At 70.4% G+C, this 53,218-nt stretch carries 48 protein-coding genes, 1 tRNA gene and 1 riboswitch (1 of these 50 only partly in view); of the genes, 25 read left to right on the top strand and 24 right to left on the bottom strand.

Translation table 11 applies throughout. The features are described from left to right. Window positions 1–55 precede the first annotated feature (55 nt). Complete coding sequence (locus tag ABZW18_RS01845; protein ID WP_356180592.1) at window positions 56–631, bottom strand: TerD family protein; 576 nt, start codon at window positions 629–631, stop codon at window positions 56–58. Window positions 632–864: 233 nt separating this feature from the next. On the opposite strand from ABZW18_RS01845, the gene ABZW18_RS01840 reads away from it, so the two are divergent. Continuing rightward, window positions 865–1,833, top strand: a complete 969-nt coding sequence (locus ABZW18_RS01840; RefSeq protein WP_356180589.1) for a hypothetical protein — start codon at window positions 865–867, stop codon at window positions 1,831–1,833. 413 nt (window positions 1,834–2,246) lie between these two features. Here ABZW18_RS01840 and ABZW18_RS01835 read toward each other — a convergent pair whose 3' ends face one another. Next, window positions 2,247–2,417: a hydrophobic protein gene (locus ABZW18_RS01835; protein ID WP_356180586.1), complete on the bottom strand. Its 171-nt coding sequence runs from the start codon at window positions 2,415–2,417 to the stop codon at window positions 2,247–2,249. 232 nt (window positions 2,418–2,649) lie between these two features. Between ABZW18_RS01835 and ABZW18_RS01830 the strand changes: the two genes are divergently transcribed. From ABZW18_RS01830 to ABZW18_RS01775, 12 genes are all read left to right on the top strand, one after another. Next, entirely contained in the window at window positions 2,650–3,528 is an 879-nt protein-coding gene (locus tag ABZW18_RS01830; protein ID WP_356180583.1) for an RNA polymerase sigma factor SigF, read from the top strand. A gap of 284 nt (window positions 3,529–3,812) precedes the next feature. Further along, on the top strand, window positions 3,813–4,124 hold the full coding sequence (locus tag ABZW18_RS01825; protein WP_356180580.1) for a gas vesicle protein: 312 nt from the start codon (window positions 3,813–3,815) through the stop codon (window positions 4,122–4,124). A gap of 48 nt (window positions 4,125–4,172) precedes the next feature. After that, window positions 4,173–4,622 (top strand): gas vesicle structural protein GvpA, encoded by a 450-nt coding sequence (locus ABZW18_RS01820; protein WP_356180577.1) that lies wholly within the window; start codon window positions 4,173–4,175, stop codon window positions 4,620–4,622. A gap of 3 nt (window positions 4,623–4,625) precedes the next feature. After that, complete coding sequence (locus tag ABZW18_RS01815; RefSeq protein ID WP_356180575.1) at window positions 4,626–5,339, top strand: GvpL/GvpF family gas vesicle protein; 714 nt, start codon at window positions 4,626–4,628, stop codon at window positions 5,337–5,339. Window positions 5,340–5,356: 17 nt separating this feature from the next. After that, entirely contained in the window at window positions 5,357–5,614 is a 258-nt protein-coding gene (locus ABZW18_RS01810) for a gas vesicle protein GvpG (protein ID WP_356180572.1), read from the top strand. A gap of 57 nt (window positions 5,615–5,671) precedes the next feature. Continuing rightward, a complete protein-coding gene (locus tag ABZW18_RS01805; protein ID WP_356180569.1) occupies window positions 5,672–6,310 on the top strand; it encodes a hypothetical protein in 639 nt (212 codons plus the stop codon). Beyond that, window positions 6,303–7,493, top strand: coding sequence for an SRPBCC family protein (locus ABZW18_RS01800; RefSeq protein ID WP_356180565.1), 1,191 nt, complete (start codon window positions 6,303–6,305; stop codon window positions 7,491–7,493). Before ABZW18_RS01805 ends, ABZW18_RS01800 begins: the two co-directional genes overlap by 8 nt. Before the next feature lie 54 nt (window positions 7,494–7,547). Further along, a complete protein-coding gene (locus ABZW18_RS01795; RefSeq protein ID WP_356180620.1) occupies window positions 7,548–7,922 on the top strand; it encodes a gas vesicle protein in 375 nt (124 codons plus the stop codon). Window positions 7,923–7,929: 7 nt separating this feature from the next. Then, complete coding sequence (locus ABZW18_RS01790; protein ID WP_356180563.1) at window positions 7,930–8,766, top strand: GvpL/GvpF family gas vesicle protein; 837 nt, start codon at window positions 7,930–7,932, stop codon at window positions 8,764–8,766. Beyond that, window positions 8,756–8,968, top strand: coding sequence for a gas vesicle protein (locus ABZW18_RS01785; RefSeq protein ID WP_356180560.1), 213 nt, complete (start codon window positions 8,756–8,758; stop codon window positions 8,966–8,968). Before ABZW18_RS01790 ends, ABZW18_RS01785 begins: the two co-directional genes overlap by 11 nt. A 51-nt stretch (window positions 8,969–9,019) precedes the next feature. After that, window positions 9,020–9,406, top strand: a complete 387-nt coding sequence (locus ABZW18_RS01780) for a gas vesicle protein K (protein WP_356180558.1) — start codon at window positions 9,020–9,022, stop codon at window positions 9,404–9,406. A 44-nt stretch (window positions 9,407–9,450) separates the two neighbouring features. Further along, entirely contained in the window at window positions 9,451–9,903 is a 453-nt protein-coding gene (locus ABZW18_RS01775) for a hypothetical protein (protein WP_356180556.1), read from the top strand. A 201-nt stretch (window positions 9,904–10,104) separates the two neighbouring features. On the opposite strand, the gene ABZW18_RS01770 is transcribed toward ABZW18_RS01775, so the two are convergent. Beyond that, window positions 10,105–11,001, bottom strand: a complete 897-nt coding sequence (locus ABZW18_RS01770) for a YihY/virulence factor BrkB family protein (RefSeq protein ID WP_356180554.1) — start codon at window positions 10,999–11,001, stop codon at window positions 10,105–10,107. Between the two features lie 269 nt (window positions 11,002–11,270). Next, window positions 11,271–12,590, bottom strand: coding sequence for a GAF domain-containing SpoIIE family protein phosphatase (locus ABZW18_RS01765; protein ID WP_356180618.1), 1,320 nt, complete (start codon window positions 12,588–12,590; stop codon window positions 11,271–11,273). A gap of 724 nt (window positions 12,591–13,314) precedes the next feature. Then, a riboswitch (guanidine-III (ykkC-III) riboswitch) is annotated at window positions 13,315–13,380 on the top strand. A gap of 11 nt (window positions 13,381–13,391) precedes the next feature. Between ABZW18_RS01765 and ABZW18_RS01760 the strand changes: the two genes are divergently transcribed. The 3 genes from ABZW18_RS01760 (at window position 13,392) to ABZW18_RS01750 (ending at window position 15,881) form a co-directional block, all read left to right on the top strand. Then, the gene (locus ABZW18_RS01760; protein WP_356180551.1) at window positions 13,392–14,273 is read left to right on the top strand and encodes an MBL fold metallo-hydrolase; all 882 of its coding nucleotides are present in this window, start codon (window positions 13,392–13,394) and stop codon (window positions 14,271–14,273) included. A 323-nt stretch (window positions 14,274–14,596) separates the two neighbouring features. Then, window positions 14,597–15,358: a hypothetical protein gene (locus tag ABZW18_RS01755; protein WP_356180549.1), complete on the top strand. Its 762-nt coding sequence runs from the start codon at window positions 14,597–14,599 to the stop codon at window positions 15,356–15,358. A gap of 34 nt (window positions 15,359–15,392) precedes the next feature. After that, the gene (locus ABZW18_RS01750; RefSeq protein ID WP_356180547.1) at window positions 15,393–15,881 is read left to right on the top strand and encodes a hypothetical protein; all 489 of its coding nucleotides are present in this window, start codon (window positions 15,393–15,395) and stop codon (window positions 15,879–15,881) included. A gap of 202 nt (window positions 15,882–16,083) precedes the next feature. On the opposite strand, the gene ABZW18_RS01745 is transcribed toward ABZW18_RS01750, so the two are convergent. Then, a complete protein-coding gene (locus ABZW18_RS01745) occupies window positions 16,084–16,317 on the bottom strand; it encodes a hypothetical protein (protein ID WP_356180545.1) in 234 nt (77 codons plus the stop codon). 706 nt (window positions 16,318–17,023) lie between these two features. Further along, window positions 17,024–17,096 (bottom strand) — tRNA-Arg (locus ABZW18_RS01740). A gap of 274 nt (window positions 17,097–17,370) precedes the next feature. Between ABZW18_RS01740 and ABZW18_RS01735 the strand changes: the two genes are divergently transcribed. The 7 genes from ABZW18_RS01735 (at window position 17,371) to ABZW18_RS01705 (ending at window position 27,690) form a co-directional block, all read left to right on the top strand. Further along, entirely contained in the window at window positions 17,371–19,065 is a 1,695-nt protein-coding gene (locus ABZW18_RS01735; RefSeq protein WP_356180542.1) for a dynamin family protein, read from the top strand. After that, window positions 19,062–21,245 carry a GTPase gene (locus ABZW18_RS01730; RefSeq protein ID WP_356180539.1) on the top strand — a complete coding sequence of 728 codons (2,184 nt, stop codon included), beginning with the start codon at window positions 19,062–19,064 and terminating at the stop codon, window positions 21,243–21,245. The genes ABZW18_RS01735 and ABZW18_RS01730 overlap by 4 nt, the downstream gene beginning before the upstream one ends. A gap of 325 nt (window positions 21,246–21,570) precedes the next feature. After that, entirely contained in the window at window positions 21,571–21,978 is a 408-nt protein-coding gene (locus ABZW18_RS01725; RefSeq protein ID WP_356180536.1) for a single-stranded DNA-binding protein, read from the top strand. A gap of 289 nt (window positions 21,979–22,267) precedes the next feature. Then, window positions 22,268–23,674 carry a Cys-Gln thioester bond-forming surface protein gene (locus ABZW18_RS01720; RefSeq protein WP_356180533.1) on the top strand — a complete coding sequence of 469 codons (1,407 nt, stop codon included), beginning with the start codon at window positions 22,268–22,270 and terminating at the stop codon, window positions 23,672–23,674. An 856-nt stretch (window positions 23,675–24,530) separates the two neighbouring features. Then, a complete protein-coding gene (gene ettA / locus ABZW18_RS01715) occupies window positions 24,531–26,195 on the top strand; it encodes an energy-dependent translational throttle protein EttA (RefSeq protein WP_356180530.1) in 1,665 nt (554 codons plus the stop codon). Further along, a complete protein-coding gene (locus tag ABZW18_RS01710) occupies window positions 26,195–26,635 on the top strand; it encodes a thioesterase family protein (protein WP_356180527.1) in 441 nt (146 codons plus the stop codon). The genes ettA and ABZW18_RS01710 overlap by 1 nt, the downstream gene beginning before the upstream one ends. Then, complete coding sequence (locus tag ABZW18_RS01705; protein WP_356180524.1) at window positions 26,632–27,690, top strand: hypothetical protein; 1,059 nt, start codon at window positions 26,632–26,634, stop codon at window positions 27,688–27,690. The genes ABZW18_RS01710 and ABZW18_RS01705 overlap by 4 nt, the downstream gene beginning before the upstream one ends. On the opposite strand, the gene ABZW18_RS01700 is transcribed toward ABZW18_RS01705, so the two are convergent. Together ABZW18_RS01700 and ABZW18_RS01695 are read right to left on the bottom strand one after the other, a co-directional pair. Beyond that, window positions 27,677–29,311, bottom strand: coding sequence for a cytochrome P450 (locus ABZW18_RS01700; protein ID WP_356180521.1), 1,635 nt, complete (start codon window positions 29,309–29,311; stop codon window positions 27,677–27,679). The two genes, ABZW18_RS01705 and ABZW18_RS01700, sit on opposite strands and share 14 nt — an antisense overlap. Window positions 29,312–29,460: 149 nt before the next feature. Beyond that, a complete protein-coding gene (locus ABZW18_RS01695; RefSeq protein WP_356180518.1) occupies window positions 29,461–29,865 on the bottom strand; it encodes a globin in 405 nt (134 codons plus the stop codon). A 336-nt stretch (window positions 29,866–30,201) separates the two neighbouring features. Here ABZW18_RS01695 and ABZW18_RS01690 point away from each other — a divergent pair, with 336 nt between their 5' ends. Next, window positions 30,202–31,194: a methyltransferase domain-containing protein gene (locus ABZW18_RS01690; protein WP_356180616.1), complete on the top strand. Its 993-nt coding sequence runs from the start codon at window positions 30,202–30,204 to the stop codon at window positions 31,192–31,194. Between the two features lie 191 nt (window positions 31,195–31,385). On the opposite strand, the gene ABZW18_RS01685 is transcribed toward ABZW18_RS01690, so the two are convergent. Next, window positions 31,386–31,766, bottom strand: a complete 381-nt coding sequence (locus ABZW18_RS01685) for a helix-turn-helix domain-containing protein (protein WP_356180517.1) — start codon at window positions 31,764–31,766, stop codon at window positions 31,386–31,388. A gap of 137 nt (window positions 31,767–31,903) precedes the next feature. Here ABZW18_RS01685 and ABZW18_RS01680 point away from each other — a divergent pair, with 137 nt between their 5' ends. Next, window positions 31,904–32,311, top strand: a complete 408-nt coding sequence (locus ABZW18_RS01680) for a RidA family protein (protein ID WP_356180514.1) — start codon at window positions 31,904–31,906, stop codon at window positions 32,309–32,311. A 240-nt stretch (window positions 32,312–32,551) separates the two neighbouring features. Here the strand turns inward: ABZW18_RS01680 and ABZW18_RS01675 are convergent, their stop codons facing one another. The 15 genes from ABZW18_RS01675 to ABZW18_RS01605 form a co-directional block, all read right to left on the bottom strand. Continuing rightward, the gene (locus tag ABZW18_RS01675) at window positions 32,552–33,898 is read right to left on the bottom strand and encodes an FHA domain-containing protein (RefSeq protein WP_356180511.1); all 1,347 of its coding nucleotides are present in this window, start codon (window positions 33,896–33,898) and stop codon (window positions 32,552–32,554) included. A gap of 47 nt (window positions 33,899–33,945) precedes the next feature. Continuing rightward, on the bottom strand, window positions 33,946–35,292 hold the full coding sequence (locus tag ABZW18_RS01670) for a VWA domain-containing protein (protein WP_356180508.1): 1,347 nt from the start codon (window positions 35,290–35,292) through the stop codon (window positions 33,946–33,948). Window positions 35,293–35,401: 109 nt separating this feature from the next. Next, window positions 35,402–37,210, bottom strand: coding sequence for a PP2C family serine/threonine-protein phosphatase (locus tag ABZW18_RS01665; protein WP_356180505.1), 1,809 nt, complete (start codon window positions 37,208–37,210; stop codon window positions 35,402–35,404). Window positions 37,211–37,222: 12 nt separating this feature from the next. Further along, window positions 37,223–39,955, bottom strand: coding sequence for a tetratricopeptide repeat protein (locus tag ABZW18_RS01660; protein WP_356180503.1), 2,733 nt, complete (start codon window positions 39,953–39,955; stop codon window positions 37,223–37,225). Continuing rightward, complete coding sequence (locus ABZW18_RS01655) at window positions 39,952–41,370, bottom strand: hypothetical protein (protein WP_356180500.1); 1,419 nt, start codon at window positions 41,368–41,370, stop codon at window positions 39,952–39,954. The genes ABZW18_RS01660 and ABZW18_RS01655 overlap by 4 nt, the downstream gene beginning before the upstream one ends. Window positions 41,371–41,434: 64 nt before the next feature. After that, on the bottom strand, window positions 41,435–42,397 hold the full coding sequence (locus ABZW18_RS01650; protein ID WP_356180499.1) for a glutamate ABC transporter substrate-binding protein: 963 nt from the start codon (window positions 42,395–42,397) through the stop codon (window positions 41,435–41,437). A gap of 191 nt (window positions 42,398–42,588) precedes the next feature. Continuing rightward, window positions 42,589–44,067: a hypothetical protein gene (locus tag ABZW18_RS01645; protein ID WP_356180498.1), complete on the bottom strand. Its 1,479-nt coding sequence runs from the start codon at window positions 44,065–44,067 to the stop codon at window positions 42,589–42,591. 367 nt (window positions 44,068–44,434) lie between these two features. Beyond that, entirely contained in the window at window positions 44,435–44,713 is a 279-nt protein-coding gene (locus ABZW18_RS01640; RefSeq protein ID WP_356180496.1) for a hypothetical protein, read from the bottom strand. Window positions 44,714–45,299: 586 nt separating this feature from the next. Next, entirely contained in the window at window positions 45,300–46,292 is a 993-nt protein-coding gene (locus tag ABZW18_RS01635) for a BadF/BadG/BcrA/BcrD ATPase family protein (protein WP_356180493.1), read from the bottom strand. Then, entirely contained in the window at window positions 46,283–47,545 is a 1,263-nt protein-coding gene (locus tag ABZW18_RS01630; protein WP_356180490.1) for a 6-phospho-beta-glucosidase, read from the bottom strand. Before ABZW18_RS01630 ends, ABZW18_RS01635 begins: the two co-directional genes overlap by 10 nt. An 89-nt stretch (window positions 47,546–47,634) precedes the next feature. Then, window positions 47,635–48,489 (bottom strand): carbohydrate ABC transporter permease, encoded by an 855-nt coding sequence (locus ABZW18_RS01625; protein ID WP_356180613.1) that lies wholly within the window; start codon window positions 48,487–48,489, stop codon window positions 47,635–47,637. Window positions 48,490–48,536: 47 nt separating this feature from the next. Continuing rightward, window positions 48,537–49,478 (bottom strand): sugar ABC transporter permease, encoded by a 942-nt coding sequence (locus ABZW18_RS01620; protein WP_356180487.1) that lies wholly within the window; start codon window positions 49,476–49,478, stop codon window positions 48,537–48,539. 50 nt (window positions 49,479–49,528) lie between these two features. Further along, complete coding sequence (locus tag ABZW18_RS01615; RefSeq protein WP_356180485.1) at window positions 49,529–50,941, bottom strand: ABC transporter substrate-binding protein; 1,413 nt, start codon at window positions 50,939–50,941, stop codon at window positions 49,529–49,531. Window positions 50,942–51,065: 124 nt separating this feature from the next. After that, window positions 51,066–52,265, bottom strand: coding sequence for an ROK family transcriptional regulator (locus ABZW18_RS01610; RefSeq protein ID WP_356180484.1), 1,200 nt, complete (start codon window positions 52,263–52,265; stop codon window positions 51,066–51,068). 307 nt (window positions 52,266–52,572) lie between these two features. Next, window positions 52,573–53,218, bottom strand: the 3' portion of a protein-coding gene (locus ABZW18_RS01605; protein WP_356180481.1) for a mechanosensitive ion channel family protein. The gene runs 425 nt beyond the window's last position; the window shows 646 of its 1,071 coding nt (coding positions 426–1,071); the start codon falls outside the window, past its right edge; the stop codon is at window positions 52,573–52,575.

Below are 53,218 nucleotides of genomic sequence, written 5' to 3'. Positions count from 1 at the left end.
GGGCTGTTCGTCGGCCGACGAACAGCCCGCCCCGCTGCATCCTCCGGTTTTTCTGTCAGACGCCGACGCCGAAGTCCTGGGCGATCCCGCGCAGGCCTGAGGCGTACCCCTGGCCGACGGCACGGAACTTCCACTCCGCGCCGTTGCGGTACAGCTCGCCGAAGACCATGGCGGTCTCGGTCGAGGCGTCCTCGCTGAGGTCGTAGCGCGCCAGCTCGTTGCTGTCGGCCTGGTTCACCACGCGGATGAAGGCGTTGCGGACCTGGCCGAAGCTCTGGCTGCGGCTCTCGGCCTCGTGGATCGACACCGGGAAGATGATCTTGTCGACATCGGCCGGTACGGTCGAGAGGCTGACCTTGATCTGCTCGTCGTCACCCTCGCCCTCACCGGTGAGGTTGTCACCGGTGTGCTCGACGGAGCCCTCGGGGCTCTTGAGGTTGTTGAAGAACACGAAGTGCTGGTCGGACGGGACCTTGCCGCTGTTGTTGACCAGCAGAGCGCTGGCGTCGAGGTCGAAGTCGGTGCCCGTGGTGGTGCGGACGTCCCAGCCCAGCCCGACGGTGACCGCGGTCAGGCCCGGGGCCTCCTTGCTCAGTGAGACGTTGCCACCCTTGGAGAGGCTGACACCCATGGAAATCCCCTGCTCAATCCGGCGCGGGCCACACCCTTGACGATTCCTTTGCCCGAATGGGCAACGGGTGCGGGCCGTAAACGGTTCCCCGGCAGTCGGGTGATTCCCCGGGGAAGCGGGCCGTCACCTGCCGGTCCGGACGGTCGCCCGCCTGCGCTCAAGGCGTACGACCTGCGACGTCGTTCGGCCGCTGCCCGACCGCGGGCCGGGGAGAAGAGTGTAAATATTGCGATATGGGTTGGGAGGATATCGCCGACGAGCTGTACGCGCTGCCGCCGGAGGATTTCGTCGCGGCACGTGACCGGGCCGCGAAATCCGCACCGCGCGGGGACGCGGCGAAGATCCGCGCTCTGCGCCGTCCGACCCTGGCGGCCTGGGCCGTCAATCTGCTCGTCCGCAGCGACCGCGACCGGATCACCGCACTGCTCGCCCTCGGGGATCAGCTGCGCCGTGCGCACCGGGAGCTGGACGGCCGGCAGCTCCGCGACCTGGCCCATCAGCAGCGCCGTCTGGTCGCGGCTCTGTCCCAGCAGGCCAAGCAGCTCACCATCGAAGCCGGGCGCCCGGCGGCCGAGAGTGCCCTGCGCGAAGTCGAGGCCACCGTGCAGGCGGCTCTGGCCGATCCCGACGCCGCCGACGAGCTCGCCACCGGCCGTATGGCCAAAACTCTCACCCCGCCCGCCGGCTTCGGCCCGCCGCAGAGCGCGACCGTCCACCCGCTGCGCCCCTCGAAGGCGTCCTCCCGCAGGCCTGCGCCGCCCCGGTCCGGCGCCGACCGGGAGGGCCCCGGCCGGCGGCCTGCCCGGGTGACGGACCTGGCCGAGCACAACAGGGAACGGGCCCGCGCGGAACGCGAACGGCGCGAACGACTGGACCTGGCCCGGCAGGAAGCCGAGGAGCTGGAGCGGGCCTCCCAGGACAGCGAACAGGAGGCCACCGCCGCTCAGCACGTTCTGACCGACGCGGAGCGTCAGCGTCGGCTTGCCGAGGAGCAGGTGGAGGAGCTGACCGAGGGGCTGCGTCAGGCGAAGGAGGCGCTGTCCGCGGCGAGGAAGGCCGAACGCGTCGCCCGTGGACCTGCCCTGCGGGCCCGGCAGACGTCCGATCGGGACCGCGAGCGGGCCGAGAAGGCAGCGGCGCGGGTCGAGGAGATGCAGAACGAGAGACCGCCACGCGGCGGTCGCCGCAGCGAACGGCGGTGACGGCGACGCCCCCATGCCTGTACGGTCGCGCCCCCTGCCCCCGTATCCCCCGTATCCCCGTATCCCGCGAATCCGACGGCCTGCCGTCCTCGCCGGGGGTGGGCAGCGGCCGGGGCGGGGGCGAGCGGTCAGGGCGGTGTCGGCCGGGGCGGGGGTGGTGCCGCTTGGCACTGCTGCCCCCGGAGCCGGACGACACGGCACCGCTCAATTGCCGTGGTGGCGAAGCGATCTTTTCCTCACCCGATGCGCAGGGCTTGTATCAACGTTCCATGGGGCGATAGCTCCTGCTCAATTCATGGAGACCGGGAGGACTGTTGCCGCAGAGACTCCGTTCATGAATACGCCATGAAGGGTGGGGCCGAACCGGTCCATTACCGGTCGGCCCCACCCTTCAAATAGAGCTGGTGCGTTGATTACCAGCGATACCAGCGACTCCGTTTGCCGCCGACGGCGCCGGGCCGCAGGACAAATCCCAGCAGCCACACGACAAGCACAATGACGGCGATCCACCACAGGGCCTTGAGTGCGAAACCGGCCCCGAAGAGAACCAGTGCGAGAAGCAGGACGAGTAGCAGGGGAACCATAGTTATCAACCTCCGAGCAGCCGTGTGCCCCGGCACCGGATTCCCAACCCCGTGTAATCCGTATTGCCCTCTCACCCGCTCCCGGGGCCGCCGACGGTGGATCTCTGTCCGAAGCCGCCCTGCTGGGCGAGGAGTTCCCTTGGCTTCAGTGGGGAGCAGGTACTCGTGTGTGGGACCGTTTTGCCGGGGTAGGCGCAGCAGAACCGCAGCAAAGAGCGCTAGGGAGGGCGTCATGTACAGCACGGCCGAGAAGGGATCTGATCGGGCCGGGCAGTCAGAAGCGGTGGCGGGCTCTGCTTCCTTCTCCGATCTTCCGTCGGTGGAAGATCCGGGTCGGGTCGCTCCGAAGGACGCGCGGGCGCTGTCGAAGCTCTTCTTCGATCGTCTGACGGTGCTGGAGGAGGGGACGCACGAGTACCAGTACGCCCGTAACACGCTGATCGAACTGAATTTGTCGCTGGTCAAGTTCGCCGCGTCCCGGTTCCGCAACCGTGCGGAGCCGATGGAGGACATCGTCCAGGTGGGCACGATAGGCCTGATCAAGGCCATCGACCGGTTCGACCTGAGCCGCGAGGTGGAGTTCACCACCTTCGCCATCCCCTACATCGTGGGCGAGATCAAGCGCTTCTTCCGCGACACCAGCTGGGCCGTCCACGTTCCCCGCCGGCTCCAGGAACTCCGCCTGGAACTGGCCAAGGCCACCGAACATCTCTCGACCGACCTGGGCCGCTCACCGACGACGAACGAACTCGCCGAGCACATGGGCATGACGGCCGAGGACGTCATCGAGGGCCGGATGGCCAGCAACGGTTACGTGGCGGGCTCACTGGACATCCAGGTCGGCGAGGACGCCGGCGGCAGTGACCCCACGCTGGCCGACCGGATCGGCGACGTCGACCCGGCCCTGGAGATCGTGGAGGACCTGCACGCCCTGAAGCCCCTGGTCCAAAACCTGGACGACCGCGACAAGCGCATCCTGCAGATGCGCTTCGGCAGCGAGATGACCCAGTCGGAGATCGGCACGGAACTCGGCATCTCACAGATGCACGTCTCCCGGCTCCTCACCCGCACCCTGACCAAGCTCCGCGGTCAGATGCTCAAGCAGGACTAGGCACCGCTTGCCGTACCCGGGCGGAGCCCGCGGACGAAATCGACGACATCCGACGTGATACGTCCGCCGGTTCCGCCCGCCCATTTTCGGGCGCAGCACGAACGCGGAAACAGCCGTCGGTGAAATATCAACCAAGCCCCGCCCGCCCGGTGTTGCCGTGTGGCCATGGATTTGCCAAAGATCATGAAAGTTGGGGCATACGCCCAGGGGGTCAGGGCAGGCGGAGTCGAGCCGAGAGATATCGGCGTATCCATTCCGACCGACCCCCGGAGGGAAGTCTCCCTATGGCAACGACCGAGAGCAGGGACAACGGAGGCGAGAAGAGCGAGCGCCCCTCGGCACCTGTTGCCATGCGAAAAGCAGCCGAGCAACTGTCAGAGCTTCTGGGGAAGGCCCCGGACTCGGTGTCCACTCTCAAGGCGTCGGACGACGGTTGGATCGCGGATGTCGAGGTCATGGAGATCGAGCGCATCCCCGATACGTCGAGTGTGATGGCGACCTACCGGGTGACTCTCGACTCCGAGGGACAACTGCTCGGATATGAACGGACGCACCGGTACGCCCGGGGCCAGATCGACCGGGAAGAACGCCGTTGACGGGGCCCCGCAGCCCCTGATCGCGATCATCGAAGGGAAGAGCAGCACATGACAGTCATGCAGCAGCAGTCCGGTTCCGCCGGCGGCAGGAACAAAGGAAGTCTCTACGACGTCCTGGAACTCATCCTGGACCGCGGCATCGTCATCGACGCCTTCGTCCGGGTGTCCCTGGTCGGCATCGAAATACTCAAGATCGATGTGCGTGTCGTCATAGCCAGCGTCGATACGTATCTGCGTTTCGCCGAGGCGTGCAACCGGCTTGACCTCGAGGCGGGCGACAAGGCACCCACCAAGCTCACCGAGCTCGCCGGAGAGCTGACCGAGAACGGTGCCAAAGGGAAGTCGAAAGGAGCGCTGAGCGGTGCCGTCGAGGCGTTCAGCGAGTCCTTCCAGAAGGGCAGCGGCTCCGACACGGAGGAGCAGGAGGAACGCCGCCCGAAGTCCACGTCGTCCTCCAGCAGTCGGCGTCCGGCCCGTCGCAAGCAGGAAGAGGAGTAATTCATGACCGTCTACATCTACGCGATTACCGCTGGCGACCACCCCCTCCGGCTGGACGGTCTCGAAGGGGTCGGCGAACCGGCCGGAACCCTGCGCACGCTGAATGCCCGTTCCCTCAAGGCCGTGGTGAGCGATGCCCCCATCGAGCTGCGGGCCAAACGGCGTGATCTGATCGCACACCAGTCGGTCCTGGAACGGCTCCTGGAGGACGGCTCCGCCCTTCCCATGCGGTTCGGTCTGGTCGCGCCGGACGACCAGGCTGTTGTGACCGCCCTGGACGACAACACCGACGGGTACACCGAGGGGCTCCAGCAGATCGAGGGGTGTGTCGAGTACAACCTCAAGGTCGCGCGCGACGAGGAAGACCTGCTGCGCGAGATCGTCAAGGAGTCCGACGAGGTGCGACGGCTGAACGACCTCACCCTCCAGGACCCGGGCTCCCACGACGACAAAGTGGCCCTGGGTGAGCTGATCGCCCACGAAATCCAGCTGCGTCACGACAGCGCGGGGCAGGAGGTCGTGAACACCGTGGCCCCGGCCGCGGTCCGCCATGTCGCGGGCCAGCCGACCAAGGAGCACTTCCTCAACGTCTCCTTCCTGGTGGAGCGGAAGAAGGCCAACGCGTTCACCCAGGTGGTACAGGACGAGGCGGAGCGGCGCGGCACCGGCTACGACCTTCAGCTGCACGGCCCGCTCCCCCCGTACAGCTTCGTCTGACCGAAGAGGGCAGCACCATGGGCCTGATCACGCAGATCCTGACCTTCCCGCTGGCACCGCTGCGCGGTGTCGGCTGGGCGCTGGACCAGGTCGTTCTCACCGCGGAGCGCGAGTACTACGACCCCGCACCCGTGAAGCAGGAGTTGCGGGAGCTGGAGACGGCGCTGGTCGAAGGGCGCATCGACGAGGCGGAGTTCGACCGGCGCGAGGACGAACTGCTGGACCGCCTGGAATGGCTGGAGGCGTATCAGCGGCAGTTGCAGGCTCGCTCCTGACGCCCTCCCGGCGGCGTCCGTGGGACGGGCCGGAGAGAAAAAGGAGAGATACAGATGATGACCAACGGCAAACTAGGTGTGGCGCTCGTGGGGGGTTATTTCCTCGGGCGCACGAAGAAGGCGAAAGTCGCCATCGGCCTGGGCATGTTCCTGGCCGGCAAGAAACTCAGTCTGGACCCGCAGCAGCTGGGCAAGATGCTCGCCAACTCCCCGGTGCTCAGCGGACTGAGCGACCAGGTGCGCAAGGAGCTGGTGGGCGCCACGAAGTCCGCTGCCACCGCGGCGCTGACCAACCGGGCGAACTCCCTCGCGGACTCGCTCAGCGATCGGACCCTCGAGCTGAAGGAGGGCGGCGGCAGAACTCGGGACGACGGTCGTGCCGATGACCGCGGTGACGACCTCGAGGAGGACCGGGCGGACGACGGCGCGAACGGTCGCGAGGACGACCGGGCCGAGCACTCCTATGAGTCCGAGCCCGACGAGGCCGTCCGGGACGACGAGGCGCGAGACGACGGCGAGCGGCAGGAGAGGCCCCGCCGCAAGGAGGCGCCTTCCCGGCCGCGTAAGACCGCCTCGTCCTCCACCGCTCGTAAGACGGCTTCCAGCGGTGGCCGGAAGGCGGCCGGGACTGCGCGCAAGACCACGTCCGGCGCCGCCAAGAAGGCCTCCAGGACTCGTGGGAGCCGCAATGAGTAACGCGTTGGGCAAGGTGAAGGACGAGATCGCGCACAACCCGGCCACCGACCGCCTCAAGGAGGAACTGCAGAACTACCTCCAGGCCCGTGCTGAGCACGCCGTATCGGGGATCGGCCACAAGCTCGGCGAGACCGTGAGCAAACTCGGCGACCCCCGGCAAGGGGGACCGGGCGGGCTGATGGGCAGCCTCGCCAAGGGAGGCCAGGCGCTGGCGGAGGGGAAGTCACCGGGCCAGGCCGCGGTGAAGGCCGGCACCTCGCAGCTGAAGGAAACCATAAAGGACAAGGTCAAGGGCGTGTTCGGCAAGGGCAGAGGCAAGAGTGGCGGTGGGAAGTCGAAGAGTGTCTCGATCGTCGAGGACATCGATGTCGGCGTGCCCGTCCGGGAGGCCTACGACCAGTGGACCCAGTTCCAGGAATTCAGCACCTTCGGCAAGGGCGTCGTCAGCGTCGAGAAGGCCGACGACACCACCAGCAACTGGAAGGTGAAGGTCGCCAAGTCCACGCGCAGTTGGAAGGCGAACGTCACCGAACAGGTCCCCGACGAGCGGATCACCTGGACCACCGAAGGGGCCAAGGGCACCGTCAAGGGCGTCGTCACCTTCCATTCGCTCGGCGACAACCTCACCCGGGTGCTGCTGGTTCTGGAGTACTTCCCGAAGGGCCTCTTCGAGAAGACCGGAAACATCTGGCGCGCCCAGGGCCGTCGAGCCCGGCTGGACCTCAAGCTCTACCGCAAATTCATCATGATGCGTGGCGAAGTCACCGACGGCTGGCGGGGCGAGATCCAGGACGGCGAGGTCGTCGTGGACCACGAGAGCGCCCTGGAGGAAGAGGAGCGCGACGAGCGCTCGCACGACGAGGGCGAAGACGGCGCGGAAGGCTCCGACCAGCTCGAGGGTGCCGAAGGCGGTTCCCACGACGACGAGGGCGAAGACCCCGGGGACGAGCCGGGGGACACCTACGAGGAACGGGACGAGGCACAGGACGAGGAACTGGAGGACGAGCCCGAGGACCTCCACGAGGACGAAGAAGAGCTCGAGGACGCGCCGGAGGAGGCGTACGAGGAGGCCGGCGTGGAAGAGGACGCCGACCGGTACGCCGACGAGCCGGACGAGGACGAGCCGGACGAGGACGAGACGAAGGCCGGACGTCCGCGGCGCACCGCCTCGGCCCGGCGATGACCCTGTTCCAGAAACGAGGCTGATCTCATCGTGTCCGATTCGGTGGCAGGCCGTATGGGGCCGCCCCCGGCCCGGGGCATGGCTCCGTACGGCCAGGGAGGCCAGGGAGGCTCGTCGGCGAATCTCGCCGACATCCTGGAGCGGGTTCTCGACAAGGGTGTGGTCATTGCCGGCGACATCCAGATCAACCTGCTCGACATAGAGCTGCTGACCATCAAGCTGCGGCTGCTGGTGGCCTCCGTCGACAAGGCGAAGGAGATGGGCATCGACTGGTGGGAGCACGATCCGTCGCTCTCCTCCCGGGCCCGTCCCGAGCCTCGGCAGGTGGCAGGCGACCGCGGTCAGCGGCCGTCCCTGGCCGAGGAGAACGATCGACTGCGAGCGGAGATCGCCCAGCTGCGAGCCGCCGAAGAGGAGCGCGGGAGCTGATGCGCCGATGACCCAGTTCACACCCGCAACCGGTCCCGGTCACCTGAGCTATGTGTATGCCGTCGGCCGCGCGGGCCCGGAGCTCGAGGCCGCGGCAGCCCGGCTGTCCGGACTGTCCGGCGCGCCGGTGCGTACGGTCGGCTCCGGTGAGCTGTCCGCCGTCGCGTGCAGCGTGCCGGCCGCGGACTTCGACGAGGCAGGCCTCAAGGCCCAGTTGGAGGACCTCTCCAAACTGGAGGAGATCGCTCGCTCCCACCACGCGGTGGTCGAGGCTCTTGCCGGGCACATGACCGTCCTTCCCCTGCGGCTGGCCACCGTCTACCTCGACGACGAGCGGGTGGCCTGGATGCTCGAGGAGTCACGGGACGAGTTCGGCGCGCTTCTCGGCCGCCTCGAGGGCCATGTGGAGTGGGGCGTCAAGGTGTACGCGGACCCGGACTCCGGCCCGCCGCCGGCTCCGGAACCCTCCCCGCCGGACGCTCCCGCGAGCCCCGGCCGGGCCTACCTCCAGCGGCGCAGGGCGCAGCAGAGCACGCAGAGGAACGCCTACCGCGCCGCGGGTGAGGCGGCGGCGCGGATCTCCGCCGTGGCGGCATCGCTCGCCACTGACCGGATGGCACACCGTCCTCAGCAGGGTGAACTCGCCCACGGTGCAGGCGAGAACGTCGCCAACGAGGCGTATCTCGTGCCGCTCCCGGACACCGATGAGTTCCGGGCGGCCGTCGAGGAGGCGTGCCGGGATCTGCCCGGTGTACGCGTCGAGGTGACCGGCCCGTGGGCCCCGTACTCCTTCGCGACTCCGACACAGCCCGCCGGAGCGGGGCGGGGCAGCCATGAGCAGTGACCTCTCCTTTTCCGGGTTCGAGAGTGAACCCGCGCCGATCGGGCGGCAGGTGGCCCTCATCGATCTGTTGGACCGGCTTCTCACCGGCGGCGCTGTGCTCACCGGCGACTTGGTGCTGTCGGTGGCCGATGTGGACCTGGTGCACATCAATCTGCGTGCGGTGATCCGCTCGGTGGGCCCCGACAGCCCGGCGCCCTGGTGACGACGACCGCCGACGAGACCGGGCTGGATAAAGGGAGAGGAGCGACGTTCTATGACTAGTGCCCCTGAGGGTCGGGCGCGTCTGGAGGAAGTCGCCCAGGCGGCGGCCAGGGCGTTCGACCTGCTGCCGGCGGGACCGGACGACCGCGGTGGCGGAACCGGCGTCGCGCAACGCCTGAAGACCGACCCGGACACGGTCGAGCGTGACCTCATGAAGCTCGTGCTGACCATTGTCGAGCTGCTGCGGCAGCTGATGGAACGAACCGCCCTGCACCGTGTCGACCAGGAGGATCTGACAGCGGAGCAGGAAGAACGCATCGGCCTGACGCTGATGACCCTTCAGGACCGGATGGCCGAGTTGTGCGACACCCACGGCTTGAAACTCGAGGATCTGAACCTCGATCTGGGCCCTCTGGGCTCGCTGCTTCCCCAGCCCTGACGGTGACCGGGTTTGCTGAATTTCCGAGCGGCAAGGCGAATACCATGACTGAGAAGAAGACTTCGAACGCCACTGGAAGCAAGACAAGGGCCAATGGAAAGGCCGCCGCCGACAGGATGAAGGACTCCGCCAAGGACACGGAGAACGGGGCGGCCAAGGCGACGGGGACCGTGAAGACGAGCGCGCAGAACGGCGCCGCGAAGGTCGCGGACGAGACCTCCTCGGCGGCGAGCGCCGCCGGTGCGGCCGTCAAGCGGACCGCGCATGCCGCCGCGGGAACCGCGCAGGCCACCGGCCGGACCGTGGCCGCGGCTCCCAAGAAGGCCGCCGTTGCGGCCGGCACCACCTGGGCGCTGATCAGGGCCCGTAAGGCGCTGGCCGCCGCCGGTGGCGCAGGTGTCGCTCTCGTGGGTGCCACGGTGGTTTTCGCCCGGCAGCGCGCCCAGCGTCGCCGCGGCCCGCTCGCGCGCCTGACCGGTGGGCGTCTGGGCTCTTGAGCCCGGGCCGGCGGGGGCGGAATCCGGCCTCCACCGGCGGGTGCTCTGCCGGGCGTCTGTTCTGTCCCGGCACCGGCTCTGTCCCGGCATCTGGTTCTGTTGCGGCCGGCACCCTGAGCCGTCCCGGCGCATCTCGTTGTGTCCCGGTCGGCGCCTGCGGCGTCCCGGCACCTGTTCTGCCCGGTGCCGGCGCTCGCGGGGTCACTCCCGGCGGAGCTTGGCCAGTTCGGCGTTGAACTGGGCGCCGGTGAGGAGGGCGAGGTTGGACACCCACAGCCACACCAGGAAGACGATGACCCCGGCGAGTGATCCGTACAGACGGTTGTAGGTACCGGCGTTCGAGGCGTAGAGGGCGAAGCCCATGGACGCCATGAGCCACAGGACGACGGCCAGCGCACCACCCGGAGACCTGTTCCGCACGCCGCGGGTCTCGGCCGGGCCGGTGCGGAACAGCACCAGGACGAGCACGGCGGCCAGGCCCAGCAGGAAGGGCCACTTCAGGGCGTCCCAGGCCGTGACAGCAGCGCTGTTCACGCCGACACCCGAGCCCAGGGTGCGGGCCAGCTCCCCGGTGAGCATCAGGACAAGCGCGCTGGAGATGAGCAGCGCCAGCAGTACCAGGGCGGTGAGCACGATCCTCGGCACCGTCCGCCACACCGGCCGGTGATCCTCGACACCGTGCATGGCGTGCAGGGCGCGCCGGAACACGGCGAGATAGCTGGACGCGGACCACAGCGCGCCGGCCGTGCCGAGGACGGCCAGCAGCCATACGGCGGAGCCCTGGTCGGCCATCCCTTCCAGCGTGTGCACGATGACCGTGCGCGATTCGGGAGGTACGACAGCGCTCACCTGGCTGATGAGGTGCTGGACGGCTGCGGAGCCTGCGATGCCGATCAACGAGACCGTGACGAGCAGGGTCGGGAAGATCGCGAGCACCGAGTAGTAGGTCAGTGCGGCAGCCCAGTCGGTCACATCCTCGTTCCATACGGAGACCGGGGTCCTGCGCAGCGCGGTCGCGCAGTCCTTGGAGCTGGGCAGGCCGTTCGGGCGGGTCCGGGGCGTCGCTTCTGCCGCGGGTGCCGTCCGCTCACCGGCCACGCCGCGTCCTGTCCACCGTGAGCCGCCGGCCGGGGGCGTGCCGGGCCCGGGCAGTGTCGCTCTCTCGTGAATCCGTGATCATGTGTAGTGCCTCCTGTGCGCGCCTGCCCAACGATGCCGTGACCACGCCGATGCGGCGAGCCGCCGCCGGCCGCCGGCCCGGGCGCCCGCGAACAGTGTTGTGCGACGCGGCGGTCGTTCCGTTCGGACGGCGGTTGTTCCGTTCGGACGAAGGCGGATCGATCCCGTTCAGTCGCTATCGATCCCGTTCAGTCGCTCCGGACTCCCGCCGCGGGTACGGAGAGCGCCAACAGGGCGGTGTCGTCCGACAGCCCCGCGCCGAAGCCGGCAAGCAGGCGTTGCAGATGGGCCAGCAGCCCGCCCGCTGTGACGGGGGCGAGCCCGGTCAGCTGCCTGCGCAGGCCTTCCTCGCCCAGCCTGTCCCACTCCGGAGTCCGGGCCTCGGTCAGGCCGTCGCTGTGGAGCAGCAGCGCGTCCCCGGGCGTCAGACCGACGGTGACCTGGGCGAAGTGCGCTTGGGAGAGGACGCCGATCAGCTGTCCGCCCGCAGGGTGCACCTGCTCGACCGAACCGCCCGCGCGCAGCACCAGGGCCGGTGGGTGGCCACCGCCGGCCAGTGTGACCGTAAAGCCGTCCCCGTCGCGGTCGAGCACGCCGAACAGCGCTGTGAGGTACCGCGGGTCCTCGGCCTGGTCCTCGTGCTGCAAGACGGTATTGAGGTTGGTCAGCACCGAGACCGGGTCGGGATCGTAGACGGCGGCGGACCGCATCGTATAGCGCGCCAGCGACGTCAGAGCGGCGGCCTGGGGGCCCTTGCCGCATACGTCGCCGAGGAAGAACGCCCACCGGTCGCCGTCCAGGGGGAACAGGTCGTAGAAGTCCCCGCCGACCTGGTCGGCGGAGGCGATCTCGTAGTGCGAGGCGACTTCCAGTCCCGGCACCGGGGGCAGCGCCGGGGGCAGCAGGGTGCGCTGCAGCGTGCCGGCGAGCTGTGCCAGCCGGGCGCGTTCCGCCTCGACGCGGGTCAGCAGCTCACGCTCCCGGGCCACCGTACGCATGGCCGACAGCCGTAGCTCCAGCTCGTCCATCACCATGGTGGCCAGATCCTGAAGGGTGGCCATCTCGGCCTCGGTGACCTGACGCACGCGGGTGTCCAGGACGTTGACCGTGCCCAGCCGGTGGCCGTCCGCGCTGATGATCGGGGCCGCCGCGTAGAACAGCACGCCCAACTCCCCGTGCACCAGCGGATTGGCCATGGTGCGAGGGTCCTGCTGGGCGTCGGTGACGACGTACGGCTCGCCGTCGAGGATCGCCGAGGCGCACAGGCCCGGCTCCCGGCCGATTTCGGTCACGCCCTCGGGCAGGCCCTGCTGGGCCTTGAACCAGATCCGGTCCTCATCGACGATCGTCACGGACGCGATCGGCACATCGAAGATCCGTGCCGCCAGGGCCGCCACCCGGTCGAACGCCCCGTCGGGAGGGGTGTCGAGGATCGCGTAGCGACGCACCGCCGCCAACCGCTCGTGCTCCGCCACGCGATCTTCCGAAGCTATGCCGTCGCCCGTCACCACATCCACTCCTCAAGGCCAAGGCCTCGGCTCCGCCGAAGGAGTCCCTCCCCGGCACGATGACGGTCATCCTACGGACAGCCGGCAGGACGTCCACAGGACGTCCACCAGCGCGGAAGGCCGGCTTACGGGCGGGGCGCGGAGTGCGCTGCGGTCGGCGCTGGGTGCGCCGGGGCGCTTCAGATCTTGGCGGCGCCGGTGCCTGTTCCGGTGCCCATGCCTATGCCCGTCCCCGTCCCCGTTCCGGAGCCCGTGCCGGTTGCCGTGCCCGTCCGAGTTTCGGGGCCCGTGCCGGAACAACGGCGGCGTCCTCAACGTCAACACCACCAGCCTCCTCTCCAACACCGTCACCGCTGCCGGATCGCGGGGCGGCGGGCTGTTCAACGACGCCACAGCCACCCTCACCAGGAGCTCCGTCGTGTCCAACAGCGCCGCGGCCGACGGCGGCGGAATCTTCCAGAACGGCGTCTCCGTCACCCTGGTCAACAGCTCGGTTGCCGGCAATCTCCCCAACATCTGCCGCCGCCCGGCAGCGTCCCCGGATGCGTCAACTGACCCTCCGCTACGAGGCACTCGCGCCTCGGGCAGCCGCACCGCAACGTCCCTCGCCCGGCCGCTCCGGGCGAGGGACATTGCGTTCGGCAGGCCCGGGCAGGGCGGGGCCGGGTTGCGCCGCCGCACCAGGTCGCCGACCGTCTGGTCTGCACTTATGATGCGTTCCGGTGGCGACAGTCGGTGTGCTGCCCCGGACGAGATGTGCGCCGTACCCGGCCTGCCAAGACGACGCTCGCTGGAGACGGTATGGCCGCAGACAGGCAGTTGATCGACTTCACGTCCGATGCGCCCGAGCCTCGTGCGATGGACGTCAGCTGGATCCACGGATCACCGTCGGCCAAGCACGACACCGACCCCGAGATCCAGGTATATGCCTACGACGAACACACGTTCATCATGCGGCAGAACATGGCGGTCCATTACGAGGCACCGTTCATGTTCCTGATGCTCGGCAACACCCGGGCCGTGCTCATCGACACCGGCGCCACCTCGTCCGCCGAGTACTTCCCGTTGCGTCGGGTGGTCGACGAACTGATCGGCAACCGGCTCGCCCGGTACCCCCGGGACAGCTACCCACTGCTCGTCCTGCACACCCACGCCCACAGCGACCACATCGCGGGCGACTCCCAGTTCGCCGTCCGCCCCGACACCGTCGTGGTGGACGCCGAACTGAGCAGCGCCTGGCAGTACTTCGGCTTCGGTGACGACCCCGGCAGGCCGGCCCGGGTCGACCTCGGAGGCCGGGTGCTGGAGTGCCTGGCCACCCCCGGGCACCATGAGGCGGCTGTCACGTTCTACGACCCGTACACCGGATTCCTGCTCACCGGGGACACGGTCTACCCCGGCCGGCTGTACGTGCAGGACTGGTCCGCCTTCGGCCGCACGATCGACCGCCTGGTCGCGTTCGCCGACACCCGACCGGTCACGCACGTCCTCGGCTGCCACATCGAGATGGCCGGCCGACCGGGCGTGGACTATCCCGTCCGCACCACGTACCAGCCGGACGAGCCGCCGCTGGAGATGACCGTCGACCAGTTGCGCGACCTGTGCCGTGCGATCCATGAGATGGGTGGCCGGCCCAGTCGGCGGGCCTTCCCGGACTTCATCATCTGCCCCGACGAGGCATGACCGGGACGCGCTGGGGGCTCGCGTGCCTCAGCCTCCGACCACCCGTGGCGAGCCGGATGTCTGTTCTCGCTCCTCGCCGTGTACGCGTCGTTGTCCGGCCGGGCACGCGCGCGTGAGCAGGGCGATGGTCTCGCCTACCGGCCGAGCTTCGAGAGGCAGAGCGTCAGTCGCACCTGGCCTTTCCGGCTCTGCTGGTACTGACTGACGCAAGTTGTCGGCTGGGACCGACATCACCGCGAGCGGGGGCGGCGGGGCGGCCGGGCGGCGGGGAGCGCGAGGCGAAGCCAACTCCCCGTGCACCGGCCGTCTGACAAGATGCGGGGATGTCTTGGACGTTGGCCCTGGAGTATCTGCGCGTACTCATCTGGCCCGTGATCGTGCTTGTTCTGGGTGTGCTCTTCAAGAAGCAGGTCGGCGCCCTCTTCGACCGTCTGGAGTCGGTGGAGACACCGGTGGGTACGGTCACGCTGTTCGACAAACAAGCCGGTGCCATCGCTCAAGAGGCCGATGAGGTCTCCCAGGAACTGGCAGCCGAGGTGGTCGGCCAGATGCCACCTCCTGCTGCGACGGGGCCGTCCTGGCCGACTTATGGATCCCCTGGTCCGGCGCAGCAGCAACCGGCAACGCAGGGCCCCGGGGTCCCGGCCCCAGGTGGTCCCAGGCCGCCCGGGCCGCCCGGGCCGCAGGAGTCTCCCCGTTACGCGGAGTCGAAGTCACCTGCGAAGGATTTCGCTGTCCTGCGACGCCAGGCGGACCTGGACCCCACGAAAGCGGTGCTGGGGGCGTGGCGAGCGCTGTCGGACGCTCTCGTACAAACGATGCCGGAGCAGCGAAGCGGAAAGCCGCCGCAGGCGGGGCAGGCACTGAACACGGCAGGCCGTGACGGTCTGCTCAACGCGGATCTGCACCGCGTCGCGAACGACCTGCAGATGTTGAGAAACCGAGTCGTACACGAGGGTGATGTCGCCCTGACACCGGAGGGAGCACGTTCCTACGTGCGCGCCGCCGAGACGGTGATCGAAGCGTTGGCTCTGGCGCGCCTTCAGGGCGGCGACGGCTCGGCAGCGGACACGGAAGCCCCCTGAAGCGAGCCCCTGAAGCGTTGCTGCCCGGCGGACTGTGCTGCGTGGCGGCGACCACATCCCCTTCCTCTTCCTCGAACGCGGCTGTTCCGCGGCCCGTTTCACCGAACCGGCCGAGGACTTCGCGCACCAGCACCAGGACGTACGCGTCGAGGACGGCAAGCGGTACGGCGGCCTGCCGGGGTTCTGCGACTTCGGCTACATCGCGCGCGTGGCCCGCGTCAACGCCGCGGCCCTGTGGACCCTCGCCCAGGCGCCGGGCCCCCCGCGCGGCGCGAAGATCACTACCAGCGTGCTCACCAACTCCACGGAGCTGGTGTGGGAGCGCGGTACGGAACCCGACCTGGCCGGGTACGAGGTGGTGTGGCGCGAGACGACCGCGCCGGAGTGGACCCATGTGATCAAGGTCGGCGCCGCGACGAGCCATATGGTCGATCTGTCGAAGGACAACGTCTTCTTCGGCGTCCGCGCGGTGAACCGGGAAGGCAACCGCAGCCCGGTCGCCTTCCCGACACCGCAACGATGACGGCAGCTTTCCTGACGGGGAGTCAGGGCTCCTTGCTCGGCGCAGGCAGACCGGTCGGGGTCGACCTCCTCGCTCGGCAGCGCAAGTCATATCAGGGTTGCCTCGGACGCCTGAGCGGGGCTGCGAGGCTCCTCCAGCGTCCCCATAGACGGAAGAGGGGGCCGACGACGTAACCGTCGGCCCCCTGTTCCGGGGCGTTGGATCAGTACTCGCGGACGTACCAGCCCTTGCTCAGCTCACCGTCCGCACTCTGCTGGAAGTACTGGCACTTGAGGTCCGGGTCGTGGTTGCTCCCCAGGTAGCGCACGCACTTCGCCTTGGTGGAGAAGGGGCCGGCGACGAGCTTGATGGGGGCCGCGGCGCTCGCGGCCTGGGCGGTGGCCCCGAGGGTGGCGATGGCCACGGCCGCGACCGCGGTGGTCAGGAGCTTCTTCACTTGATGATCCCCGATTCGTGCGGGATGCCTGGCGGCATCCCATGGTCGATTTCGGTGGATCACGATACAGAGCGAACCACTTTGTACGACAAGCGAGTCGGGGGGTGGGCGGGACGATCAGCCGACCGACTGCCCGGAGCGAGCCCCGGGTCCAGCCTCGGACACCTACGCCGGTCCGCGAAGTCGGGCAGCCGCCGGTGGGACGGTCGATGAGCGCTAAGAAGCGAGCGTCTTTGCCATGACGTGTTCTCTCTGCCCGCCGGGCATCACATCACCGACCTGTCCGGCATCCTCAAGTCCATGGCGCTGGTAGAGCGCGATCGCATGCTCGGACGCCGCTGTGCGCGTCCTCCCGATCTCCATCCCCCTGCCGTCGGCCCCCTGTGAGTGGACGGGCAACAATGTCCCGGTCCTCCTCGCCGTCCACGCCCGGTGCGTCGTCGGACACCTGAGTGATCTTGAAAAGTGCATCGACGCGGAAGGCGGTCTGCCGGACTTGCACACCGAGGACCGACGGGCGGACCCCAGAAAACGCCACCGTGTATTCACCGTGGCCACCCGCAGAAACCCGGTGACAGCCGGACGGGGCCGGTCGACCTGCTCAGCTCGAGTAGGTTGACCGGCCCCGCAGAATCCGCGAGCTTGCAGTGTCTGACCTGCGAAAAAGCCCTCCGCCATGAGCGGGCTGTAGACGGGAAGGAAGATGCGCCCCCGGCAGGACTCGAACCTGCGGCCAAGCGCTTAGAAGGCGCCTGCTCTATCCACTGAGCTACGGGGGCCGGAAGTGGCCGCGGTGACCGGGACAAGGATAGGGCTCCGTACGCCTGGTCCCGGTTGCTTCACCTCCGTGACACGTTGTGGAGGTTCGGTGAAGCGGTCCCGATAATCGCAGGCAGGTACGAATCGTGCATCGCTTTTCGCGTCCCAGGCGAGGGGTGTTGTGCACTCGTTATGCCTGAGCCCCAGAAGTCACACCAGTAACACGTTGCTCCGGTCGGCGCGCAGGGCGGTCATACGCTTCAAAACGATTCCAAAATTGGGCATTCTTCGCATGTGGCGACCTTGGACGTACGACCCCAAATGCTCGATGCACTGTCCGCTCTGCGCGACCGTGTCGCCGCCGCCCGCTTCCCGCTCTCCCTGCCGGGAGCGGCTCGCGCCCGTCGCAACCGCGCCGAACTCCTCGCACAGCTGGATGACTATCTCGTTCCCCGGCTCCGCGCCCCCGATGCGCCGCTCCTGGCGGTCATCGGAGGCTCCACCGGCGCCGGCAAGTCCACGCTCGTCAACTCGCTTGCCAGCCGCCAGGTCAGCGCGGCCGGAGTGCTCCGACCCACCACCCGCACTCCGGTCCTCGTCTGCCATCCCGACGATCACCACTGGTTCACCGGACAGCGCGTGCTGCCGAACCTCACCCGGGTCTGCATGCAGTCCGTTGACGGCTCACACCATCAGCGTGGCCAGCGACTCCCGGATGACGCCCGCGACGGGTACGACTACGACTCGTATGACACGTACGACACATACGACTACGAGGCGGTCGCCGGGAACGACGACGAGCCGCCCGCGCTGCGCGTCGAGACCGTCGACACCTGGCCGCCCGGTCTCGCCCTCCTCGACGCGCCCGACGTCGACTCCCTCGTCGCCCGCAACCGCGAACTGGCCGCCGAGCTGATCTGCGCCGCCGACATCTGGGTGCTGGTCACCACCGCCACACGGTACGCGGACGCGGTGCCCTGGCATCTGCTCCGCACCGCCAAGGAGTACGACGCCACCCTCGTCACCGTGCTCGACCGCGTGCCGCATCAAGTTGTCGCCGACGTCTCCCGCCAGTACGGCGCGCTCCTCGACAAGGCCGGGTTCAGGGACGCGCCCCGGTTCACCATCCCCGAACTGCCCGAGTCCGCAGGCGTGGGCCGAGGTCTGCTGCCCGCCAACGCCGTGGCCGGTCTGCGCGACTGGCTCGTTCACCGCGCGCAGGATCCGGAGGCCCGTGCCATCGCCACGGCCCGTACGGCCCGCGGGGTGATCAACTCGCTCAACTCCCGGCTGCCGGCGCTCGCCGCGGCAGCCGCGGCGCAGCACGCCGCCGCGATGCGCCTGGCCAACTGCGTCGAGGTGGCCTACGGCGAGGCGGCCGCGCGGGTCCGGTGTGAGCTCTCCGCGGGCGGGGTGCTCGCGGGCAACGCCCTCACCCGGTGGCGCGGCTTTCCCCACGACAGCGGAGCGGGCGAGTTCCTCGACGCACTCTCCGACAGCCTCGCCGCCCTGCTGTGCTGCGCGGTCGCCGACGCCGACGAGCGCACCGAGCAGGCCTGGCGGCAGGGCCGGACACCGGTGTCCGCGAACGAAATCGGCAGCAGGCTGGGAGCCGCGGAATCCGCGGGCCGGATCGGAATTGCCGTACGGCGCTGGCGGCGCTGCCTGGAGGAGCTGGCGGACGAGGAGGTACACGGCCTCGAGCGCCCCACCGGTGCGGACGCCGACCGTGCCGCAGTCCTGCTGGGCGCCGCGCTGCTGGGCGGTGTCCGGGGCCGGGCGGCGGGCGACGCGCTCGCGGACACGTTGGGTGCTCAGGCGGCCGTACGGCTGGTGGACCAGGGCGAACGGCTGCTGACCCGGTGCCTGGAGCGCGTCCTGAGCGGCGAGCGCGACCGTCGCCTGGCCCCGCTGGACGCCCTCGACGTCGCCCCCGAACAGCAAGCCGCACTGATTGCCGCACTGTCCGTACTGCAGAAGGAGAGGTGACCGCGGTGACATCCGCCGCCACCGACCGGCCCGGTGACCCCGGGCAGCCCACGGACCGACCCGGCCCCGCTCCCTCCGACCACGACCCATGGGGAGCCTTCGACCCCCAGGCGGGGGCCGGGCAGGCGCCGGGTGAGCAAAAGGTGCCCGCGGAGCGCGCGATGCCCGCAGATCAGCCACCCGGGGATGGCGGTGCCGACCCGGCGGACCATCAGGACGCACGCTCGCAGGACGTACGCCCGCCCGGCGCCACAAGCGCTCCCGGCGCCACAAGCGCTCCCGGCGCCACGGCGCGACAGCGGTCGGCAGGGGCGTACACCGATGACGGGGCGCCCCTGGACCCCCGCAATGGCGACGCCTCCAGGGCATGGGACGACGGGCTGATCGCCCGCCGTGCGCCCGAGCGGGGTGGTCCTGCGGAGGAAGGTGACTGCGGGCACCCGGCGCACTTCCGCGAGCCGCGCGCCGGACAGGACACCGGCGTCGTACCGCCCCGCCCGGAGTACCCCGGCGTGGAGGGCGGACGCACGCCCGCCGTACGCGCCCCTGGGGCATCCACCGGGCGGGGTGGCGGGTACAGCCGCGGGCTGCGCGTCCGACTCGAGGCGATGCGCGAGCTCATCGGGCTGTCGCGCGCCAGGCTGGACACCCGGACGCTCGCCGAGGCCGCCCGCGTACTGGAGGAGGCCGCCGCCCGCCACCGGCTCTCCCTGGACCACACCGTCATCGCCATCGCCGGAGCCTCCGGCAGCGGCAAATCGAGCCTGTTCAACGCCCTCGTCGGAGCACCGCTCTCAGAGGTGGGCGTGCGCCGGCCGACCACTTCCATGCCCGTCGCCTGCACCTGGTCCGAGGGCGCGGACGGGCTGCTCGACAGGCTCGGCATCCCGCAACGGCTGCGCCGCCGGCCGCAACGGCTGCACGAATCGGTGCTGCGCGGCCTCGTACTCCTCGACCTGCCCGACCACGACTCGGCCGTCGCAGGACGCCGCGAGCAGGTCGACCAACTGCTCGAACTCGTCGACGCGGTGGTGTGGGTCGTGGACCCCGAGAAGTACGCGGACGCGGTGCTGCACGAGCGCTATCTGCGGCCCCTCGCCGGCTACGCCGAGGTCACCTTCGTGGTCCTCAACCAGATCGACCGGCTGCCGGGTGAGGCCACCGACCAGGTCCTGGACGATCTGCGGCGGCTGCTGGACGAGGACGGGCTCGCGCTCGGCGAGCACGGCGAGCCGGGGGCGACCGTACTGCCCGTTTCGGCCCTCACCGGTGAGGGAGTCGCGGAACTCCGCCGTCAGCTGGGCCGGTTCAGCGCGGAGGGCGGCGCCGCCGAGCGCAGGCTCGCCGCGGACGTCGACGGTGCGGCTGAGCGGCTGCGCCAGGTCTATCTGGCCGACGGGCGCACCGGGCTGACCGAACAGGCGCGCGCGGATTTCGAGGACCGGCTGGCGGATGCGGTGGGCGCGGTGGCCGCCGGGCAGGCGGCGCAGCGTGAGTGGCAGCGGTACGCGGAACTGGCCTGTGGCGCGCCCTGGGCCCAGCTGCGCCGGTGGTACGAGGCCAAGCGCTCGCCGGGCCCGGCGCCCGCTGAGCAGGCCGGGAACCGGGCCGGTTCCACGGCGGGGCAGGCGCCGTGCACCGCCCGCGCCATCGTGGAACAGGCCGTTCGGACGGTGGCCGACGAGGCGTCGGAGGGACTGCCCGACGCTTGGGCCCAGATCGTGCGGGACACCGCGGTACGGGGCGCGGAGCGGCTGCCGGACGCGCTGGACGAGGCCGCCGCGGTGCAGGCGGCCGGTACCGCACGGCCGGCCGGGCCGGGCTGGTGGGCAGCGGCGTCGGCGCTCCAGGGGGTACTGCTGGTGCTCCAAGCCGTCGGCGCGCTCTGGCTGGTGGGCGCCGTGGTGCAAGGGCCGGGCGACGGATGGCTGCTGCCGGCTCTGCTGATGGGCGTCGGAGTGGTGAGCGGGCCTGCACTGGCGTGGTGCTGCCGGGCCGCGGCGAGCGGGCCCGCTCGCCGGTACGGGCAGGAGGCGGAACGGCGGTTGCGGGGCGCGGCGGCCTCCTGCGGGCGGAGGCGGGTGCTGGAGCCGGTGGCCGCGGAGCTGCTGCGCTACCGCGAGGTGCGCGATCAGTACGTGGTCGCGGCGGGAGGCTCCGGGCCGGCGACTCTGCTGTAGCGGGGTAGTCGGGCAGCTGGATGGTTGGGCAGTGGGGGCGGGGCGGTCGCGTACCCGTCATGGGTGCAGCTGGGTGCAGCTGGGTGCACCTGCGCCGTTGGGCCGCTTGGACCGATGTGTATCTGTGCCGGCTGGTCAGCTGGGCGCCGCGCGGTCCGCGGTCCCGCGGCGCCGCGGCCGTCCGTCGGTGCGGCGCAAGCTCCCGCAGGGGTGACGGAGTTGTGCACAACCGGGCGCTTGTCCACAGGGCTCAGCGGCTGTTCGGGATCGCGTGCAGCATGGAGTGCGGGACACAGCGAATGACTGGTCGGGGGAGGCGGTCCGGATGCACGAGATGCACGAAACCACGGTGACTGTGGTGGGCAACGCGGCGACAGGGGTGGACTTCCGGGAGACGGAAGACGGTGTTCCGGTGGCGCGCTTCCGACTGGCGGCGACTGCTCGCCGCTGGGACCGGCGGCGAGCAGCCTGGACCGAGGGGCACATCAGCTACTACACGGTGTGGGCATGGCGGTCGCTCGCCGCCAATGTGGCCAGCTCGGTGTCGCTGGGAGAACCGCTCGTCGTCCAGGGGCGGTTGCACATACGGGAGGACGAGTACGGCGGGAAGCTCCGGTCGGCGGCGGAGATCGAGGCGATAGCGCTGGGGCACGACCTGGCGTGTGGTACGTCGGTGTTCCGCCGGGTCGCCGAGGCCAACCCCGCGCTCACGGCGTCGAGTTACCGCTCCTGACCGCAGATTGGCCATGTCCGGGTTCTTTGTCTCTGGGACACTGCGACCTCATTGGTCTGTATTGCGGAAACTGTCGCCGAAACAACCGGGTTTAAGACGCGGATTTGTCGATAATCCCAGGTCAGACACGGGCTCAGCGATAACGATTCCGATTCGGATCGGTTGCTGACTGTGATTCGTGGGGACCGTGTTGCCCATTCTCCTTAAGATCCGAACGTACTCACGGGGCACTTGAGTTTGTTCATGCGAGGCGCATCCCCCGCGACCGCCTCGCCCGGAGGGGAAATCCATGATTTCTGTACGCAGGCTGGGCTCTGCCCGCCTCGCCGCCGCGGTCCTGGCCTCCGGCCTGGTCGCGGCCGGCGCGATAGCCACCGCTGGTCCGGCCGCGGCCGATGACACCACCCCGCACCAGGGCGGCGCCACCGCGACCCTCGGCGGTCTGAAGACTTCCGACTTCGCCGTGATCCACCCGGAGGGCGCGAAGGACCAGCGCGTCGGCGCGGGCCTCTTCGAGATGAACGTCGACGGCGGCGGCACGCTCCAGACGTACTGCATCGACATTCACAACCCGACGCAGCGTCAGGCGGAGTACAAGGAGGTGCCCTGGAGCGCCTCGTCGCTGCACAACAACGCCGACGCGGGCAAGATCCGCTGGATCCTGCAGAACTCCTACCCGCAGGTGAATGACCTCAGCAAGCTTGCGAGCAGCGCCGGTACGGGCACGCTGAGCGAGAAGACCGCGGCCGCGGGCACCCAGGTCGCGATCTGGCGCTACTCGGACCACGTGAAGGTCGACGCCGTCGACCCCGAGGCCGAGAAGCTCGCCGACTTCCTCGAGAAGAGCGCCAAGGACCTCGATGAGCCGAAGGCCTCACTGACCCTCGACCCGGCCGCCGTCTCCGGCAAGTCCGGCGACCGGCTCGGCCCGATCAAGGTCAACACCGACGCCGCCAATGTGACGGTCACTCCCGACGCGGCTGCCGCCGGCACCGGCGTCAAGGTTGTCAACAAGGACGGCAAGCCGGTCACCAGCGCCCTGAATGGCAGCGAGCTGTTCTTCGACGTACCGACCGGTACCCCCGACGGCTCCTCCTCGCTGACGGTCCAGGCCACCACCACGGTGCCCGTCGGCCGTGCCTTCGCCAGTGAGACCAAGAGCCAGACCCAGATCCTGGCCGGTTCCAGCGACAGCACCGTTACCGCCACCGCCACCGCGAACTGGGCCAAGAAGGGCGCGAGCCCGGCACTGACCGCGGAGAAGAACTGCGCCAAGGGCGGCGTAGACATCACGGCCTCCAACGAGGGCGATGAGCCGTTCACCTTCGAGCTGCAGGGCACCAAGCACACCATCGAGGCCGGCAAGTCCGAGACCGTCACCGTCCCGGTGACGGAGGACCAGGCCTACGACTTCACCATCACCGGTCCGAACGGCTTCGAGAAGAAGTTCTCCGGGGTCCTCGACTGCAAGACCGCCGAAATCCCCAGCGGCGGCACCGACGAGCCGGTCTCCGAGCCGAGCGCGGCCACGACCGGCGGTTCCGACGGTGGCTCCACGGGCGGTGAGGGCGACCTCGCCGAGACCGGCAGCAGCAACGCCACCCCGATGATCGCGGGCATCGCCGTAGCGTTCCTCGCGGTCGGCGGCGGCACCGTCTTCTTCCTGCGGAAGCGGCGGGCGACGGCGGGCGAGTGACCACTTGGTCGGTAGACCAGGTCATCCCCGTGGCGTGAGTCACTGCGGAGTGTGACGGAGGGCCGGGACCCCATGGGGTCCCGGCCCTGCGCGTACCCGGCCCGCACCCGAGCCCTGCATGACCGGGCCCGGCGCGCCCGCCGCCCCCGCGCCGGCCTGCACGTGACCCTGGGAAGGTCTGGCGGTTCGGGTCCTTGGCGGGGCCCGGGGCCGGTCTGGCCGCTCGGGTTCTCGCGAGCCTGCGGCCGAGCCCGGCAGATGGTCTCCGTGGCGGGGCTCGTGCTGGGTCCTGCGGACAGGGCCCGCGACGGCCCCCGCAGCCCGCAACCGATCTTCCATAGCCGGTCACGCCTCCACGCCCGCTCCGCGGCCCGGGGCCTGTGCACGGCTCAGCAGTGGGGCCTGCGGCGCAGTCCCGCAGGCCCCACTGCTCGGGGGCGGCTCGTGCCGGATCCTCCGGGCCGGTTCTGGGGCTTGGGGCCGGCTGCGGATCCCGTCCCCGCGGGCCGGCGTCAGCGTGCGGACGCCCTCCACGTGGCCCGGTGCAAGCGTGCGGACCCCGCCGCCGCGGCCTGGGGCCAGTGTGCGGATCCCGCCACCGGGCCTGGGGCCAGTGTGCGGACCCCGGCCCAGCGGCCCGGGTCCGGCGCGGGGGACTCCCGGTTCTGCGGCCCGGGGCCGGCGTGCGGAATTCGTGGTGGGGCGCCTGCGCGGGGGCCCGTAGAGGCGCTGTGCGGGGGCTTCGGGCGTGGGCCGCTGCCGGGGAGCAGCCCTATCTGGTTTCCGTACAGCGCGAGCGTTACGGCAAGATGGGGAGGGCGTATCTGCCCACACATCGATTGCCGGACGGTTTCTCTTGGCTGAGTACATCTACACCATGCGCAAGGCGCGCAAGGCGCACGGCGACAAGGTGATCCTTGACGACGTCACGCTGAGCTTCCTGCCCGGCGCGAAGATCGGTGTCGTGGGCCCCAACGGCGCCGGTAAGTCCACGGTGCTCAAAATCATGGCAGGGCTCGAGCAGCCCTCCAACGGCGACGCCCTCCTCGCCCCCGGATACTCGGTCGGCATGCTCCTCCAGGAGCCCCCGCTCAACGAGTCCAAGACCGTGCTGGAGAACGTCCAGGACGGCGCGGCCGACACCATCGCCAAGCTCAAGCGGTTCAACGAGATCGCCGAGCAGATGGCCACCGACTACTCCGACGCGCTGCTCGATGAGATGGGCAAGCTCCAGGAAGCCCTCGACCACAGCAACGCCTGGGACCTCGACACCCAGCTCGAGCAGGCCATGGACGCCCTCGGCTGCCCGCCCGGTGACTGGCCGGTGACCAACCTCTCCGGTGGTGAGCGCCGCCGCGTCGCGCTGTGCAAGCTGCTGCTCGAGGCGCCCGACCTGCTGCTCCTCGACGAGCCCACCAACCACTTGGACGCCGAGTCCGTGCAGTGGCTGGAGCAGCACCTCGCCAAGTACCCCGGCACCGTCGTCGCCGTCACTCACGACCGGTACTTCCTCGACAACGTCGCCGAGTGGATCCTCGAGCTCGACCGCGGCCGTGCCCACCCGTACGAGGGCAACTACTCCACGTATCTGGACAAGAAGGCCACCCGCCTCAAGGTGGAGGGCGCGAAGGACGCCAAGCGCGCCAAGCGCCTGAAGGAGGAGCTGGACTGGGTCCGCTCCAACGCCAAGGGCCGCCAGGCCAAGTCCAAGGCGCGACTGACCCGCTACGAGGAGATGGCCGCCGAGGCCGAGAAGACCAGGAAGCTGGACTTCGAGGAGATCCAGATCCCGCCGGGCCCGCGTCTGGGCAATGTCGTGGTCGAGATCGAGAACCTCTCCAAGGCGTTCGGCGAGAAGGTCCTCATCGACGACCTCTCCTTCACCCTGCCGCGCAACGGCATCGTCGGCGTGATCGGCCCGAACGGTGCCGGCAAGACGACCCTGTTCAAGATGATCCAGGGCCTCGAGACGCCGGACTCCGGCAGCATCAAGGTCGGCGACACGGTCAAGATCTCCTACGTCGACCAGAACCGCGCCAACATCGACCCCAAGAAGACGCTGTGGGCTGTCGTCTCCGACGAGCTGGACTACATCAACGTCGGTCAGGTCGAGATGCCTTCGCGGGCGTACGTCTCCGCGTTCGGCTTCAAGGGCCCGGACCAGCAGAAGCCCGCGGGCGTCCTGTCCGGCGGTGAGCGCAACCGCCTCAACCTCGCGCTCACCCTCAAGCAGGGCGGCAACCTGCTGCTCCTCGACGAGCCGACCAACGACCTCGACGTCGAGACCCTGGGTTCGCTCGAGAACGCGCTGCTGGAGTTCCCCGGCTGCGCCGTGGTGGTCTCCCACGACCGGTGGTTCCTGGACCGCGTCGCCACCCACATCCTCGCCTACGAGGGCGAGTCCAAGTGGTTCTGGTTCGAGGGCAACTTCGACTCGTACGAGAAGAACAAGGTCGAGCGGCTCGGTGCGGACGCGACCCGTCCGCACCGCGCCACGTACAAGAAGCTGACCCGGGGCTGATGGTGCGGCACATCTACTCCTGCCCCCTCCGCTGGTCGGACATGGACGCGCTGGGCCATGTGAACAACGTGGTCTTCCTCCGCTATCTGGAGGAAGCGCGGATCGACTTCATGTTCCGGCTGGCGCCGGGGGAGGGCAGTGACTCCTTCACCGGCGGTTCTGTCGTGTCGCGGCATGAGATCGACTATCTGCGCCCGCTGATCCACCGGCACGAACCGGTCGTCGTCGAGACGTGGGTCACGAAGATCACCGCGGCCTCGCTGACGGTGGCGTACGAGGTGAAGGACGCCGAGCAGGTCTACGTCCGCGCCTCGACGATCGTCGTGCCGTACAACCTCGCCAAGGCCCGGCCGCGCCGGATCACCGCCGAGGAGCGCACCCTCCTCGAGGAGTACATGGACGACGGCGTGAAGACCCCCGAGGGGGCCGTCGCGGCATGACAGCGCTGCACCTGGCCGACGCCCGGGAGACGGCGGATCTCGCCGCCTTCCTGGCCCGGCTGCTCCACTACGACCGCCGCGCGGCAGTGCGCCTGCAGTCGGGTGGGGGAGTGCTGGCGGTCTTCGGCAGACCGGCCTCCTTCGAGGTGCTGGCCATCCGTACGGCACGGCTCGCGGCCGGGGTCGCTCCGGGCAGGCCGGAGGGCCCCGGGGGGCCGGGCCCACTGGATGTGACGGTCTCGGCGGGGCAACTGGCGGACGCGCTCGACGCCGCGCTCGCGGCGGCGCCGTCGGCGGCTGTCCCGCAGGGCGTGGATCCGGCGGTGGCCGGTCCGCAGAGGGCCGATGCACCGCCCGCGGGCTCGTCGGCCGCCGATGCGCCGACCACCGAGCCGACCAGTGCATCGACGGTCGAATCGACCACCGCGCCGACTGCCGAATCGATCACGGCGCCGATGGCCGAATCGACCACTGCGTCGATGGGGGTGTCGGCGGGCGCATCGACCCCCGCATCGGCCTCCGCGTCGACCTCGGCGAAGTCCACCGGAGGCCTGGCGGTCACCGTTCCGGAGCCGGTCACGGGTCCGCCGTGGGCCGGGATGCTGCCGCCGCGCGGCGGCTGGCAACGGGTCGAGGGCCTGCCGGGGCCGGAGGACGTCCGGCGGGTGGTCTCAACCGCGGTCTCCGAGTTCCGGGCTCGCACCGAGGCGCTCCCGGAGGAGCACCGCACCCGCGCACAGCTCGACCGGATCGGCCGCGAGATCTGGTCGCGCACGCTCGGCGGCACCGACCTCCCGCTGAGGGCCGTTCACGCTGCGCAGTCGCTGGGGTTCCTGCGACGGCTGCCCGCCGAAGCCGCTGTGTCCTGCGCCTCGAGCCCGGCGCTCGGGCGCGGCAATGGGGCGGCGGGGGTCGCCACGACGGTACTCGCGCCCACGCCCGCAGAGTCACCGGTCCTGCTGGCCGCGGGCGGTTGGCTGCGGCTGCGTACGTCTTACGGTTCGATCGCCGTCCGCCGCGCGGGACTTCCGGGTCTGGCCGTCACGCCTGTGTGACGGGTAGCTGCCTGGGGCCGCGTACCAACAGGCCCGGCCGGTAGGGGAGTTCCGCCGGATCGACGGCCAGACGCAGTCCGGGCAGGGCGTCGAAGAGCAGCGGCAGCGCGACGGCGGCCTCCAGCCGGGCCAGCCGGGAGCCGACGCAGAAGTGCGGGCCGTGCCCGAAGGCCGCATGCGGCGCGGCACGCGTCCCGTACGGATCGGCTGCCGGTCCAGGGGCGCCGACGCTCGCGTCGGAGGCCGAGGACGCGCCGGACGTGTCGGCGGCGGCCGTGTCCGCGTGGGGATGGGCTGTGCCGTCGGAGCTCGCGTCCGTCCTGTCCGTGACGCTTGAATCCGCGCCTGTCCCGTCCGTGACGCCGGAGCCCGCGTGCGGCCTGTCCGTGGCGGTGGAGCCTGCGTCGGGCCCGGCCGTGGTGGCCGGCGCGTTCCTGGTGTCCCGGTTCCTGTGGGGTGGTGCGTACGCGGCCGGACAGGATTGCGTCCGGTTCGTCGTCGCAACCGCATAGCGGCCGGGCCGGAACGCGTCCGGGTCGGGGAAGCGGGCCGGGTCCCGATTGGCGGCGGCGAGGACGGCGAGGACCGAGGCGCCTGCCGGAATGCGCGCTCCCCCGCCCAGATCCACCGGGTCCGTCGTCCGCCGCCAGGTCGTTCCCTCGAGCGGGCTCGCGTGCCGTAGCGACTCCTCGACGACGGCGGTCCAGCGGGCCGGGTCCCGCTGTGCCGCCGCGAGTTCGTCCGGGTGGCTGAGCAGCAACAGTGAGGCCGAGGCCAGCAGATTCATGGTGGTCTCATAGCCCGCGAAGAGCAGGAGGAAGGCCATCGCCAGCAGCTCGCCGTCGTCGAGCCCGCCCTCCGTCGAGTCGTGCACCAGCGCGCTGAACAGGTCGTCGCCCGGCGTGCACCGCTTCTCTGCGATCAGCGCGGTGAAGTACGCGTGCAGCTGCGTCCATGCGGTGTCGACCTCGCCCTGGGGGAGGGCGTCAGCCGGGGAGCCCACCCGGTAGGTCCACTTCCGCAGGTCGTCACGGTGCGCCTCGGGCACGCCGAGCACCTCGCCGATCACCAGGACCGGCAGCGGGAACGCGAAGGCGTCGACCAGATCCGCCGAGCCGTCCCGCTCCAGCCGCGCCACCAGATCCCGTACGAGCCCCGCCGTCAGCTCCTCGATGCGTGGGCGCAACGCGTCGACCCGGCGTGGGGTGAAGGCCGCGGCGGTCAGCCTGCGCAGCCGGGTGTGGTCAGGGGCGTCGGAGTTGAGCATGTGGCGGGCGAGGCACGCGCGGGCGCGCTGCGCCGGGGAGTCGGGCTTGGGGCGGCCCGCGGCCTGCGGCGGCACGTTCGAGAACCGGGGGTCGGCGAGTACCGCCCGCGTCTGTTCGTATCCGGTGATCAGCCAGGCGTATGTGCCATTGGCCAGCGGGATCCGGGCCGCGGGTCCCTGCGAGCGCAGCGCGGCGTAGTACGGGAAGGGGTCCCGGGCGAAGGCCTCGTCCGACGGATCAAGGAGGGCCGTACCGGGATCCGCCGTACCGGGATCCGCCGTACCGGGAACGCACGCACCAGCAACCGCCGTACCCGGAGCTGCCGGATCCGGAGCTGCCGTACCCAGGGCCACGCGATCAGGTCCTGTGCACTCAGAGGTTGAGGCATCAATGTCTGCGGGATCAAGGGCCGTCCGGTCGAAGCCCGGCCGATCGTGGTCCGCCGGACCACCGGCCGCCGGTTCGACGTCTGCTGGACCGACCGCTTCCCGAGCGGTGGCGCTCATTCCGCAGTGTTGATCATCGTGGCGGCGGCATAGGTGAGGTAGCTCCACAGCTGCGCCTCGAGCTCCGGCGGCAGCCCCAGCTCGTCGACCGCCTCCCGCATATGGCCCAGCCACGCGTCGTGTGCGGCCCGGTCCACCGTGAACGGCGCGTGTCGCATGCGCAGCCGAGGGTGCCCCCGGTTGTCGCTGTAGGTACGCGGGCCGCCCCAGTACTGGATGAGGAAGAGCACGAGCCGCTCCTCGGCCGGTCCGAGGTCCGCATCCGGGTACATCGGCCGCAACAGTGGGTCCCCCGCGACCCCTTCGTAGAAGCGGTGCACCAGCCGTCGGAAGGTCGGCTCCCCGCCGACCTGCTCGTAGAAGGTCTGCTGCTGCACCGTGCCACGCGGAATCTCGTTCACCCTCCCATGGTCTCAGACGGTCCGGCCGAGGACAGGGGGCCTAGGACCCTCATAACCGATACACCCGCATAACCGATATAGGGGATGTACAGGTCGGGCGTCCTCCGGCGGGTGAGCCGACGGCGGGCTGAGGGGCGACCGGCAGCCACCCACTGTCAGCGCTGACGAAACGGAGCGGCAGCCGGACCGCCCCGGCTGTCGTATCCCGGCCCTCACGGCCCTCTCGCGGCTGACACGTTCCGCACGAATTCCGGAAGTGCCGGGACGCGCGGTGTCGCGCCGAAAAGCTGCGCGCAGCACAGTGGAGGCATGAGCGCGGAGAGCCGTACGGATCAGATGGCCGACCGTCGGGCAGGGGAGGACGACCCGGGCGCGGATGTGTCGGCCGAGAGAGCGCGGGCCGCGCTCGTCCGCCGGATCGTCGCGAACGGCGGCCTCACGGACCCGGCATGGCGGGCGGCCTTCGAAGAGGTGCCGCGCCACCTCTTCGTGCCGTACTACTACGTGAGCTACGTGAGCGGCGAGTCCGGCTTCGAGCGGCTGTGGCGCGACGCCCCCGACCCGCGCGCCCGGGCCCGCTGGCTCTCCGGTGCGTACGGTGACACGCCCCTGGCCACGCGCGTCCGCGACGGCGGTCTGATCTCCTCCAGCAGCCAGCCATCGCTGATGGCGGGGATGCTGGAGACGCTCGGCGTGCACGACGGTGACGAGGTGCTGGAAATCGGTGCGGGCAGTGGCTACAACGCGGCGCTGCTCTCGCACCGGCTCGGTGACGAGCGGGTGACCACCGTCGACCTCGACCCGGAGATCACCGAATCCGCCCGGAACCACCTGGCGGCCGCCGGCTACCACCCGGCGGTCGTCACCGGCGACGGCGCGCGCGGATGCTCCTCGCGCGCCCCCTTCGACCGCATCCTGGCGACGTGCGCCCTGACGTCCGTACCGCCCGCCTGGCTCACCCAGTGCCGGCCGGGCGGGCTCATCCTCTCCCCGCTTGCGACCGGCCTGATCGCCCTGCGCGTCAGCGACGCGGAACACGCGGAGGGCCGCTTCCTGCCCACTCCCGCCTACTTCGTCCCGCTGCGCGGCGGCCCCGACCCGGCCCCGCTGGACACCGGCGACCTGCCGCAAGGCGCCGTACGACACGAGCAGTTCAACTTCATGCTCACTCTGACCGCGGGCCGGCTCGACCCGCGGGAGGCGTACGACCTCTGGCAGCGCGAACGCAGGCCCGGGCGCGAACGCTTCGGCATCACGGTCGAAGGCTCCGGCCAATGGGCTTGGCTCGATGCCCCGGACGGTCCGTACAGCTGGCCGCTCACGGGCTGAGACGCGGTGGGCGGGGCGGGGATCGCTGAACGACGCAGGACGCATGGGGACGTGGCGAGTTGAAGTCTTGAGGGTGGTGTTGAGGTCTTGGCTTGTTCTTCAACCTCCCCTCGGCTTTCGCGCCTATGCCGGCCCATCGAACTGCCCAAGTGAGGCCCGGCCGATGGCTTCGCGTGCGAATGCTTCACCCGTCAGGCGTCGAAGCGGTGGCGGGATGCCTCGATGTGACCGAAGTAGCGGTGGGTCCAGTCACACATTCCATCGACGGTCGCCCGGAGGGCTTGGCCCGGCTCAGTGAGGGTGTATTCGACCCGCGGCGGCACGGTGGGGTGCACGTTCCGCTCGACCAGGCCGTTGCGCTCCAGCATGCGCAGGTTTTGGGTGAGCATCTTGTGGCTGATGCCCTCGACCTTGTTCCGCAATTCACTGAAGCGCATGGTGCGCTCACCGAGGGACTCGATGATCAGGAGCGCCCACTTGTTGGCGACGTCCGAGAAGATCTCCCTCGCCAGAGAGTCCGCGCGCGTCAGGTCTGCTTCGTCGGATGAGCCTTTGAGCTGCTTAGTCACCATGAGGTTCCCCAGTCACTGAAAAGTGCGTTCTTCCATGCCAGGGGAAACTCTCCTACGGTTCCTAAGTAACCACAAGAGACCGCGAGCGTCTTGGTTCGGTGGAAGCGAGCCCACGGGCTCCATGACAAGGAGGCAGCATGGCCATCACCCTGGCAAACCCCGAAGGACTGACGAAGGTCGACCTCTACCGGCAGGTGTCGGTCGCCACTGGGTCGAAGCTGGTCTTCATCGCCGGGCAGGTCGCCTGGGATGCCGATGGGGTCACGGTCGGCGAAGGTGACCTCGCCGCTCAGGTCGAGCAGTGCTACCTCAACGTCGGCACGGCCCTGGCCGAGGTCGGTGCTTCCTTCGACAACGTGGCGAAACTGACCGTCTACCTCGTCGACTGGACCCCCGACAAGATGCCCCTGTTCGTGGAGGGGGTAGCTCGGGCGGCCGCGAAGCTGGGGGTTACCCTGGCCCCGCCGCTCACAGGGGTGGGCGTCGCCGCCCTGGCAGGGCCCGACATCCTGGTCGAGGTCGAAGCCACCGCGATCATCGACTGAACAGTTGCTCTTCGCCCTGAGCTTGTTCTTGATCTCTGGCCTCGAACGGTGTCTCGAACTGGTTCGCTCACCTGGTCATTCGCCGGACGCTGAGGCGGCCTTCGTCTGATCATGTGCTCCGACCAAGGTGCACGTGACCACGACGAAGGCAGGTTGACCCCTACTGCGGCGAGGTCGCACTGTCATGAGTTACCGACGGGGCCGGCGGCGCGCCGTCGCCCCCCGGCCGGCCCCGGTGGCTCATGCCCGGTGGACGGTGATGGTGGTCCAGGCGCCCACGTGGACGCGGTCGCCGTCCTTCAGCGGGACGGGGATGAACGGCTGGATCGGTTCGTCGCCGCCGTTGACCGTCGTGCCGTTGGTGGAGTCCTGGTCGACCACCGACCAGTTGCCGTCGGGCTGCTGGACGAGCAACGCGTGCTGGTGAGAGACGCCCGGGTCCTCCGGCTGGCGGGACAGATCGATGTCGGGCGACTCGCCGGTGCTGTTGCGGCGGCGGCCGATGGTGATCTGGCCGCCGGTGAGCGGGAGTTGCTGCGCGGGGGAGTACGCCGGGAGGTTGAGGCCCGCAGCCTCGGGACCGCTGCGACCCATCATCGCCATGAAGTAATCGCGGTCCGGGCCCACGACCGCGACCCAGCTCATCCCCTGGCCGCCTTGAGGTGCCTGCGGAGCCGGCGGGGCTTGAGGGGCTTGAGGCGCCTGCTGGGCCTGCGGCTGCGCTCCGCCACCGTAGTTCGGAGCCTGCGGTGCGCTCTGGGCATGGCTCTGGGGCTGTGCCGGGGGCGGGGGCTGTGCCGGGGCCTGGCCCCGGCCCGGAGCCTGATCCGGCGGGGGCAGCGTCCAGTCGCTCTGGCCCTGGAAGCCCTGGGCCGGGGGCGGCCCGGCGGCGTACTGCTGCTGGTACGGGGCCTGCTGCGGGACTCCGTGCGGCGGCTGCTGGTGCTGCTGCGGGACTCCGTGCGGCTGCTGGTGCTGCTGCTGAGGCGGCGGCGGCTGCTGCTGGTGTTGCGGCGGGGACGGCGGCGGCTGCGGCTGTTGCGGGGGCTGTGGCTGTTGCGGTTGCTGCGGGGCCAGCGGCTCGGCCGGGCGGTTCATCTGCGACGGCCGCGAGCTGTGGTAGTCGAACCCCTGTGTTCCACCCGGTGCCTGCTGTTGCTGCTGGAAGCCGGGCGGCAGACCAGTGGGCTGCGGCGGGGACGGCGGCGGTGCGTACGAGGTCGGTGAGTGCGTCAGGAAGTTGTAGCGGCACTCCTCGCAGAAGGGCGCCTGGGCCTCGCGCGGCGTCCGGCACTGCGGGCACAGCTCCGCCTGCGCGGTGGCGTTCGGATCGTAGAGACCCGGAGGAGTGTTCGGGTTCGGGTATCCCTGACCAGGGTTCGGGTTCGGAGCCGGGTATCCCTGGCCCGGGTTCGGGTATCCGTAGCCTCCGCCCCCGGGGGCTTGCGGCCCGCCGGGCGGCCCCGGCGCCGGCGGTGGTGGCGGCGGGACGGCACCGGCGGGAGCCCCGGCACCGGCCATGCGGTGTCCGCAGACCTCGCACCAGTCGTCGGAACCCGACTGGTGTCCGTTCGGGCAAGTCGACATGTCGGTGCAGCCCCCTCTCACCTCGGCCCCTCCGGACCGTCATTGCATCACTTCTTGACGCGAACCGTCTTGGTCGAGCGCGTCTCGAGAGTCATCTCGTCGGCTTCCGCGACCTTCGCCTTCAGTCGCACAGTACCTGTCGCCACATCGAGCACGTCCACCACCTTCGCCAGCAGTTTCGCCGTCGCGTCGTTCCCCGAGGCGCCGGCCAGCTGCACGGCCCGGCCCAGCTTCGCGGTCGCTCCGTCCACATCCCCCGACTTACGGGCATCAAGCCCCTGTTGGATGACATGGGCCAGTTCGGCCTGTCCCGTGTAGTGCGCGACCTGTGGGTTGATGGCGGTCGAGGCGGTCATGTCGTGGGTCCACACCGCCCGTACGAGCCCCTGCGACAGTGTCGTGGGCGTCCCGCCGTCCGGCGGCGGAACGATCAGCGCGGCCCGCGCGGCCAGCATCTCCTGGCCGACGTTCGCCGAAGGCACCCGTACACAGACGTGGTAGTCCCGGGACTCGTCGCCCCACGAGCCGGTCGGGTAGTCACCGGCGCGCGGGCCGGCCTCGCTGCGCCGGCCGGTCAGATCCTCGACCGTGGGGGCCACCTGCTTCACGAACGCGATCTCGGTGTCCACCGGCGTCCACAGCCGCAGACTCACATCCGCGACCCCCTTGCCCATCGCGGCCTCCATCATCCGCGTGAAGTCCGGTGCCAGCCCGGCCGGGTCGGCCACGATGTCGGCGGTGCCGAGCAGCGCCGAGGCGATCCCGGTGACCTCCTTGACCTCCCAGTCGGTGCCCACACCACGGGCATCGCAGGTGAAGCGGCCGGCGCACGCCTCGAGCGTGGCACGCAGATCCTCCGGCGCCTCGTGCTCGTTCCGGCCGTCGGTCAGCAGGATGCCGTGGCGGATCGGTACGTCGGCCGTGGCGAGCAGCCGGTCGGCGAGCCGCAGCCAGGTGCCGATGGCCGTGCCGCCGCTCGCGCTCAGACTGCGCAGCGCGTGCTCGGCCTGCTCACGCGTGCGTGCGTCGGCGGTCGCCAATTGCCCGCCGCCCGGGTAGATCTCGCGGGCCACGTGGGTGCCGCCGACCACGGCGAAGGCGACGCCGTCCCGCAGGGTGCCGATGGCGGCGGCGGTCGCATCGCGCGCGTTGCGCATCTTGGCCGGCGGGTACTCCATGGAGCCGGAGCAGTCGACCATGATGACGACGGCCGCGTCGGGGCCCGAGCCCTGGGCGTACGTCCGCGCGGCGGACTGCATGCCTCCGTTGGTGCCGCCGCCCGTGGCGGTGACCGTGACGATGGCGTTCACCTCGCGCCCGCCCTCGGGGAGGTACTCGTTCTGGTACACCTCGACGGAGAACTGCGGCACATCCGACTTGGCGAAGTTGGCCATCTGATCCGCTCCTCGGCGCTCCATATGGACAAGTAGACAATGGGGCAGGCGGGAATCGGAGACGCTGTTCCCCCGGTGCTCGACCGATTGACGCGTGTGCGAGTGGCTCTCAGGCCGATCCTGCCCCCGCGGCCGGGCCGGGGAACGGCACTACCGCCACTGTTACGTTGTCGTGGCCCCCACCGTCCAGCGCATAGCCGACCAGTGTCCGGGCGCCGTGCAGCGGCCTGGAGCGGGCGTCCGCCGGCACGGCCTGGGCCATCTCCTCGGCGGCCTCCGCGTAGTTCCACAGCCCGTCGGTGCAGACCACCACCACACCCGGCCGGTCCGGCTTGAAGGAAGCGGTGTGCGGGTCGAGTTCGTACGCGTCCGCGCCGAGCCATCCGGTGATCGCGTGCGCGCGCTCGTCCGCGTACGCCTCCGCCTCGGACATCAGGCCCGTGGCCACCATCTGGGCCGCCCAGGAGTCGTCCTCGGTCAGCCGGGCGGACGGGGCCGTACGGTCGTCCGGCACCCAGTACACCCGGCTGTCCCCGATCCAGCCGACCGTGAGGATGCCGGCGGCGACGACCGCGCTGACGATGGTGCAGGCGGGGGCGTTCTGGTGCCGGTGCTGGTCCTGCTCCTGCGCCGTGTTCCGGGCGTCCACCAGGGAGTTGACGGCCTGCGCCGCGGCGAGGATTGCCTCGTGCATGGCCTGCTGCGGATGCGTACCCCGCGGCAGTGCTGTGAGCAGCGATTCGCTCGCCGCCTCCGACGCCGCCAGGGACGCCTCGTCGGGACGGGTCGCCGAGGACACGCCGTCGCACACCACGGCGACGACCGCGGGCACACCGTCCGGCAGCGCGACGGAGGACACCGCGAACGCGTCCTCGTTGCGGTGGTGTCGCAGCCCGCGGTCGCTGACCGCCGCGAGGCTGTCGAGCTCCTGCTCCAGGTGATCCCGCTTGCGGGGCTGGGCGTGGCCGCAGTTCTCGCAGTAGCCGTCCTGGTCGATCAGGCCCGTACGGCAGGCGACGCACACCTTGCCACCGCCACCGCCACCGCCGATGCCGCCGCCACTGCTACCGCCCATGCTGCCGTCCCCGGCCGGGGACGGTCCGTGCCCGTCGGCGGGAGCCGCCCCTCCGGCTCCGCCCGGGGTGTCGGTGACCGTACGGACCGGCTCGGTCGTGCCGTACGCGGCCGCGGTCCGCGGGTCGGCAGGGGCATGCTCCCGCGCCGTGCCGGGAGCCGCCGGCGAATGGTCCTGCGGCTCCGCGTCCGCACCGGGCACGGGGTGCCCGGGCAGCGGTGAGCCGCCGGAGTCGGACCCCGGCAGGTCCTCCGGCCTGTGTGTCTCCTGAGCACCCGAACGGCCGTCCGTCTCGGGGGCGGGCCAGTCCACCGGTGCTGCGTGCGCGGCCGGGGCCGGTACAGCCGGAGGCCCTTCCGGCGGAGGCGGTACGGACGCGGCGTCGGCAGCCCCGGGCGCAGGGGGCGTCGGGGGCGGCGGCGGGACCGGAACCGGAGGCCGAACCGGAGCCGTACCGGACTGCGCCGCTGCTGCCGCGCCCGCGCCGGTTTCCGGTCCTGGGGGCACCGTCGGCGGGTGGCCGGGCAGCGGCGGTACGTGCGGCGGCGGTACGGCGACCGAGCCCCCCACCGGGTCCGGCAGCCGGGTGCCCGGCTCCGGAGGCGGAGGTCCGGGCCGGCCGTCCGCCGTAGGGGACGACGCCGGGCCGGGGACGCCTCCGTCAGCCCGTGCCGGTCGGCCGGTGGGCCGACCGGTGCCATTGAGGGCGACCGTCGGCCGGTCCCCCGATGACGGTGTCTGCGGGACCGACAGGTCGGCACCGCAGGCGCCGCAGAAGTTGTCACCCGTCTCAAGCGGTTCGTCGCAGCTCGGGCAGGCCGACAGCTGGGGCACCTTGGGCATGTGCGGCATCTCCTACACCCACGTCCTGGGGCGGAAGCGGTTGGCCCGCTCCACCAGTTCGATCCTCTCCTCGCCGCGCTGTGCCAGCCGTGCGAGAACGCGGTACGAGCGCTCCAGACCGAAGCGCAGGCCCCGCTCGTCCAGCCTGCTGCCGAGCAGCTCGCGCCGCCCGGCGCCGGGGACGGCGCTCTCCGTCGGCGCGCCGTGCCTGCCGGAGATTACCCAGTCCAGTGCGCATCCCAGGACTTCGGTGGACAGCTGCTCGCGGCGCACCGCGTCGAGCCCGAAGTCCTGGAGCTGTTCGACCTGTCCGGCGGCGGCCGAGAGATCGTCGAACAGCGGATCGTGCGCCGGGCGCTGCCGCAGCCGGGCGCGTACGGCCGCGATCCGGGCCGCCGTGTAGTGGATCGACGCCTCCGGTACGGACTCCAGGGCCCGTACAGCGCCCGTGCGGCCCCCAGCGGCCAGCCGCACCCGGGCGAGCCCGAAAGCGGCGCTCACATAGCTCGGGTCGGTCGTCCAGACGAGGTGGAAGTACTCGGCGGCGTTGTCGAGTTGGCCCAGCGCTTCGGCGCAGACGCCGAGCGCGAGCTTGGGCGCCGGTTCCCCGGGGAACGCGTCGTAGACGGCGTCGAAGGAGAGCGCCGCGGTCTCCCGGTCGCCGGTCACGAGCGCGGCGACTCCGCGGTACCAGACGACGCGCCAGTCGTCCGGGTGCCCGGCGTCCAGCTCTGCCAACAAATCGGCCGCGGAGCCGAGTTCGCCCATCTCCAGCCGGGCGCGCAGCTCCCGGAGACGCAGCTCCACGGAGTCGGCGGGCGCTGCCCGCAGCGCGGTGAGCAGCTCCGCGGGGGCGGCAGCCATCAGCCCGGCCAGGAAACCGGAGTTGGGGTCACCGGGATCCACGCGCGGCACGGGCAGCGCGAGCGCGGTGGCGCGCGTGTCGAGCGGCGCGATACCGGGGAGCCCGCTGCCGGCGTCCGGCCCCGGGGTGGTTGCGTGTCCGGCGCCGTACGGGCCCGCGGCTCCGGCCTCGTGTCCGGCGCCCGGCGCGGCGGCGGCGCCAGCACCGGCACCGGCACCCGACATTCCGGCAGGAGCGTTGACCGATGCCTCGGCCGGGAGGTGCACCGCCCCCGGCCCGGCGCCCGCTGTGTACCCCGCAGGAGCCATCGCGTACTGCGCGGCACGGGACCCCGCCTGCTCCGGCACGGCAGCGGCGGCCGAACCCGCCGAGGACGGCCCGCGCCCGCGGGCGCGGGCCGCGGCGCGCCGCGCGCCCAGGACCGAGACCGCACCCGAGTACTCCGCGAACAACTGTGTGTCCGTGACGCGCAGTTCCGGCCCGAAGAGCGTGGAGAGCCCCGGCCGCGGACGGCCTGTCTGCAGGGCGACGACCTCACGCAGTACGCCCGTCAGCTGCTCCGCCATCTCCTCCGCGGATCCGAACCGCCGTCCCGGGTCCGGGTCCGTGGCCCGCACCAGGAGGCGGTAGAAGGACTCGTAACGGCGGAAGACCTCGATGTTGCCGGGGTCGGGCAGGCTGTCCACGAAGACGTTCGTGTAGCCCTGGAAGTCGAAGGTCAGTACGGCCAGCGTCCGGGCCACCGTGTAGAGGTCCGAGGCCACTGAAGGGCCCGCCTCCGCGACCTCCGGCGCCTGGTAGCCGACAGTGCCGTAGATCGCGCCGTCGGTGTCGTCGATCCTGCGGACCGCGCCCATGTCGATGAGCTTGAGCTGGTCCTGCTGCTGGATGGCGTTGTCGACCTTGAAGTCGCAGTACAGCAGGTTTCGGCTGTGCAGATGGCCGAGCGCTTCCAGGGCCTCGATCCCGTACGCGCAGGCCTGCTCGACCGGCAGTGGATCCCGTCTGCCGTCCGGCGCCCGCCGCTCGTTGGCGATGTCCTTGAGCGACTTGCCGCCGACGTACTCCATCACGATGTAGCCGTCGAGGCTGCCCGTGCGCTGGTCGAGGTGCTCGACGAAGTTGTAGATCCGGACGATGTTGGAGTGCTCGATCTCGGCGAGGAAACGCCGCTCGGAGACCGCCGCGGCGAGCGCGTCCTCGTCGCCCGTGTCGAGCAGGCCCTTGAGCACCACCCAGCGGTCGGACACCGCCCGGTCCACGGCGAGATAGACCCAGCCGAGGCCGCCGTGCGCCAGGCAGCCCGCCACCTCGTACTGCCCGCGCACGATGTCGCCCGGCCGCAGCTTCGGCACGAAGGAGTACGGGTGCCCGCACTTGGTGCAGAAGCCCTCCGTGCGGCCCGGCCGGTCGCCGCGCGAGCGCCCCACCTGTGCGCCGCAGTCGCCACGGCTGCAGAATCGCTTCCGCTCGGGGACCTCGGGGTTCCCGAGGACCGCCGTCGGCGGATGCGGACGCGGCACCTCCGGCACCGCCACCAGGCCCGCCCCCAGCCTGTTGCGGCCCGACGAGGCAGCGGCGGACCGGGAGCTGCGCACGGACACCGGCAGCGTCGCCGAACCTCCCGAGGGGGAGAGGGACAGCCTGCCGGACACCGAGCGGCGTGATGTCGAGGAGCGGGACGAGGAGCGCGAGCCGGCGCGCGAGGAGGAGTTCGACGAACTCCCGCCGCGCCCCCGGCCGGTGATGCCGGTGGCCGGCGACCCCACCATCCCGTCCGGGGACACCACCGGCGCCAGCCCGCAGGTGTCGCAGTAGCGCTCGCCGCCGCCGAAGTCCTCGTAGGAGCCGGGGCAACCGCGCCGCTGGCACTGGTTCATCCTTCCCCCCTGTGGTCCGTCCGGCCCTCGGAACCGGAACCGGAAGTGAGACCGGAACCGGGACCGGACCCGGAATCGGAACCGGCTTGCCTCGGCACCAGAACGTCCGCGGCCGCCTGTTGGTAACGCAGCACGGCGTGCTCGGCGGCGCGCAGATTGCACGGCGCGCTCCACAGCATCCGGCGAGCGGCGTCGTACCGCTCGAGGAGCAGCGGGTCCTCCGCCATCCCGTGCCGGGCGACCTTCGCCTTGTACGCGTCGAGCCGGCCGCGCAGTTCGGCCCGTACGGCCAGCGGCGCGGTCACCGCGGTCAGCGACTCGCGGGCCCGGAGCAGCTCGTCCTCGGCCCGGTCCTCCAGGCTGTCCAGCAGCGGCGAGAGCCGGTGCCACTGGGACCGCCTGCGGTAGTCCGCCGCGGCCGCCAGCTGTTCGTGCAGAGCGGTCGGCGAGCCGCTCACCGCGGGCACCTCGGACGCGGCGATCTTCGCCAGGACCTCACCGCGGGCGTGCCGCGCCTCAGTGAGCGTACGGTCCGCGCGGGAGAGCACGTCGCGCAGTTGCAGCAGCCGGCGCTCGGCGTCCTGCCGGACGGCGAGGACGGCCTCGATCTCGCGGCGTACGTCCTCCAGGGCGCGGGCCTCGCGGTCGTAGCGGGCGGTGTCGGGGCGGCCGCCGCCGGGAGCGGAGCTGCCCGACGCCGCCGGTGTCCAGAAGGCGAGTGGATCGGAGATCACCTCGGCGCGCAGCGAGGTGAGTTCGGCCGTGATCCGCTCCAGGTCGTCCCCCGCCGTGTGCTCACCGGGCCGTACGCCGACGGAGTGCGCGAGGGAGCGGGTGCGCTGCAGTTCGGCGGAGAGCAGGTCGATCCGGGCGGGCAGCGCGGACCAGACGGCGTCGGCGGCCACGACCACGTTCAAGGTCTTTGCGTACCAGCCGTTCATCCGCTCGACCAGCTCCTTGAGGCTCAGCCGCTCGCTGAGCCGGGCCGGCCCCGTGAGCGTGGGGGAGAGCTCGGAGACGGCGGCCGTGGCATCCGCCATGGTGCTGCTGTCCGGGAGGGCTATGGCGTCACCGCACAGCAGTTCGGTCAGCTCGACGAGCTCTTCCCGGGTGGGCCAGCGCCGCCGGGCACGCAGCTCGCGGGCCTCCTCCAGCGCCGCGGTGTAGACGTCGAAGTGCGCCCACAGCAGGGTGATGACCTGCTCGGTGGCAGCCCAGCGAGCCTGGGTGGTGCCGGTCAGCTCCGCGCCCTCGAGGAGTCTGCGGCCCGCGTGGTCCTGGAGCGCGAGCAGCGAGGTCTCGATCGCCTCGTACTCCGCGCCCAGCCTGGCCAGCGCGCGGTCCGCCTCCTCGCGGTCCATGACAGAAGCATGGGGTTCCCCCGCGGAGCTCGGTACCGGACCCGGGGCCCCCATCGATCACCTCTCCTGTGCTGCGCAGTGTCCGCGCTCGGTCAGTTCTGGTTCTGCTGCTTCGGCTCTAGCTCTTGTACTTCGGCGCGGGTGGGCCGTCCATCCCCCTGAGGTCGGCCGCGAGCCACTTCTTGTACGCCGTCATCCAGGGGCTGTCGTCGCCGCCCCTGCGGTAGTCCTCCAGAACATTGTTCACCCGGCGTACCAGGTCCTCGTCCTCGAGATTCATCGCCACGCCGTACGGCTCCCGGGTGAACGGCTTCCCGACCAGTTTCACCGACGGGTCCTGGGCCGCCTGCCCGGCCGCGAGCGCGTTGTCCGTGATCACCGCGTCGACCTGGCCGAGCTGTAGCCGTACCAGGCAGTCGAGTTGGTTGGGGACGGTCATGACGGTCGCGCCGCGCGACTTCTTCCGCAGCTCCGCCTCACCCGTCGAACCGGCCGCCGTGCAGACCTTTTTGCCGCTCAGGGTGTCGTTGAACGCCGTGATGGAGGAGCCCTCGGGGACGAGGACCTGCTGTCCCGCCTCGAAGTAGGCGGTGGAGAAGGCGACTTGCCGGATGCGCTCGCAGTTGATGGTCATCGTCCGCACGATGATGTCCACCTTGCGCTGCTCCAGGGCGGGGATGCGCTGGTTGGTGGGGATGGTGCGGAAGACGATCTTGCCGTCGGGGCCGAGGATGTCCTTCGCGACGGTCCGGGCCAGGTCGATGTCGAAGCCTTCCAGGTTGCCGGTGGCCGGGTTGCGGTAGCCCCAGCGGAAGCTGTTCTGGTCGACTCCGGCGATCAGATGGCCGCGGTCCTTGATGCGCTCGACGGCCGCGCCGCTGTCGCCGGAGGGCCGCAGGCTCGCTTCCGGGTCCTCGCAGTCCGTGACGCCGGCCCGGGATTCCGCGCCCTCGTACCGTGCGTACGGGGCGTCGGGACCGGGCTTGGTGACGGCCGCAGCGTGCCCGCCTGCCCGGTGTTCGCCCGCCTCGTACTGGACCAGCGGCAGCAGGGTGGTGGTGAGTGCGCACGCCACGGCCATCCCCGCGACGCCTCCCCAGCCGCGCAGCCTGCGCGCCGATGGACTCCGCAGTGACGAACTCCGCACGGACGGCCTCCGCACGGACGGCCTCCGCCTTGACGGACTCAGCCATGACGGAGTGCGTCCAGAGGGACTCAGCCCTGCTGAATCGGGCAACTCCTCGGCTGCTGAACGCCGCACTTCGCCTCCCCTCACCGGTATTCCGACAGCCTGCGGCCCATACCCAGCACGGCGCCGACCGCGCCCAGCAGGGCCAGCACCGCGGCGCCGGCCGGCAGGCCGGTGAACGCGCCCCGCCCGCTGTCCGCCGCCTGTGTGAACTCCCGCTGCTCGTGCGCCAGGGCGGTCCTCAGGTTGGCGTCCACCTGGTCGAAGTACGTGCCGGTGGTGGTGCCGTTTCCGATGACGGTATCGAGTGCCTCTTCGTAGTTCCCGCCCTCGTCGTCCTCACGCGCCGCGCGGTGCTTCTGCCGCCAGTCGGCCACGCTCGCCATGGCCTTGCGTACGGGTTCCCGCCCTTCGGCGTCATCGGCCAGTTGCTCCGCGCGGGCCAGCAGGGTGCCGCGATCGGCAGTGCCGCGGGGCTCGCCGTCCTGACCGGCCCCGCCCTCCCTACCGGCCTTGCCGTCCCCGCTCGTTGCGCCGCTCGCTTCATTCGTACCGGCTGCGCCGCTGGTGCTCTTCGTGCCGACGAGCTTTCCCATGGCCGAGCCGTAGCCGACCTCGTAGAAATCCTTGCCGTCGTCGGTGAGCACCGCGCCGCGCGCGACCAGCGTCAGGCTCTCGTCGCCGCGGGCCTGGAGAGAGCCGATGCGTGCCTCGTTCAGCACGCGCAGGGACCTCGCCCCGTCGTCGTAGGACTTGTTGAGACCGGAGACCGCCACGGCGTGTCCGCCCGCCAGCCACAGCAGGACGACCGCGGACGTGGCTGTCGCGGCAAGCAGGCCGCGGTTGAACACCCGGTTCGTACGGTGGTAGTTGCGGCGCTGGGCCCAGATGAGCGCGGCGAGAGTGGCGACCCCGACGCCGAGGGCGGCCCATGGCCACGCCTTGGCGTCGTCGTAGTCCGATCCGAGGCGGGCGGTCTCGGCGTCGTACAGGGCGCGGGCGGCGGGCAGGAGTTCGGTGCGCATCCGGTCGTTGGCGTAGCGCAGATAGGCGCCGCCGAGCGGCAGTCCCTGACGGTTGTTGGCCCGGGCCTGCTCGATCAGTCCGGTGTAGACGGGCAGTTCCTCGTTCAGCTTCGCGATCTGACGCCGCGCGGACTCCGCGCCCGCGCTGTTGGCAGCGGCCCTGACCAGGAGTTCGGACGCGGTGTTGATGTTCCGCTCGTACCGCTCCCGTACGTCGCGCGGCCACTGGCCGCCGGCGAGGAAGCCGGCCGCGGCGCTGGTGTCGGCATCCGCGAGCGAGCGGTAGATGCTGGCGGCGTCGGCGCTGAGCGGCTGGCTCCGGTCGACGACATCACTCGCGGCGGCCGCCCGGTCGGACACCTGCCAGGCCGTGACACCGCCGAACGCGATGACCAGCGCCGCCAGTACGGCCCCGATGATCCGCAGCCGCCCGGGCTCCGTCGTCGCCCCGGCCCGCAGCTGGTCGAACCCTTCGGCCCACGCCGTCCGCCGAGCGGAGGCCGAGGGCGCGACGCCGCCGGTCAGCGGGTGTGTCACGGGACCTCCCCCTCGGTCGCTGGCGTGGCCCGTCACCCGGCGGGGCGGAGGACAGGTACACGGCCAGAAGTATGGCCGCCGCGACCGGCATTCACACCGTTATTGACTGGATCTTGTTCTGATCGCGACTGAACATGCTGGTCGAGGGGGTTCCGGGGCCGGGTCCCCGATGTGCATGACGCGTACCGTATCCGTTCGGTTCCCGTTCGACCACGCCGGGTCAGCAACTCACCGGCCGCTGCCCCGGAGGCCCCGGCCGTCCGCCACGGGGGGAGCGGGCGACCGGGGCCGGTCTCGGGTCAGTGAGCGCCTCGGGTCAGCCGGCATCTCCCCTGGCCGCGGCCGCTCCCGAGGCATTCTTATGCGCTCAACACGCGGAGTCGAACAGCCCTCGCCAGCTACCGCACCGCTCCGGTGCGTGCGGCATCTCGACCGGCTCGGCGTTCCTCATGCGTTCCGGTGTCCAATACTCCCGGATATCCTCGGGAGAGTGCGGCTCTTCATGCACGATCACTTCCGGCCCATCCGATTGCACAGCGGCCGCGATCGCCGCACCTGAGATACCAATCATCCCCACCGAAACGGCGAGCACCACACGCGCACGCGCCGGCACACCACGGCGGCCGTTACGGGCGCTGGATATCACTTTCCTCCTTGAGTCGGCCGATCCATACCACGCGTCGTCTCCGCACGACAACCGGTGATCTACACCCGGCAGAAGGGATCACAACCAACGGGCTCGGGCGGTCTCAGCGGCGAACAGCGGGCGACTTCCCGCCGACACGAACGGGGTGCTGCTCGTCGTCATCGACAAACGCTGTTGTCGATTCTCATGTACAAAGCGAGACAGCGCGACCACCGCTGAGCTCTTTCCAACCTGCTCCGTCAGCAGGTTGGAAAGAGCTCACTGTCCCGTCATCTTCAGTCATCGCAGGGCACTACGTCGTCCTGCCCAGAGTTATCTGGGCAGGGCATCGACGCGTTGCTGTACGGCGGGCGTTGGCCGTGGAAACGTAACTGGCAGACAACATCAGGTGAGACGACGGGGCGTCGACGTCTCATCCGACATTGTCTCTGCGCAGGTCAGCGCGGCACCAGGGGCAAGATCGAATGAGACGGGACAGCACCGTACTTACCTGCGTTGACGCACCTCACTTCACCCGGTTCCGTCGGCGGGCGCCGGGGCGGCGCCGAGTTCGTAGGGGGCGGCCCACCGCGTGCTCATGGGTGGGTTACGCGTAGTGCGCGCGCAGGCGGGTGTGGGCCTCCGCCGGTGCGCCCGTGCGGTCCAGGCCCAGGAGGGCCGCGCCCAGTACCGGGGGTGCGGTCACCACCTGTGGCACCGCCTTCGGGGCGCGTTCGGCGAGCAGTTCCGCGATCCGGTTGTCGAGCAGCGGATGGCGGGCGGCGAGAACGCTGCCGCCGAGCAGCACCGGGGCTTCGTCGTCGAGCAGTTCGAGCCGGGTGAGGGCGACGACCGCCAGGGCGACGACCTCCTCCGCCTGCCGGAGCACGATCGAACGGGCGACCGCATCGCCCGCCGACGCCGTCTCGAAGAGCACCGGCGTGAGTTCATGCCTGCGCGCCCCCGGTACGTGCCCCAGGTGCAGCGCCTCGATCAGCGCGTACATCGTGGGCAGCCCGAAGTGCGCGGGCAGGGTGCCGGCCAGAGCGGTCGGCTCACCCCGGCCGTCCTCCGCCCGCGCCGCGAACCACAGGGCCTCCTCCGCGAGTCCCGCACCGCCGCCCCAGTCGCCGGAGATCCGGCCGATCGCGGGGAAGCGGGCGGTCCGGCCGTCCGGCAGCATGCCGACGCAGTTGATGCCCGCTCCGCACACCACCGCGACACCCCGTGGATCGTCCACGCCCGCCCTGAGGATGGCGAAGGTGTCGTTGAGGACCTGCGTCGTACCGCCCCAGCCACGCGCGTGTGCCGCCTCCTGCAACTCCCGCTCCTCCACCGGCAGATCGGCGTTGGCGAGACAGGCGGACAGGTGCGCGGCGTACGGCGGCGCCCCCGGGTCGAGCCCGGCTGCCGTCGCCGCCCGCAGGACCGTCTCGGCGAGAGAGTCCAGCGCGGGCCTCACCCCCACCACCTGCGGGTGGAACCCTCCGCCGCGCGCGGTGCCGAGGACGCTGCCGTCGGGGCCGATCAGCGCGATGTCGGTCTTGCTGTTGCCCGCGTCGATGGCGAGGACGGAGGGGGTCAGGTGCGTCAGGCCCACGCGAGGTGCTCCCGGTTGTGCGCGATGAGTCGGTCGGTCAGGGTGTCCGCGTATCCGTACTGGCCGATGAGCGGGTGTGCCAGGAGCGCTGTGAAGACACGGTCGCGGCCGCCGCGCAGGGCGGCTTCCAGCGCCAGGTCCTCGTACGCCGTGACGTGGGCCGTCAAACCCGCATACAGCGGGTCGAGTTCGGCCACCGGCAGCGGCGTCGCGCCAGTGGCGTCCACCCGGGCCGGCACCTCGATCACCGCGTCGTCGGGCAGGAAGGGCAGCGTCCCGTGGTTGTACGTGTTGACCACCTGCACGTCGCCAGGACCGTCGCCAGGCCCGTCGCCCAGCAGCGAGGCGGCCAGCGCCACCGCCGCCTCGGAGTAGAAGGCGCCGCCGCGCCGGGCGAGCAGCGCGGGCTTCTCCTCGAGGGCCGGGTCGCCGTACATGACCAGCAGTTGCCGCTCCATCTCCGCGACCTCGGCGGCCCGGGACGGCTTGGTCCGCAGCTCCTCCACGACCTCGTCGTGCGCGTAGAAGTAGCGCAGGTAGTACGAGGGGACGACGCCGAGCCGGTCCAGGACGGCCCGCGGCAGCCGCAGATCGTCGGCGATGGCGTCACCGTGCCGGGCGAGCAGGGCCGGCAGGACGTCCTCGCCGCCGGGGCCGCCGAGGCGCACCCCCCGCTCCCAGGTGAGGTGGTTGAGCCCGACGTGGTCGAGGTGCAGTTCCTCGGGCCGTACGTCCAGCAGCGCCGCGAACTTCCGCTGGAGGCCGATCGCCACATTGCACAGGCCGACGGCCTTGTGGCCGGCCTGGAGCAGCGCGCGCGTCACGATCCCGACGGGGTTGGTGAAGTCGATGATCCAGGCGTCCGGGTTCGTACGGCGCACCCGCTCGGCGATGTCGAGGACGACGGGCACGGTGCGCAGCGCCTTGGCGAGGCCGCCCGCGCCGGTCGTCTCCTGCCCGACGCAGCCGCATTCGAGCGGCCAGGTCTCGTCCTGGTGCCGGGCCGCCTGCCCGCCCACTCGCAACTGGAGCAGGACGGCGTCGGCGCCGGCCACACCCGCGTCCAGGTCGGAGGTGGTGACGATCCGGCCGGGGTGGCCCTGCTTGGCGAAGATACGGCTCGCCAGACCCCCGACCAGCTCGAGACGATCGGCCGCCGGGTCGACCAGGACCAGTTCACCGATGGGGAGCGTGTCGCGCAGGCGCGCGAATCCGTCGATGAGTTCGGGCGTATACGTGGAACCGCCGCCCACGACTGCGATCTTTCTCGGTGCGTGCGGAGGTCGCCCCCCTGGGGAGTTCTGAGGGGAATGAGGGATCGGTTCCCCCGGTGAATGCGCCACTAGCCCTTGACTCCTGTCAGCGTCACGCCCTCGACGAATGCCTTCTGGGCGAAGAAGAACACAACGATGACCGGCGCCATGACCAGCAGGGTCGCGGCCATCGTCAGATTCCAGTCGGTGTGGTGCGCGCCCTTGAAGGACTCCAGGCCGTAGCTCAGTGTCCAGGCGGCGGGGTTCTCCGAGGCGTAGATCTGCGGGCCGAAGTAGTCGTTCCAGCAGTAGAAGAACTGGAACAGTGCCACCGCAGCGACGCCCGGCTTCGCCATCGGCAGGACCACCCGTACCAGGGTGCGGAATTCGCCGCAGCCGTCGACGCGCGCCGCGTCGAGATATTCGTCGGGAATGGTCAGCAGGAACTGCCGCAGCAGGAAGATGCTGAACGCGTCACCGAAGGCGAGCGGGATGATCAGAGGCCAGAGCGTGCCGGAGAGCTGGAGTTCCTTCGCCCAGAACAGATACATCGGGACGATCACGACCTGTGGCGGCAGCATCATCGTCGAAATGACGAGCATCAGCGACAGATTGCGTCCCCAGAACCGGAATTTGGCGAGTGCGTACGCCACCGGGACCGACGACAGCACCGTCAGCACGGTACCGAGACCGGCGTACAGCAGTGTGTTGCGCCACCAGGTCGGAAAGCCCGGGGTGTCGAGGACCTTCGGATAGTTGCCCCACGCCCAGGTGTCCGGCCACAGGTCCCGGGTGAGGGCCTGGCTGTCGCTCATCAGCGAGGTGAGGAAGATGAAGACGAACGGCAGCACGAAGAAGAGCGCGGCGGCGAGGCCGAGCGCGTGCACCGCGATCCAGTGCAGCAGCGAGGTGCGGCGCGCGGTCCGGGAGCCGTTCCGCGTGATCTGCGGCCCGGTGGCGGCCGGTGTGTCGAGTACGGCGGTCACGGTGCTCAGGCCTCCCCCCGGATCAGGCCGCCGCGGCGGCGCATCAGAAGTGTGGTGAAGACCATCGCGAGGGCGAAGAGCACGAGCGCGATGACGCAGGCGGCACCGGTCTCGAACCGCTGGAAGCCCAGGTTGTAGACGAGTTGGGGGAGTGTGAGCGTGGAGTCCTCCGGAAATCCGGGCTGGAACTGCTGGCCCGAGCCGCCGATGACGCCGCTGGCGACCTTCCCCGCGACGAGCGGCTGCGTGTAGTACTGCATCGTCTGGATCACCCCGGTGACCACGGCGAACATCACGATCGGTGAGAGGTTCGGCAGGGTGACGAAGCGGAAGCGCTGCCAGGCGCCCGCACCGTCCAGCTCCGCCGCCTCGTACTGCTCCTTCGGTACGTCCAGCAGCGCGGCCATGAAGATCACCATCAGATCCCCGATGCCCCACAGCGCCAGCATGGTCAGCGCGGGCTTCGACCAGGACGGGTCGTTGAACCACCCCGGCTGCGGCAGCCCCAGATCCGCCAGGATGCCGTTGACCGGCCCGGTGCCGGGGTTGAGCAGGAAGGCGAAGGCCATGGTGGCCGCGACCGGCGGCGCGAGATAGGGCAGGTAGAAGAGGGTCCGGAAGACTCCGCCTCCGGTCTTGATCCTGGTGATCAGCAGGCCGACGCCGAGCCCGAAGGCCACCCGGCTGCCGACCATGACCAGCACCAGCCACAGGGTGTTGCGCAGCGCGGGCCAGAACATGGGGTAGTCGTGGAAGACGTACGACCAGTTGTCGAGGCCGTTCCAGACGGGGGGCTGGAAACCGTCGTACTTCATGAAGGAGAAGTAGAGGGTCGAGACCAGCGGATAGACGAAGAAGACGCTGAAACCGATCAGCCAGGGGGAGAGGAAGGCCGTGGTCCGCAGGGCGGACCGGCGGCGCTTCGCCCGCAGGGTTGCCGTACTCATCTCACCGACTCATCTCGCCGAACTCTCATCCAACTCATCCCCCCGGGCCGTCACTTGGCCTGCGCGATGTCGCGGTCGATCCGGTCCGCCGTCCTCTTCAGCCCGGCCTCGAGATCGGGCTCCTTGCCCGACTCGTGGCGGTAGCCGAAGTCCTGGATGGTCACCTGGTACGAGCCGCCGTTGATGCTCGCCGGGGTGGTGTTGCTCTGCGGGTGCTGGGCGATCTCCAGGAAGGTCTCGAAGCCGTCCGGCTGCTTCAGCTTCGGCGACTTCAGGGCCGCCAGCGTGGAGGGCACATTGTGGATGGCGTTGGCGAAGTCGACGACGGCGTCCGTGTCGGTGGTCATGTATTTCACCAGCTCCCAGGCGGCGTTCTTCTTGCTGCTGGTGGAGGCGATGCCGGTGATGGTGCCGGAGAGATAGCCCTTGCCGTAGCTCGCGACCTGGTCGTCGGCGACGGGCAGCGGGGCAACACCGATTTCGAACGGGACGTTCGCGTCCTGGGCCATGCCGAGCCGCCATTCGCCGTCCAGCTGCATCGCGACCTGGCCGGTCTGGAAGGGGTGTTTGGCGCCCCACTCGTCACCGAATGTGGTGCGGTACTTCTCCACCTTCCGGAAGCCGCCGAGTTTGTCGATCAGCTTCTTCTGCCAGCGGAACATCTCGGCGAAGGCCGGGTCCTTGGCGATGGCGGACCTGCCGTCCTTGTCGAAGTACTCCGGGCCCCACTGGGAGACGAGGTGGGTGGGCGTCGACTCGTAGCCGTGGAAGGCCGGCATGAAGCCGAGCTGCTCGTACGAATCGCCTTTGTTCCTCGTCAGCTTCACCGCGGCCTTGTCGAACTCCGACCAGGTCTTCGGCGGCGCCTTGATGCCCGCCTTCTCGAACGCGTTCTTGTTGTAGTAGAGGCCGTACGCGTCGCTGAGCAGCGGCAGCGTGCACCGCTTGCCCTCGAACCGGGTGTAGTCCAGCAGCGGCTTCGGGAAGGTCTTGCCCAGGTCGACCTCCGACTCCTTCAGGAACGGGTCGAGGTCGGCGAAGGCGCCGGAGGAGCAGAACTTGCCGACGTTGTCGGTGGCGAAGGACGCGACGACATCCGGCGCCTTCGGACCGCCCGCCCGCAGCGCCTGGTTGATCTTGTCGTCGTTGAGATTGCCGACGACCTTCACATCGATGTTGGGGTGGGCCTTCTCGAAGGCGGCGACATTTGCCTCGATCGCCTTCACCTCGCCCGGCGCGCTCCAGCCGTGCCAGAAGGTGATCGTCGTCTCCTTGCTGGGGTCGTCGTTGGCGGCGCCGCTGTTCTGCCCCGTACAGGCCGTGGCGAGCAGGGATATCGCGGACGCGGCAGCGAGGGCGGCAGCCGCCGTCGTCCGCCGGGACCTGGAAAGCGATCGGGACCCGGAAAGCGAGAGGGGCCCGGACAGCGATCGGAACGCGGAAATCGATCGGGACGAGGACATCGATCGGGAAGCGGACATCGATCGGGACGAGGACCGTGATCGGGACCTGGACAGAGATCGGGGCATGGCGGTATCTCCTGGGCGGGGTCGTGGGCGAGCGGAGATGTGCGTGGTGCCGGTGAGATCAGCGGGAGGTGTCGAACACCTCGTCGCGCGTGGTCGCGAGGGCGCTCTGCAGCGCTCCGCAGAGCACGGGACGGTCCTGTACGGCTCCGATCACGAGCCGGGGGCGGGGCGCGGCGAGCTCCGCCAGTTCGGCCTGAACCAGCTCGCGCAGGGGTTCCCCGCCGGCGGCGATCACCGCGCCGGACAGGACGACGAGTTCGGGGTCGAGCACCGCGACGATCGAGGCGAGTCCGGTGGCCAGACCGGTCGCGACGTGCTGAAGCAGCTCCTGTTCGCGAGCGTCGGTGCTCCCGGCGGCGTGCGCGAGGAGAGCCGCGGCCACCTCCGCGTGCGGCCCGCTGGCGGGTGTCTCGATGCCCAGCTCGCGGGCGATACGGGGTACGGCCTGGGCGCCTGCCAGCTCCTGGAAGCCACCGCTGTTTGCCTTGGCGACCTGCCGTACGAGAGGGGTGCCGGGCACCGGCAGGAAACCGACCTCGCCCGCGCCGCCGGTCAGGCCCCGGTGCAGCCGGCCGCCGATGACGATCGCGGCGCCGATGCCCTCCTGGTTCCAGAGCAGTACGAAGTCGTCGTGGCCGCGCGCGGCGCCGAGCCGCTGCTCGGCGACGGCGGCGAGGTTCACGTCGTTGTCGTACTCCAGCGGGGCGGGCAGGGCCGCGGCGAGGTCGTCGAGCAGGGTGGGGGAGTGCCAGCCGGGCAGATGGCTGGCGTAGCGCAGCCGTCCGGTGCTGGGGTCGAAGGCGCCGGGCGTGCCGATGACCAACCGGTGCAGGTCGGTGGTGGTGAGCCCGGCGGCCTTGGCGGCGCCGTCCAGCGCGTCGACGACCTGGCGTACGGCGCCCTCGGCCTGGCGCCCCGGGGTGGGCAGCTCGTACGAGCCCGCCGTACGGCCGGTGATGTCGGCGACCGAGGCGAGGATCCGGTCGGGGGTGACGTCCAGCCCGGCTACATACGCGGCGGCCGGGTTCACGGCGTAGAGCTGGGCACTGGGCCCGGGGCGGCCCTCGCTGGTGCCGGTGACCACCACCAGCCCGGCCGACTCCAGCCGGGCCAGCAACTGCGAGGCGGTCGGCTTGGACAGGCCGGTGAGATTGCCGATCCGGGTCCGGGAGAGCGGGCCGTGCTCCAGCAGCAGATCGAGCGCCGCGCGGTCGTTCATCGCCCGCAGCACTCGCGGTGTTCCCGGCGTCACGGCCATGCTCAGCGCCCCCACTGTTAGGAAAGTTTCCTATTGGTGAGAGGAAGGTAAGCCGCCGATCGGAGGGGCGTCAATGGCTCTCGGCTCTCCGGCAACCGAAGTGTTACCCGCGACAAGCGGGAACGGCCCCTTCCCACGCGCCATGCGGGAAGGGGCCGTCGTAGTGCCTTGATGACGTCCGTGCCGTCAATGATGTCCGGGAGCGGCAGAGCAGGGACAGGAGCGGTACAGGGCCCGGGACAGGACCGGGACAGGGCCGGGAAGGACCGGGAAAGGACCAGCTCCCGGGGTACGCGCTGCGCCGGTGCTACTTCGACACGCTCGTGCCGCCCGTAGCGGGCGGCGCGATGGCCGAGGCGTTCACCGACTGCGGCGAGGTCGGGTTGGCCATCGCGGACGGGGCGGCGACACCCGCGGAAGGGTCGGGTCCGGCCTCGACGGCGGGCTCCAGCGGGACGCCGCCCACGATCCGGATGCCCGCGGCGTCGAATGCCTGCTTGATCCGCCAGCGCAGCTCACGCTCCACGCCGAGCGCCTTGCCCGGCATGGTCTTGGCCGCCGCACGGATCACCATCGACTCCAGGGTCACCGAGTCCAGGCCCAGCACCTCGATCGGGCCCCAGAGCCGCTCGTTCCAGGGCTCGTCCTTGGCCATCTGCTCGCCGGCCTCCTGGATGGCCGTGCGGGCCTTGTCCAGGTCCTCGTCGTAGCGGACCTGGACATCCACGCCTGCGGTCGCCCAACCCTGGCTCTTGTTGCCGATCCGCTTCACCTCGCCGTTGCGGACGTACCAGATCTCGCCGTCGTCGCCGCGCAGCTTGGTGACGCGCAGTCCGACCTCGATCACCTCGCCGGAGGCGACCCCGGCGTCGATCGTGTCGCCGACCCCGTACTGGTCCTCGAGGATCATGAAAACGCCGGACAGGAAGTCGGTCACCAGGTTGCGGGCGCCG

This window comes from Streptomyces sp. NPDC004647, from assembly GCF_040609575.1.
Taxonomy (GTDB): domain Bacteria; phylum Actinomycetota; class Actinomycetes; order Streptomycetales; family Streptomycetaceae; genus Streptomyces.
The sequence above is the reverse complement of the archived record's forward strand: the minus strand, read 5'-3'. Positions and strand labels throughout refer to the sequence as shown.

Bases quoted from the DNA above. Each gene is read 5' to 3' on its own strand.
- ABZW18_RS01675 (WP_356180511.1), bottom strand. From the start codon at position 33,898: ATGTCGACTTGCCCGAACGGACACCAGTCGGGTTCCGACGACTGGTGC.
- ABZW18_RS01820 (WP_356180577.1), top strand. From the start codon at position 4,173: ATGACAGTCATGCAGCAGCAGTCCGGTTCCGCCGGCGGCAGGAACAAA.
- ABZW18_RS01685 (WP_356180517.1), bottom strand. From the start codon at position 31,766: ATGGTGACTAAGCAGCTCAAAGGCTCATCCGACGAAGCAGACCTGACG.
- ABZW18_RS01710 (WP_356180527.1), top strand. From the start codon at position 26,195: ATGGTGCGGCACATCTACTCCTGCCCCCTCCGCTGGTCGGACATGGAC.
- ABZW18_RS01825 (WP_356180580.1), top strand. From the start codon at position 3,813: ATGGCAACGACCGAGAGCAGGGACAACGGAGGCGAGAAGAGCGAGCGC.
- ABZW18_RS01720 (WP_356180533.1), top strand. From the start codon at position 22,268: ATGATTTCTGTACGCAGGCTGGGCTCTGCCCGCCTCGCCGCCGCGGTC.
- ABZW18_RS01790 (WP_356180563.1), top strand. From the start codon at position 7,930: ATGACCCAGTTCACACCCGCAACCGGTCCCGGTCACCTGAGCTATGTG.
- ABZW18_RS01840 (WP_356180589.1), top strand. From the start codon at position 865: ATGGGTTGGGAGGATATCGCCGACGAGCTGTACGCGCTGCCGCCGGAG.
- ABZW18_RS01650 (WP_356180499.1), bottom strand. From the start codon at position 42,397: ATGGCCGTGGCGTGCGCACTCACCACCACCCTGCTGCCGCTGGTCCAG.
- ABZW18_RS01725 (WP_356180536.1), top strand. From the start codon at position 21,571: ATGCACGAGATGCACGAAACCACGGTGACTGTGGTGGGCAACGCGGCG.
- ABZW18_RS01805 (WP_356180569.1), top strand. From the start codon at position 5,672: ATGACCAACGGCAAACTAGGTGTGGCGCTCGTGGGGGGTTATTTCCTC.
- ABZW18_RS01775 (WP_356180556.1), top strand. From the start codon at position 9,451: ATGACTGAGAAGAAGACTTCGAACGCCACTGGAAGCAAGACAAGGGCC.
- ABZW18_RS01680 (WP_356180514.1), top strand. From the start codon at position 31,904: ATGGCCATCACCCTGGCAAACCCCGAAGGACTGACGAAGGTCGACCTC.
- ABZW18_RS01810 (WP_356180572.1), top strand. From the start codon at position 5,357: ATGGGCCTGATCACGCAGATCCTGACCTTCCCGCTGGCACCGCTGCGC.
- ABZW18_RS01835 (WP_356180586.1), bottom strand. From the start codon at position 2,417: ATGGTTCCCCTGCTACTCGTCCTGCTTCTCGCACTGGTTCTCTTCGGG.
- ABZW18_RS01660 (WP_356180503.1), bottom strand. From the start codon at position 39,955: ATGAACCAGTGCCAGCGGCGCGGTTGCCCCGGCTCCTACGAGGACTTC.
- ABZW18_RS01610 (WP_356180484.1), bottom strand. From the start codon at position 52,265: ATGGCCGTGACGCCGGGAACACCGCGAGTGCTGCGGGCGATGAACGAC.
- ABZW18_RS01795 (WP_356180620.1), top strand. From the start codon at position 7,548: ATGGGGCCGCCCCCGGCCCGGGGCATGGCTCCGTACGGCCAGGGAGGC.
- ABZW18_RS01670 (WP_356180508.1), bottom strand. From the start codon at position 35,292: ATGGCCAACTTCGCCAAGTCGGATGTGCCGCAGTTCTCCGTCGAGGTG.
- ABZW18_RS01615 (WP_356180485.1), bottom strand. From the start codon at position 50,941: ATGTCCTCGTCCCGATCGATTTCCGCGTTCCGATCGCTGTCCGGGCCC.
- ABZW18_RS01705 (WP_356180524.1), top strand. From the start codon at position 26,632: ATGACAGCGCTGCACCTGGCCGACGCCCGGGAGACGGCGGATCTCGCC.
- ABZW18_RS01690 (WP_356180616.1), top strand. From the start codon at position 30,202: ATGGCCGACCGTCGGGCAGGGGAGGACGACCCGGGCGCGGATGTGTCG.
- ABZW18_RS01815 (WP_356180575.1), top strand. From the start codon at position 4,626: ATGACCGTCTACATCTACGCGATTACCGCTGGCGACCACCCCCTCCGG.
- ABZW18_RS01800 (WP_356180565.1), top strand. From the start codon at position 6,303: ATGAGTAACGCGTTGGGCAAGGTGAAGGACGAGATCGCGCACAACCCG.
- ABZW18_RS01845 (WP_356180592.1), bottom strand. From the start codon at position 631: ATGGGTGTCAGCCTCTCCAAGGGTGGCAACGTCTCACTGAGCAAGGAG.
- ABZW18_RS01620 (WP_356180487.1), bottom strand. From the start codon at position 49,478: ATGAGTACGGCAACCCTGCGGGCGAAGCGCCGCCGGTCCGCCCTGCGG.
- ABZW18_RS01665 (WP_356180505.1), bottom strand. From the start codon at position 37,210: ATGCCCAAGGTGCCCCAGCTGTCGGCCTGCCCGAGCTGCGACGAACCG.
- ABZW18_RS01760 (WP_356180551.1), top strand. From the start codon at position 13,392: ATGGCCGCAGACAGGCAGTTGATCGACTTCACGTCCGATGCGCCCGAG.
- ABZW18_RS01780 (WP_356180558.1), top strand. From the start codon at position 9,020: ATGACTAGTGCCCCTGAGGGTCGGGCGCGTCTGGAGGAAGTCGCCCAG.
- ABZW18_RS01785 (WP_356180560.1), top strand. From the start codon at position 8,756: ATGAGCAGTGACCTCTCCTTTTCCGGGTTCGAGAGTGAACCCGCGCCG.
- ABZW18_RS01830 (WP_356180583.1), top strand. From the start codon at position 2,650: ATGTACAGCACGGCCGAGAAGGGATCTGATCGGGCCGGGCAGTCAGAA.
- ABZW18_RS01755 (WP_356180549.1), top strand. From the start codon at position 14,597: ATGTCTTGGACGTTGGCCCTGGAGTATCTGCGCGTACTCATCTGGCCC.
- ABZW18_RS01655 (WP_356180500.1), bottom strand. From the start codon at position 41,370: ATGGGGGCCCCGGGTCCGGTACCGAGCTCCGCGGGGGAACCCCATGCT.